Origin of the sequence: Pseudomonas sp. BF-R-19 (assembly GCF_019956445.1) — a bacterium.
GTDB classification, from domain to species: Bacteria; Pseudomonadota; Gammaproteobacteria; order Pseudomonadales; family Pseudomonadaceae; genus Aquipseudomonas; species Aquipseudomonas fluorescens_BH.
Genome location: NZ_JAHBDN010000048.1, coordinates 226500 through 283804, shown reverse-complemented (window position 1 = coordinate 283804; position 57305 = coordinate 226500). Strand labels below are relative to the sequence as shown.

The 57305-nt window shown below is 60.1% G+C and carries 53 protein-coding genes and 1 tRNA gene (2 of these 54 cut by a window edge); 29 read left to right on the top strand and 25 right to left on the bottom strand.

Annotation, left to right across the window (positions count from 1 at the left end):
* A protein-coding gene (locus KGB28_RS13025; protein ID WP_223445625.1) for a bifunctional diguanylate cyclase/phosphodiesterase crosses the window boundary here: on the top strand, nt 1–446 show its end. 3301 nt of this gene lie to the left of the window's left edge; the window shows 446 of its 3747 coding nt (coding positions 3302–3747); its start codon lies beyond the left edge, outside the window; the stop codon is at nt 444–446.
* Between the two features lie 15 nt (nt 447–461).
* Nucleotides 462–538, top strand: a tRNA-Ile gene (locus tag KGB28_RS13020).
* A 75-nt stretch (nt 539–613) separates the two neighbouring features.
* Here KGB28_RS13020 and KGB28_RS13015 read toward each other — a convergent pair.
* The gene (locus KGB28_RS13015; RefSeq protein WP_223445623.1) at nt 614–919 is read right to left on the bottom strand and encodes an XRE family transcriptional regulator; all 306 of its coding nucleotides are present in this window, start codon (nt 917–919) and stop codon (nt 614–616) included.
* Nucleotides 912–1277: a type II toxin-antitoxin system RelE/ParE family toxin gene (locus tag KGB28_RS13010; protein ID WP_223445622.1), complete on the bottom strand. Its 366-nt coding sequence runs from the start codon at nt 1275–1277 to the stop codon at nt 912–914. Before KGB28_RS13010 ends, KGB28_RS13015 begins: the two co-directional genes overlap by 8 nt.
* A 581-nt stretch (nt 1278–1858) precedes the next feature.
* Here KGB28_RS13010 and KGB28_RS13005 point away from each other — a divergent pair.
* Nucleotides 1859–2167, top strand: a complete 309-nt coding sequence (locus KGB28_RS13005) for a DUF3077 domain-containing protein (protein WP_223445620.1) — start codon at nt 1859–1861, stop codon at nt 2165–2167.
* Nucleotides 2168–2255: 88 nt separating this feature from the next.
* On the opposite strand, the gene KGB28_RS13000 is transcribed toward KGB28_RS13005, so the two are convergent.
* Both KGB28_RS13000 and KGB28_RS12995 read right to left on the bottom strand, forming a co-directional pair.
* A complete protein-coding gene (locus KGB28_RS13000; protein WP_223445618.1) occupies nt 2256–2936 on the bottom strand; it encodes a peptidase M41 in 681 nt (226 codons plus the stop codon).
* A 112-nt stretch (nt 2937–3048) separates the two neighbouring features.
* A complete protein-coding gene (locus tag KGB28_RS12995) occupies nt 3049–5403 on the bottom strand; it encodes a glucose/quinate/shikimate family membrane-bound PQQ-dependent dehydrogenase (protein WP_223445616.1) in 2355 nt (784 codons plus the stop codon).
* Nucleotides 5404–5588: 185 nt separating this feature from the next.
* Here KGB28_RS12995 and KGB28_RS12990 point away from each other — a divergent pair, with 185 nt between their 5' ends.
* The 10 genes from KGB28_RS12990 to KGB28_RS12945 all read left to right on the top strand — a co-directional run bounded on the left by KGB28_RS12990 (nt 5589) and on the right by KGB28_RS12945 (nt 16572).
* Complete coding sequence (locus tag KGB28_RS12990) at nt 5589–6050, top strand: Lrp/AsnC family transcriptional regulator (protein WP_046039454.1); 462 nt, start codon at nt 5589–5591, stop codon at nt 6048–6050.
* Nucleotides 6051–6272: 222 nt separating this feature from the next.
* Nucleotides 6273–7955: a flavin monoamine oxidase family protein gene (locus KGB28_RS12985; protein ID WP_057713046.1), complete on the top strand. Its 1683-nt coding sequence runs from the start codon at nt 6273–6275 to the stop codon at nt 7953–7955.
* A gap of 12 nt (nt 7956–7967) precedes the next feature.
* Nucleotides 7968–8762 (top strand): carbon-nitrogen hydrolase family protein, encoded by a 795-nt coding sequence (locus KGB28_RS12980; protein WP_223445614.1) that lies wholly within the window; start codon nt 7968–7970, stop codon nt 8760–8762.
* Nucleotides 8763–8810: 48 nt separating this feature from the next.
* Nucleotides 8811–11240, top strand: a complete 2430-nt coding sequence (gene pqqF / locus KGB28_RS12975) for a pyrroloquinoline quinone biosynthesis protein PqqF (RefSeq protein WP_223445612.1) — start codon at nt 8811–8813, stop codon at nt 11238–11240.
* 158 nt (nt 11241–11398) lie between these two features.
* On the top strand, nt 11399–11473 hold the full coding sequence (gene pqqA, locus KGB28_RS12970) for a pyrroloquinoline quinone precursor peptide PqqA (RefSeq protein ID WP_003444522.1): 75 nt from the start codon (nt 11399–11401) through the stop codon (nt 11471–11473).
* Nucleotides 11474–11554: 81 nt separating this feature from the next.
* Nucleotides 11555–12466, top strand: a complete 912-nt coding sequence (gene pqqB / locus KGB28_RS12965; RefSeq protein WP_223445611.1) for a pyrroloquinoline quinone biosynthesis protein PqqB — start codon at nt 11555–11557, stop codon at nt 12464–12466.
* Between the two features lie 139 nt (nt 12467–12605).
* On the top strand, nt 12606–13358 hold the full coding sequence (pqqC, locus tag KGB28_RS12960) for a pyrroloquinoline-quinone synthase PqqC (RefSeq protein WP_223445609.1): 753 nt from the start codon (nt 12606–12608) through the stop codon (nt 13356–13358).
* The gene (pqqD, locus tag KGB28_RS12955) at nt 13355–13630 is read left to right on the top strand and encodes a pyrroloquinoline quinone biosynthesis peptide chaperone PqqD (RefSeq protein WP_008051583.1); all 276 of its coding nucleotides are present in this window, start codon (nt 13355–13357) and stop codon (nt 13628–13630) included. The genes pqqC and pqqD overlap by 4 nt, the downstream gene beginning before the upstream one ends.
* On the top strand, nt 13602–14774 hold the full coding sequence (gene pqqE / locus KGB28_RS12950) for a pyrroloquinoline quinone biosynthesis protein PqqE (protein ID WP_223445607.1): 1173 nt from the start codon (nt 13602–13604) through the stop codon (nt 14772–14774). Before pqqD ends, pqqE begins: the two co-directional genes overlap by 29 nt.
* Complete coding sequence (locus KGB28_RS12945; RefSeq protein WP_223445593.1) at nt 14740–16572, top strand: S9 family peptidase; 1833 nt, start codon at nt 14740–14742, stop codon at nt 16570–16572. Before pqqE ends, KGB28_RS12945 begins: the two co-directional genes overlap by 35 nt.
* A gap of 145 nt (nt 16573–16717) precedes the next feature.
* On the opposite strand, the gene KGB28_RS12940 is transcribed toward KGB28_RS12945, so the two are convergent.
* The 4 genes from KGB28_RS12940 to KGB28_RS12925 all read right to left on the bottom strand — a co-directional run bounded on the left by KGB28_RS12940 (nt 16718) and on the right by KGB28_RS12925 (nt 19164).
* Nucleotides 16718–16876: a YqaE/Pmp3 family membrane protein gene (locus tag KGB28_RS12940; RefSeq protein ID WP_003228885.1), complete on the bottom strand. Its 159-nt coding sequence runs from the start codon at nt 16874–16876 to the stop codon at nt 16718–16720.
* Nucleotides 16877–16959: 83 nt separating this feature from the next.
* Nucleotides 16960–17280, bottom strand: a complete 321-nt coding sequence (locus tag KGB28_RS12935) for a helix-turn-helix domain-containing protein (protein WP_046039442.1) — start codon at nt 17278–17280, stop codon at nt 16960–16962.
* Entirely contained in the window at nt 17273–17629 is a 357-nt protein-coding gene (locus tag KGB28_RS12930) for a type II toxin-antitoxin system RelE/ParE family toxin (RefSeq protein WP_095944832.1), read from the bottom strand. The genes KGB28_RS12935 and KGB28_RS12930 overlap by 8 nt, the downstream gene beginning before the upstream one ends.
* A gap of 251 nt (nt 17630–17880) precedes the next feature.
* Entirely contained in the window at nt 17881–19164 is a 1284-nt protein-coding gene (locus tag KGB28_RS12925; protein ID WP_223445591.1) for an aspartate aminotransferase family protein, read from the bottom strand.
* A gap of 169 nt (nt 19165–19333) precedes the next feature.
* On the opposite strand from KGB28_RS12925, the gene KGB28_RS12920 reads away from it, so the two are divergent.
* Complete coding sequence (locus tag KGB28_RS12920) at nt 19334–20263, top strand: LysR family transcriptional regulator (RefSeq protein WP_223445589.1); 930 nt, start codon at nt 19334–19336, stop codon at nt 20261–20263.
* A gap of 227 nt (nt 20264–20490) precedes the next feature.
* Here KGB28_RS12920 and KGB28_RS12915 read toward each other — a convergent pair whose 3' ends face one another.
* The 10 genes from KGB28_RS12915 to bioB form a co-directional block, all read right to left on the bottom strand.
* Entirely contained in the window at nt 20491–22269 is a 1779-nt protein-coding gene (locus KGB28_RS12915; protein WP_223445587.1) for an acyl-CoA dehydrogenase C-terminal domain-containing protein, read from the bottom strand.
* Between the two features lie 174 nt (nt 22270–22443).
* Nucleotides 22444–24240: an acyl-CoA dehydrogenase C-terminal domain-containing protein gene (locus tag KGB28_RS12910; protein ID WP_223445585.1), complete on the bottom strand. Its 1797-nt coding sequence runs from the start codon at nt 24238–24240 to the stop codon at nt 22444–22446.
* A gap of 85 nt (nt 24241–24325) precedes the next feature.
* On the bottom strand, nt 24326–25618 hold the full coding sequence (locus KGB28_RS12905) for a GGDEF domain-containing protein (protein WP_223445583.1): 1293 nt from the start codon (nt 25616–25618) through the stop codon (nt 24326–24328).
* 196 nt (nt 25619–25814) lie between these two features.
* Nucleotides 25815–27620: a phenylacyl-CoA dehydrogenase gene (locus KGB28_RS12900; RefSeq protein WP_008051571.1), complete on the bottom strand. Its 1806-nt coding sequence runs from the start codon at nt 27618–27620 to the stop codon at nt 25815–25817.
* Between the two features lie 278 nt (nt 27621–27898).
* On the bottom strand, nt 27899–28195 hold the full coding sequence (locus KGB28_RS12895; RefSeq protein WP_223445581.1) for a pyrroloquinoline quinone biosynthesis protein PqqE: 297 nt from the start codon (nt 28193–28195) through the stop codon (nt 27899–27901).
* Between the two features lie 123 nt (nt 28196–28318).
* Complete coding sequence (bioD, locus tag KGB28_RS12890; RefSeq protein ID WP_223445579.1) at nt 28319–28999, bottom strand: dethiobiotin synthase; 681 nt, start codon at nt 28997–28999, stop codon at nt 28319–28321.
* Complete coding sequence (gene bioC, locus KGB28_RS12885) at nt 28996–29808, bottom strand: malonyl-ACP O-methyltransferase BioC (protein ID WP_223445577.1); 813 nt, start codon at nt 29806–29808, stop codon at nt 28996–28998. Before bioC ends, bioD begins: the two co-directional genes overlap by 4 nt.
* A complete protein-coding gene (locus KGB28_RS12880) occupies nt 29801–30532 on the bottom strand; it encodes an alpha/beta fold hydrolase (protein WP_223445575.1) in 732 nt (243 codons plus the stop codon). The genes bioC and KGB28_RS12880 overlap by 8 nt, the downstream gene beginning before the upstream one ends.
* Nucleotides 30525–31703: an 8-amino-7-oxononanoate synthase gene (gene bioF / locus KGB28_RS12875; protein ID WP_223445573.1), complete on the bottom strand. Its 1179-nt coding sequence runs from the start codon at nt 31701–31703 to the stop codon at nt 30525–30527. Before bioF ends, KGB28_RS12880 begins: the two co-directional genes overlap by 8 nt.
* A gap of 161 nt (nt 31704–31864) precedes the next feature.
* On the bottom strand, nt 31865–32920 hold the full coding sequence (gene bioB, locus KGB28_RS12865) for a biotin synthase BioB (RefSeq protein ID WP_223445571.1): 1056 nt from the start codon (nt 32918–32920) through the stop codon (nt 31865–31867).
* A 93-nt stretch (nt 32921–33013) separates the two neighbouring features.
* On the opposite strand from bioB, the gene KGB28_RS12860 reads away from it, so the two are divergent.
* The 5 genes from KGB28_RS12860 (at nt 33014) to rarD (ending at nt 38799) form a co-directional block, all read left to right on the top strand.
* Nucleotides 33014–33754 carry a ComF family protein gene (locus KGB28_RS12860; protein WP_223445569.1) on the top strand — a complete coding sequence of 247 codons (741 nt, stop codon included), beginning with the start codon at nt 33014–33016 and terminating at the stop codon, nt 33752–33754.
* A 63-nt stretch (nt 33755–33817) separates the two neighbouring features.
* Nucleotides 33818–34582 (top strand): TOBE domain-containing protein, encoded by a 765-nt coding sequence (locus tag KGB28_RS12855; RefSeq protein WP_223445567.1) that lies wholly within the window; start codon nt 33818–33820, stop codon nt 34580–34582.
* A 67-nt stretch (nt 34583–34649) separates the two neighbouring features.
* A complete protein-coding gene (locus KGB28_RS12850; RefSeq protein WP_223445565.1) occupies nt 34650–36551 on the top strand; it encodes a PhoX family protein in 1902 nt (633 codons plus the stop codon).
* Between the two features lie 180 nt (nt 36552–36731).
* Nucleotides 36732–37706, top strand: coding sequence for a serine/threonine protein kinase (locus KGB28_RS12845; RefSeq protein WP_095944920.1), 975 nt, complete (start codon nt 36732–36734; stop codon nt 37704–37706).
* Between the two features lie 205 nt (nt 37707–37911).
* Nucleotides 37912–38799, top strand: a complete 888-nt coding sequence (gene rarD, locus KGB28_RS12835; protein WP_223445563.1) for an EamA family transporter RarD — start codon at nt 37912–37914, stop codon at nt 38797–38799.
* A gap of 215 nt (nt 38800–39014) precedes the next feature.
* Here the strand turns inward: rarD and KGB28_RS12830 are convergent, their stop codons facing one another.
* Nucleotides 39015–39533: a glycine cleavage system protein R gene (locus KGB28_RS12830; RefSeq protein WP_095944918.1), complete on the bottom strand. Its 519-nt coding sequence runs from the start codon at nt 39531–39533 to the stop codon at nt 39015–39017.
* Nucleotides 39534–40079: 546 nt separating this feature from the next.
* On the opposite strand from KGB28_RS12830, the gene KGB28_RS12825 reads away from it, so the two are divergent.
* Nucleotides 40080–42257: a malate synthase G gene (locus tag KGB28_RS12825; protein WP_223445561.1), complete on the top strand. Its 2178-nt coding sequence runs from the start codon at nt 40080–40082 to the stop codon at nt 42255–42257.
* Between the two features lie 74 nt (nt 42258–42331).
* Here KGB28_RS12825 and KGB28_RS12820 read toward each other — a convergent pair whose 3' ends face one another.
* Nucleotides 42332–43243, bottom strand: coding sequence for an EamA family transporter (locus KGB28_RS12820; RefSeq protein ID WP_223445559.1), 912 nt, complete (start codon nt 43241–43243; stop codon nt 42332–42334).
* Nucleotides 43244–43604: 361 nt separating this feature from the next.
* Nucleotides 43605–44063 carry a response regulator gene (locus KGB28_RS12815; RefSeq protein ID WP_223445557.1) on the bottom strand — a complete coding sequence of 153 codons (459 nt, stop codon included), beginning with the start codon at nt 44061–44063 and terminating at the stop codon, nt 43605–43607.
* A gap of 253 nt (nt 44064–44316) precedes the next feature.
* On the opposite strand from KGB28_RS12815, the gene KGB28_RS12810 reads away from it, so the two are divergent.
* The 8 genes from KGB28_RS12810 to KGB28_RS12775 all read left to right on the top strand — a co-directional run bounded on the left by KGB28_RS12810 (nt 44317) and on the right by KGB28_RS12775 (nt 53475).
* Nucleotides 44317–46257: a DUF294 nucleotidyltransferase-like domain-containing protein gene (locus KGB28_RS12810; protein ID WP_223445555.1), complete on the top strand. Its 1941-nt coding sequence runs from the start codon at nt 44317–44319 to the stop codon at nt 46255–46257.
* A complete protein-coding gene (locus tag KGB28_RS12805) occupies nt 46254–46961 on the top strand; it encodes a PolC-type DNA polymerase III (RefSeq protein ID WP_223445553.1) in 708 nt (235 codons plus the stop codon). Before KGB28_RS12810 ends, KGB28_RS12805 begins: the two co-directional genes overlap by 4 nt.
* Before the next feature lie 226 nt (nt 46962–47187).
* The gene (locus KGB28_RS12800) at nt 47188–47706 is read left to right on the top strand and encodes an RNA polymerase sigma factor (RefSeq protein ID WP_223445551.1); all 519 of its coding nucleotides are present in this window, start codon (nt 47188–47190) and stop codon (nt 47704–47706) included.
* The gene (locus KGB28_RS12795; RefSeq protein ID WP_223445549.1) at nt 47703–48677 is read left to right on the top strand and encodes a FecR domain-containing protein; all 975 of its coding nucleotides are present in this window, start codon (nt 47703–47705) and stop codon (nt 48675–48677) included. The genes KGB28_RS12800 and KGB28_RS12795 overlap by 4 nt, the downstream gene beginning before the upstream one ends.
* 175 nt (nt 48678–48852) lie before the next feature.
* A complete protein-coding gene (locus KGB28_RS12790) occupies nt 48853–51288 on the top strand; it encodes a TonB-dependent siderophore receptor (RefSeq protein ID WP_223445547.1) in 2436 nt (811 codons plus the stop codon).
* A gap of 72 nt (nt 51289–51360) precedes the next feature.
* Nucleotides 51361–52491, top strand: coding sequence for a PepSY-associated TM helix domain-containing protein (locus KGB28_RS12785; protein ID WP_223445545.1), 1131 nt, complete (start codon nt 51361–51363; stop codon nt 52489–52491).
* Entirely contained in the window at nt 52488–52667 is a 180-nt protein-coding gene (locus tag KGB28_RS12780; RefSeq protein WP_223445543.1) for a hypothetical protein, read from the top strand. The genes KGB28_RS12785 and KGB28_RS12780 overlap by 4 nt, the downstream gene beginning before the upstream one ends.
* A 178-nt stretch (nt 52668–52845) precedes the next feature.
* Entirely contained in the window at nt 52846–53475 is a 630-nt protein-coding gene (locus KGB28_RS12775; RefSeq protein WP_223445541.1) for a glutathione S-transferase family protein, read from the top strand.
* Nucleotides 53476–53487: 12 nt separating this feature from the next.
* Here the strand turns inward: KGB28_RS12775 and KGB28_RS12770 are convergent, their stop codons facing one another.
* Entirely contained in the window at nt 53488–53994 is a 507-nt protein-coding gene (locus KGB28_RS12770) for an ATP-dependent zinc protease (RefSeq protein WP_223445539.1), read from the bottom strand.
* A gap of 164 nt (nt 53995–54158) precedes the next feature.
* On the opposite strand from KGB28_RS12770, the gene KGB28_RS12765 reads away from it, so the two are divergent.
* Complete coding sequence (locus tag KGB28_RS12765) at nt 54159–54572, top strand: 1-acyl-sn-glycerol-3-phosphate acyltransferase (protein ID WP_223445537.1); 414 nt, start codon at nt 54159–54161, stop codon at nt 54570–54572.
* 1 nt (nt 54573) lies between these two features.
* Here KGB28_RS12765 and KGB28_RS12760 read toward each other — a convergent pair whose 3' ends face one another.
* The 3 genes from KGB28_RS12760 to purU all read right to left on the bottom strand — a co-directional run.
* Nucleotides 54574–55128 (bottom strand): DUF2780 domain-containing protein, encoded by a 555-nt coding sequence (locus KGB28_RS12760; RefSeq protein ID WP_223445535.1) that lies wholly within the window; start codon nt 55126–55128, stop codon nt 54574–54576.
* Nucleotides 55129–55398: 270 nt separating this feature from the next.
* The gene (gene fdhA, locus KGB28_RS12755; protein ID WP_090451825.1) at nt 55399–56598 is read right to left on the bottom strand and encodes a formaldehyde dehydrogenase, glutathione-independent; all 1200 of its coding nucleotides are present in this window, start codon (nt 56596–56598) and stop codon (nt 55399–55401) included.
* Between the two features lie 202 nt (nt 56599–56800).
* Nucleotides 56801–57305, bottom strand: partial view of a formyltetrahydrofolate deformylase gene (purU, locus tag KGB28_RS12750; protein WP_223445533.1) — the 3' portion only. 353 nt of this gene lie beyond the right edge of the window; the window shows 505 of its 858 coding nt (coding positions 354–858); the start codon falls outside the window, past its right edge; its stop codon occupies nt 56801–56803.

Below are 57305 nucleotides of genomic sequence, written 5' to 3'. Positions count from 1 at the left end.
GTTTCCTGCAACTGGAAATCACCGAAAACTTCATCATGAGCCAGGCTGAGGAAGCGTTGGCGGTGCTGCATCAACTCAAAAAACTGGGTGTGCAACTGGCCATCGATGACTTCGGTACCGGTTACTCGTCCCTGAGCTACCTCAAGCGTCTGCCACTGGACATCCTCAAGATCGACCAGTCCTTCGTCCGCGGCCTGCCGGACGATCCCCACGATGCGGCGATCGTACGCGCCATCATCGCGCTCGGACGCAGCATGCCATTCACCGTGATTGCCGAAGGGGTCGAGACCCTGGCGCAACAGCAATTCCTCGCTGCCGAGGGCTGTGAACAAATCCAGGGCTACATCGTCAGCCTACCCCTGCCCCCCGACGAATTTGCCGCGACGTTTCTTCGTACAACCGTATTGGATTTTTCGGATAGCACAGCTGCGAAACCATCGCTATAATCCGCGACCTACTGAGGGCCTATAGCTCAGTTGGTTAGAGCAGAGGACTCATAATCCTTTGGTCCACGGTTCAAGTCCGTGTGGGCCCACCAAACAAGAAAGCCGCGCATTGCGCGGCTTTTGCGTATCTGAATAGCCCGAAACAGTAGAGCCATTTTTTAAATCGTTCAGTTGGCAAAGTTTTCGATCTTTACCTGGCCCTCGGGGAAGGTGGCGATGATTTCCAGCTCGCCACCCATAGCGCGGATGTAGTTGCGCAAAGTACTGATGTACATATCCGTTCGCCGCTCCATCTTGGAGATCGCCGCCTGGTTGACATGCAGCGTCCTGGCCAGTGTGTCCTGACTCAACGCTTGCGCCTGGCGCAACTCGTGCAGCGGCATTTGTTCTCGTAGCTTCTGATGCAAGACCTCAACACGCGCTTTAGACTCTGGAGAGCGACGTGCCACCAAATCAGCAAATTTTTTAGCCATTGTCATAGCCCTCTTTCTTCAATGTTTCCAAGTGCTCGTCGTAGAGACGTTCGGCCAGTGGCACGTGTTCCGTATACCAACGCTCCTGGCCGGTTTTATCACCGCCAATCAGCAGAATCGCGCTGCGCCGTGGATCAAACGCGTACAGCACACGGTACGGCCTGCCAGCGTGCTGCACCCTTAGCTCACGAAGGTTGCCATGCCGTGAACTCTTGATATCGCTGGTATGTGGAAAACCCAAGTGTGGGCCATCCTCGCCCAGCAACATCACCGTGGCCTGAACCGAGTCCTGTTCGGCCTCGTTCAGGTGATCCCACCAGGCCTCAAATTCATCCGTGTATTCGACGTCCCATTTCATACAAATATGCCACCAAAGGAATATAACCTCAAAGGAATAAATGTATGAGCTTCAGAGGTGCCCAACCACCCTGATTCCTCTGTCAATTGTTAACGATGGTTACTGGTAGAGGGTTTGCCGTTTCGCCAATTGCTTCAGTGCCCTCATGACAACGCGGGAACCAGGCGTTTGGCTCAACTACTCAGAGGATGCACCGGCCTGGAAAATCGCTCGTCGCGCCAGTCTTCGTTTACAGAGGGTGTCGCAATATCGGATGACGTCCGTAAACCTTGTAGGCAAACTCCGAATCTTGCTTTTGGGCACTTTGCTGCCTTGTTGCGCTTTTCTTCGACGGGATAGTCTCCGGACGTCGCTGACCATTCAGCGATCGGGCTTGGAAACCCGTCAGATCACAGTGCAACAGTACCCCTACCGCGATTCCAGACGTTTTTTACGATTGCGAATTTTGTGTTATGGCAGCTGTGCGTGGGACGCCTTCAGGCGTGCCGGTTCTGTGGTCTCCGGTTTTCCAACCTGCGCACAGCCGCCACCTATTCGCTTGGAAACGAACGTGGCGACTACTCTAATCTTGGAGTAAGACCATGATAAAAACAGATTCCTCTGCGTCATCAGAACTAAAAACCGTCGGCTTCACCCCCTTCCTGTATCTCTCGAGTCAACCCCTGTTCCACGTCTGCCGCAACGTCCCCATCGCCGACGCCTTGGCCCAGGCCTCCGACCTGCTGTTCCTCGCCAAGTCCCTGACCGTGGACGCCGCCTACACCCAAGACTCCGACCGCCACGCCTGGGCCGCGCACTACCTGACGACGATGAGCAAAGCGGTGATTGATGATGTGGTGAAGGTGCTGACGCGAAGGCCTGTTCGATCGAGATCGGATGCAGATCAATAGAACAATATTCACAGAGTCTGAAAATTCCCAAAAAGGGACCGAGCGTTCCCTTTTTGGGACTGATAGAGCCAGCCTCTTCGGCCCTTCGTTATTTCCAGTGCTGAACAACATCACTGCAACTGTCAGTCCAAACACGTAACGAAGGGATGGCCTGCACCACCCGCAACCGTTCCAGCATCTGCCCCGTCAACACCACCTCATACGTATCCGTCGCCCGCCCCCATTGCTCCACAAGAGCCATACCGTCCACCAGCGCCACAGCCAATTCGGCAATCGTCCCAGCCTGATCTTCGATAATTTCTTGAGTCCGAATCCAGACCCGATCAGTCATCGATTTAAGCTCAGCCGAAATGCGCTTACCCGACGCTGGATCGGTATCCGGGCAGGCAATATTGCGCAGCAGATGCTGAAGCTCCCTGATTTTTGCGTAATCCTGTTCCGCCCCCTGCTCGCCTTTGAGGATGGCCGTGGCTTTGGGCTTGTCGACGCGTTTTGCGGCTGAAGGTTTTGAAGGCAGGGTCTGCGCCATTGCGCCAGCCAGGAGCACCATCATCCGGGCTTCCAGATGTTCCTTCATGGCTTCCATCGACAAAATTGGGCGCACCAAGGTAATGGAGGCCCCTCCCTGGTGCCGCAGATCCTTGGTCACTGTCAGGGTAACGCCGCCCGTTTCAAACCCCAGGGCACGGGCCACCACGTAGTGCCCCATTTCGTGATGGGCGATCTGCAATGCACGGTCCCGTACAGCAGCAGGTAGCTTCGTTGTCATGTCCTTCGCCTCGCACCCTCGACTGCCTCAATCCTAGCCGATTTCCACACAGGCTCTTTCGCCCAACAAAAAGCCGCGCAATGGCGCGGCTTTCTGACTCAAGCTTCAACCCTTACTCGGGCAAAGCGTAGGCAATCACATAATCCCCACGATCCGTCGACTGACGCGCACCGCCCACCGTCAGCAGAATGTACTGCCTGCCGGTTTTCGGTGAAACGTAAGTCATCGGCCCTGACTGGCTGCCCACCGGCAAGCGCGACTTCCAGATTTCGTTGCCGTTGCCGGTATCGAAGGCGCGCAGGTAGAAGTCCTGGGTGCCGGCGAAGAACAGCAGGCCCGACTGGGTTGCCAGCGAAGCGCCGAGGGTCGGCATGCCGATCGGGATCGGCAGGTGCATGCGGATGCCCAGCGGGCCGGTGTCTTGCACGGTGCCGACCGGAACTTGCCACATCAGTTTGTGGGTCTTCAGGTCGATGGCCGACATGGTGCCGAACGGTGGTTTCTGGCACGGAATGCCGACCGCCGAGAGGAAGCGCTCGCGCATGGCGCCGAACGGTGTGCCTTCCTGGGGTACCACGCCCATTTCGATACCGCTGGCCCCGACTTTGATCTTGTCGCGCGGGATCATGTAGTTAGCCAGGCCCAGGCGCATGTCGTTGACGAACATGTAGTGGGTGTTCGGATCAACCGAGACGCTGCCCCAGTTCATGCCGCCCAACGAGCCCGGGAATTGCAGGGCGCGATCCATGCCCGGCGGGGTGTAGACGCCTTCGTGGCGCATGCCTTTGAACTGGATTCGGCACATCAACTGATCAAACGGCGTGGCGCCCCACATGTCGGACTCGGTCAGGGTCTTGTTGCCGATTGACGGCATGTCCACCGAGAACGGCTGGGTTGGCGAGTAGCGTTCGCCAGGAACCTTGCCTTGCGGCACCGGACGCTCTTCGACGCGGGCAATCGGCACGCCGGTTTCGCGGTTGAGCAGGAAGATCTCGCCCTGCTTGGTGACTTGCGCCAAGGCTGGCTGGGTGCCGCCCTTGTCGTCCGGCACGTCGTACAGCAGCGGCTGTGCCGGCAGGTCGAAGTCCCACAGGTCGTGGTGGGTGGTCTGGAAGTGCCAGCGCACCTGGCCGGTCTTCACATCGATAGCGACGATGGACGAGCTCCACTTGTCGTCGAACTCGGTGCGTTGACCGCCGAAGAAGTCCGGGGTGGCGTTGCCGGTTGGCAAGTAAACCAGACCGAGCCTGGCGTCGTAGGACATGGCCGACCACACGTTCGGCGTACCACGGGTATAGGTCTCGCCGGCCGGCGGACGTTTGGTGGTGTTCGGGTTGCCCGGATCCCATGCCCATACCAGTTCACCGCTGCGCACGTCGTAGGCACGCACCACGCCCGGCGGTTCGCCGGTGGAGTAGTTATCGGCCACGCGGCCGCCGACGATCACCACGTCACCTGCGACCAATGGGGTCGAGGTTTGCTGGTAGTAACCGGGCTTCACTTCGCCCATGTCGGTGGTCAGGTCAACGGTGCCCTTGTTGCCGAATTCTTCGCAGGGCTTGCCGGTGTCGGCATTGATGGCGATCAGGCGCGCATCGCCGGTCGGCAGAAACAGACGTTTCGTACAGGCGGTTGGCTGAGTGTCCGAAGACACCGGGGTTTCGGAGTAACCCAGGCCACGGCAGCGCTGCCAGTTGGGCGCGGTGCCTTGCGGGTCGAACTTCCACCGCTGGGCGCCGGTGTCGGCGTCCAGGGCGAAGACTTTGCCGTAGGCGGTGCAGGTGTAGACCGTGTCACCGATTTGCAGCGGGGTGTTCTGGTCTTCGGCACCGGCGCCGGTACTTTGCGGGATGTCGCCGGTGCGGAAGGTCCAGGCGACCTGCAACTTGTCGATGTTGCCCTTGGTGATCTGGTCCAGCGCGGCAAAGCGGTTGCCGGCGGTGGTGTTGCCCCAGTGCGCCCAGTCTTTCTGCTCGGTGCCCGGAGTGACCGGCGTTACCGCAGGTACAGTGGTGTTTTTGACCACGTGGGTCGGCACGAACATGTAGGCCATCGTCGCAACGACGCCCACACCCAGAATGCCAGCCAGAACGTAGGCGCCACGCCCGCCGGTCGCGCCCGAAGCGCGGACCAGGGTCGGATAGATCAATGCCACCACCAGACCGATCACGGCGAAGGTCAGTACCCGCGAGACCAGCGGCCAGTATTCGAGGCCCGCATCCCAAACGGCCCAGATCGCAGTGAGGAGCAACGCCACACCATACAACCAGGCGCCAAGTCGCTTGCGCCGGGCAATCATCAACCCGGACGCCAGCATCGCCAGGCCCATCAGCAGGAAGTACCAGCTGCCACCCAGCGCGATCAGATAACCACCGCCACCGGCCAGGCCGAGCCCGATCAGTGCAATCAGCACACCCAGCCCCGCCAGCAACCATTTGCTGCCGGCGGCAGCCCCAGAATTGTTCATGTCGGAAATTTTCCCCATTTGTGACAAGGGCGGAATAATGTACTACCTAGTTACTTATGGCAATTTGTCGCAGGCAAAAATGTCATGAACGGTATTGAGGCTGGATCAAATCTCCGTCGCGAGCGTCCTGCAGGAACTGCCTGTAACATGCTTGCGCACTGATCCATGCCGCTGGAGATAACCCTTTGCCTGACACTCGCACGCCTGTTCTCGATGAAATCGACCGCCAATTGATTGCCGCCCTGCAGATCAACGCCCGCGAGAGCGTGGCCATGCTTGCCCGACAACTGGGCATCGCCCGTACCACCGTCACTTCGCGCCTGGCGCGGCTGGAAAAGGCCAAGGTGATCACCGGTTACGGCGTGCGCCTCGGCCAGCGGGTGGTGGATGGCGGGTTGCAGGCGTATGTGGGGATAACCGTGCAACCGCGTTCCGGTAAAGAGGTTTTGCGCCGACTGAGTGCGATGGCGCAGGTGCAGCAGTTGTGTGCGGTGAGTGGCGAATTTGATTATGTGGCGTGGTTGCGCACCGATTCGCCGGAGCAGCTGGATCAGTTGCTGGATCAGATTGGCAGCGTGGATGGGGTGGAGAAGACCACGACCTCGATCATCTTGAGTAGCAAGATTGATCGGGGGCAGCCGGTTTGAGTTCCTGCCTGTAGTTTTTTGGGTGCCAGGGCTGGCCTCTTCGCGAGCAAGCCCGCTCCCACAGTGGTCAGTGTGTATTGATAGATCGTCATACTGATCAAACAAATAGCATAATGACGACACTTTGCGTCTTATTAACGTGTTCTGTGCTCTCTAGAATGGCTGGCATCTTTTCCTATACTCAGATGCGCATTCCGCGTCGGGTCGCCAGCAAGGTCAGCCATGAACAAGAACAATCGCCATCCTGCAGACGGTAAGAAACCAGTCACCATTTTCGGCCCGGACTTTCCTTTCGCCTTCGACGACTGGATCGAGCATCCGGCCGGGCTGGGCAGCATTCCCGAGCATAATCACGGTGCCGAAGTGGCGATTGTCGGCGGCGGGATCGCCGGCCTGGTGGCGGCGTATGAGCTGATGAAGCTGGGCCTGAAACCGGTCGTCTACGAAGCTTCGAAAATGGGTGGCCGCCTGCGCTCCCAGGCGTTCAATGGCGCCGAAGGCATCGTTGCCGAACTGGGCGGGATGCGCTTCCCGGTGTCGTCCACCGCGTTCTATCACTACGTCGACAAGCTCGGTCTGGAAACCAAACCCTTCCCCAACCCGCTGACGCCTGCGTCGGGCAGCACGGTGATCGACCTCGAAGGCCAGACCCATTACGCACAGAAGCTGTCGGACCTTCCTGCGCTGTTCCAGGAAGTGGCTGACGCCTGGGCCGATGCCCTGGAAGCCGGTTCGCAGTTCTCCGATATCCAGCAAGCCATCCGTGATCGTGATGTGCCACGTCTGAAAGAGCTGTGGAACACCCTGGTTCCGTTGTGGGACGACCGCACCTTCTACGATTTCGTCGCCACCTCCAAGGCCTTCGCCAAGCTCTCGTTCCATCACCGTGAAGTGTTCGGCCAGGTCGGTTTCGGTACCGGCGGCTGGGACTCGGACTTCCCGAACTCGATGCTGGAAATCTTCCGCGTGGTGATGACCAACTGCGACGATCACCAGCACCTGGTGGTCGGCGGCGTGGAACAGGTGCCGCAGGGCATCTGGCGCCATGTGCCGGAGCGTTGCGCACATTGGCCGGCCGGCACCAGCCTCAGTTCGCTGCACAACGGCGCACCGCGTACCGGCGTGAAGAAAATTGCCCACGCGCCGGGCGGCCGTTTCGCCGTCACCGACAACTGGGGCGACACCCGCGAATACGCGGCCGTGCTGACCACCTGCCAGAGCTGGCTGCTGACCACCCAGATCGAATGCGACGAAACCCTGTTCTCGCAAAAGATGTGGATGGCTTTGGACCGCACCCGCTACATGCAGTCGTCGAAGACTTTCGTGATGGTCGACCGCCCGTTCTGGAAGGACAAGGATCCGGAAACCGGCCGCGACCTGATGAGCATGACCCTCACCGACCGCCTGACCCGTGGCACCTACCTGTTCGACAACGGCGACGACAAGCCGGGGGTGATCTGCCTGTCGTACTCGTGGATGAGCGACGCGCTGAAAATGCTGCCGCAGCCGGTGGAAAAGCGCGTGAAACTGGCGCTGGATGCGTTGAAGAAAATCTACCCGAAAGTCGACATCGCCGCGCGAATCATCGGCGACCCGATCACCGTTTCGTGGGAAGCCGACCCGCATTTCCTCGGCGCGTTCAAAGGCGCCCTGCCCGGCCACTACCGCTACAACCAGCGCATGTACGCGCACTTCATGCAGGACGACATGCCAGCCGAACAGCGCGGGATCTTCATCGCCGGCGACGACGTTTCGTGGACGCCGGCCTGGGTTGAGGGTGCGGTACAGACCTCGCTCAACGCGGTATGGGGCATCATGAAACACTTCGGCGGTGCAACTCACGCCGAGAATCCGGGTCCAGGAGATGTATTCAACGAGATCGGACCGATCGCCCTGCCCGAGTAAGAGGAATCCGAAATGCGCGTAGCCCTTTACCAATGCCCACCGCTGCCTCTGGATGTCGCTGGCAACCTGCATCGCTTGCAGCAGCTTGCGCTGGAGGCAAAAGGCGCCGATCTGCTGGTGCTGCCGGAGATGTTCCTGACCGGCTACAACATCGGCGTCGATGCCGTCAGCGTGCTGGCGGAGGTGCATAACGGTGAATCGGCGCAGCAGATTGCGCGCATTGCCAAGACTGCCGGGATCGCCATTTTGTATGGCTATCCCGAGCGCACCGAGGACGGACAGATCTACAACGCCGTGCAGTTGATCGACGCTAACGGCGAGCGCATCTGCAACTACCGCAAGACTCATCTGTTCGGCGATCTGGATCACTCGATGTTCAGCGCAGGTTCCGACGAGTTTCCCATCGTTGATCTCAACGGCTGGAAGCTCGGTTTCCTGATTTGCTACGACCTGGAATTTCCGGAAAACGCCCGACGCCTGGCCCTGGCCGGTGCCGAGCTGATCCTGGTGCCGACCGCGAACATGATTCCGTTCGATTTCGTCGCCGATGTCACCGTGCGCTCCCGCGCCTTCGAAAACCAATGCTATGTGGCTTACGCCAACTACTGCGGCCATGAAGGCGACATCCACTATTGCGGTCAAAGCAGCATCGCCGCACCAGATGGCAGCCGCATCGCTCAGGCAGGCCTTGATGAAGCATTGATTGTCGGTGAGCTGGATCGTCAGTTGATGGTCGACTCCCGCGCCGCCAATCGCTACCTGATCGATCGTCGTCCCGAGCTTTACGGCGACCTGAACAAGCGCTAGTCCACTGTAATCCGCTAGCATTGGCACTTCACTGTTCTGGAAGTGCCCATGCCCGCGCTGAATCCCCTTCGCCCCCACACTGAAACCCTGGCCAACGGCTTGCGGGTGACGCTGCGTCATGTACCGAATTTGAAGCGTTGCGCAGCAGCGTTACGGGTCGCCGCGGGCAGCCATGACGTGCCGCTGGCGTGGCCTGGCCTTGCGCACTTTCTTGAGCATCTGCTGTTTCTCGGCACCGAGCGTTTTCCCGCTGGGCAAGGGTTGATGGCCTACGTCCAGAGTCATGGCGGGCAGGTAAACGCGCGAACCAGCGAACGCACCACGGACTACTTTTTCGAACTGCCGCCCCAGGCGTTTGCCGGTGGGCTGGAGCGTTTTTCGGACATGCTCGCTCATCCACGTATGAATCCGGACGACCAGCAGCGGGAACGGGAAGTACTGCAGGCGGAGTTTGTCGCCTGGTCGCAGGATGCCGCAGCGCAGCAGCAGTTTGCGTTGTTCAGCGGGCTTGGCGAGGCTCATCCATTGCGGGGTTTTCATGCCGGCAATCGCGACAGTCTGCCGCTGCAACAACCCGAGTTTCAACAGGCGTTGCGGGATTTTTATCAGCGGTTTTACCAGACTGGGCAAATGACCTTGAGCCTGGCCGGGCCGCAGAGCCTCGATGTATTGAAGGCGATAGCCGAAGCCTTTGGCAGTGTCATTGCCAAAGGCGAAACAGTCACGCAACAAGCGCCGATACCGCTGATGGATGCGCCGGATAAAAGTTATCAACAGGCTGACGAACGACGTCTGGACCTGCTGTTTGCCCTCGAAACACTGCCTGACAACTCTGCCGAAGCGTTGGCATTCCTGTGCCACTGGCTGAACCTGGCAAAACCCGGCGGCTTGTTGGCGGACCTGCGTGAGCGCGGGCTGGCCGATCACCTGAAAGCCCAGCCGCTGTACCAGTTCGCCGGGCAAGCCTTGCTGCATATCGAATTCACCCAGCCCGCCGCAGACTCGGCAACAGGCATCCGCGAACGCCTGCTGGACTGGCTCGGTTTCTTTGCCGAGCAAGACTGGGACCGATTGCGCGAAGAGTACGCCACCCTGCTCCAGCGCCAGCAGCAAATCAGCAGTGCCTTGCAACTGGCTCGACTGGACAGCGAACAACGCGAAGTCGGGTTATCCGAGCCGGGTGTAACAGCCCTCAAGCAAGTCCTCCAACAAATCGGCGCTGTGGATAACTTCAGCGGCCCATGGCAATTGCCGGCACCCAACCCGTTCCTGCGCTGCGAAGCAGCGGCAGCCAACGCCGGATTGATTCGTGGCCAGACCAGCGCCCACCGCGGCCTGCGCACTTTTGCCCAGGACCGCTCGCGCAACCGTCGTGAACGTTCGCCGATGCAATTCAGCCAGGCATGGCCGGACAACGGTGCTGAAGGTTCGATTTATCTGCGCTGGCATCTGGACTCGACTCCCGACAGCCACCTTCAATCACGGCTGGAAAACCACCTTCAATCGTTACGCGAAGACGCGCGTCAGGCCGGTGTGGATTTTTCCTTCAGTGCGTCGGGCAACGAATGGCTGCTCAAACTGAACGGGCTACAGGAGCCAATGCCCAGCGTCCTGGAGCATGTACTGAAAAAACTGACAAAACCTGATGCCACTGTCTTACAAGCCGAATCGACAAACGTTGCGTTGATACCGATTCGACAACTGCTCAAGGCATTGCCCGATCACTGCCTCGGGCATACAGCGAACTCGGACGACGTGCAGCAACTATGGTCGAGTGCGCGCTGGGATGGACTGGCCATCGGGTTATCGGCTCAGACTCAAGCGGCCATGGGCCTGGCCTTGAGCCGCATACCCGGCACGCCGGACAATCAACTGACGCCGGCCTCTTCGATCCTTGCACAGCATCTGTGGCGCACTGTCGATACCGCCTCCAGCGAGCACGCCTTGCTGCTGTTCTGTCCGACAGCCACCCAGGAAATGGCCGACGAAGCCGCGTGGCGTTTGCTCGCGCATGTCTGCCAGACACCGTTCTACCAACGCCTGCGGGTGGAGCTGCAACTCGGCTATGCGGTGTTCAGCGCCCTGCGGCAGATTCACGGGCAAACCGGGCTGCTGTTCGGTGTGCAATCGCCAAGCATTGCGCCGGTGGAGTTGCTGCAACACATCGAGCAATTCCTGAATCGATTGCCGGAGCTGATCCACGCGCTCGACGACACCACCTTCAACGCTCAACGCCAGGCCCTGGCGGATCAGTTTTGCAACACTGCGCTCACCACGGCTCAAGCGGCCGAATTGCTCTGGCAGGGCAAGTTGGCCGGCCGTTCGTCGGAATATCTGACGCAATTACCCGAGGCCATTGTGCTCATTGACCGGACCGCTCTGCTGGATGCGGCCCAACGCCTGAATCAGGCCGAAGGCGGCTGGCTGTGCCTGGCCACCAGCGCTGCACCAAGCGCGCCATGGCAAGCGGCAAAATGATCATTACCGGGGCTGCAAGGAGCTTTCTCAAAGTTTCACGGGCAATTTCTTTGAAATTTTGAGTAACATAGCAACCTAACTATCTGGAACATCTCTGACTTGAGGTGGACTATACCTATAGATAGCGCTGTCCCACCTTACCTGAAGGAGTTCAATTTATGGCCTGGACCAAACCTGCCTACACCGACCTGCGTATTGGCTTTGAAGTCACCATGTACTTCGCAAGCCGCTAATCTCAGCTTTGACAGAGATGCAGCACAACGCCTCGGTTATCCGAGGCGTTTTATTTTCAGCGTTGAAATGATGGAGCGTCCATGTTTGTCCAGATTCTAGGTTCCGCTGCCGGCGGTGGCTTCCCCCAGTGGAACTGCAACTGTGTGAACTGCGCGGGCTTTCGCAACGGCAGCCTGCGGGCCAAGGCGCGGACGCAATCGTCCATCGCGATTTCCGATGACGGCGTGAACTGGGTGCTGTGCAACACCTCCCCGGACATTCGCGCCCAACTCCAGAGCTTCGCCCCGATGCAACCGGGCCGCGCCCTGCGCGATACCGGGATCGGCGCGATCATCCTGATGGACAGCCAGATCGACCACACCACCGGCCTGCTTATGCTGCGCGAAGGGTGCCCGCATCAGGTCTGGTGCACCGACATGGTCCACGAAGACCTGAGCAGCGGTTTTCCGCTGTTCACCATGCTCAACCACTGGAATGGCGGGCTGACCTGGAATCGCATCGAGCTCGACCAGAGCTTCAGCGTACCGGCCTGCCCGAACCTGCGCTTCACCCCGCTGCCTTTGCGCAGTGCTGCACCGCCCTACTCACCGCATCGCTTCGACCCGCATCCGGGCGACAACATCGGCCTGATCGTCGAAGACCTCAACACTGGCGGCAAACTGTTCTACGCACCGGGTCTGGGCAAGGTCGATGCAGCGCTTCTGGAAATCATGGCCGGCAGCGATTGCCTGTTGGTCGACGGCACGCTGTGGGATGACAATGAAATGCAGCGTCGTGGCGTGGGTACCCGCACCGGTCGGGAGATGGGCCACCTGGCACAAAACGGCCCCGGCGGCATGCTCGAAGTACTTGAACAACTGCCCAAGCAACGCAAAGTGCTTATCCACATCAACAACACCAACCCGATTCTTGATGAGGATTCGCCCGAGCGCGCGGAGCTGGATCGGCGCGAGGTTGAAGTGGCGTATGACGGCATGAGTATTGTGTTGTAAGTAGCCGAGACCGCTGCGCGGTCTATCGCGAGCAGGCTCGCTCCCACAGTTGACCGCTTTTCCCTGTGGGAGCGAGCCTGCTCGCGAAGAGGCCAGCTCAGGCACCAAAGAATCCACCGGTCCTACCCGGAGAACCGCAATGACCGACACCCCAATGTCCCCCGCCGAATTCGAAGCCGCCCTGCGCGCAAAGGGCGCCTATTACCACATCCATCACCCCTACCACGTGGCGATGTACGAAGGCCGGGCCACCCGCGAGCAGATCCAGGGCTGGGTCGCCAACCGTTTCTACTATCAGGTGAACATCCCCCTGAAGGACGCGGCGATCCTCGCCAACTGCCCTGACCGCGAGATCCGCCGCGAATGGATTCAGCGCCTGCTCGACCACGACGGTGCGCCCGGTGAAGACGGCGGCATCGAAGCCTGGCTGCGCCTTGGCCAGGCCGTGGGCCTCGACCCGGACCAGCTGCGTTCCCAGGAGCTGGTGCTGCCGGGCGTGCGTTTCGCCGTGGACGCCTATGTCAACTTTGCCCGCCGCGCCAATTGGCAGGAAGCCGCGAGCAGCTCGCTGACCGAACTGTTCGCCCCGCAGATCCACCAATCGCGCCTGGACAGTTGGCCCCAGCATTACCCGTGGATCGACCCGGCCGGCTACGAATATTTCCGCACGCGCCTGGGCCAGGCACGGCGTGATGTCGAGCATGGCCTGGCGATCACGCTGCAGCACTACACCACCCGTGAAGGCCAGGAGCGCATGCTGGAAATTCTCCAGTTCAAACTGGACATTCTTTGGAGCATGCTCGATGCCATGAGCATGGCCTACGAACTGAAACGCCCGCCGTATCACAGCGTGACCGGGGAACGGGTCTGGCACAAAGGAATCACCTTATGAGTTTCGATCGCAGCAAGACCCCGACCTGGCGTCCTGGCTACCGTTTCCAGTACGAACCGGCGCAAAAAGGCCATGTGCTGCTGTACCCGGAAGGCATGATCAAGCTCAACGAAAGCGCCGCGTTGATTGGCGGCTTGATTGACGGTGAGCGAGACGTAGCAGCCATCATCGCCGAGCTTGATCAACAGTTCCCCGGCGTGCCCGAGCTCGGTGATGACATCGAGCAGTTCATGGAGGTTGCCCGTGCGCAGCACTGGATCGAACTTGCCTGATTCATCGGTGCAAGTACCGCCCAAACCCGAAATCGGCCTGCCGCTGTGGCTGCTGGCCGAGCTGACCTATCGCTGCCCGCTGCAATGCCCGTACTGCTCCAATCCGCTGGATTTCGCCGAGCAAGGCAAAGAGCTGAGCACCGAGCAGTGGCTCAAGGTGTTTCGCGAAGCGCGGGAAATGGGTGCCGCGCAACTGGGCTTTTCCGGTGGCGAACCGCTGGTGCGTCAGGACCTCGCCGAGCTGATTGCCGAAGCCCGAAAACTGGGTTTCTACACCAACCTGATCACCTCCGGCATCGGCCTCACCGAGCAGAAAATCAGCGACTTCAAGAAGGCCGGGCTCGATCACATCCAGATCAGTTTCCAGGCCAGCGACGAGCAGGTGAACAATCTGCTGGCCGGTTCGAAAAAGGCCTTCGCGCAGAAACTGGAAATGGCCCGGGCGGTGAAGGCCCACGGTTATCCGATGGTGCTGAACTTCGTCACCCATCGGCACAATATCGACCAGATCGACCGCATCATCGAGCTGTGCATCGCCCTGGAAGCGGACTTCGTCGAGCTCGCCACGTGCCAGTTCTACGGCTGGGCGCAACTCAATCGCGTTGGGCTTTTGCCAACCAAAGAGCAACTGGTGCGCGCCGAACGCATCACCAACGAATACCGCGCCAAACTGGAAGCCGAAGGGCATCCGTGCAAGCTGATTTTCGTCACCCCGGATTATTACGAAGAACGCCCGAAAGCCTGCATGAACGGCTGGGGCAGTATTTTTCTGACGGTCACGCCAGACGGAACCGCCCTGCCCTGTCACGGTGCCCGACAGATGCCGGTGCAGTTTCCCAACGTGCGCGACCACAGCATGCAGCACATCTGGTATGACTCGTTTGGCTTCAACCGCTTTCGCGGTTATGACTGGATGCCCGAGCCATGCCGTTCCTGTGACGAGAAAGAAAAGGACTTCGGCGGCTGCCGCTGCCAGGCGTTCATGCTCACCGGCGATGCCAGCAACGCCGACCCGGTGTGCAGCAAGTCGCCACAACACGGCGTGATCCTCAAGGCCCGCGAAGAAGCCGAACACGCCACCCAGACCATCGACCAACTGGCCTTTCGCAATGAACGAAACTCACGCCTCATCGCCAAAAGCTGAACCTTTCAGCGCTGCCAAAGCCGTGGCCGCCGGTATCGACTTTGCCGAACTGCAGGTCGGTCGGCAGGGCCTGTTCTGGAACGAGTACCGCCCCGAAGACGCCGCATGCCGGATCTGGCATTGGCGCGACGGTGCAGCGAAATGCCTGACGCCACCGGGGTTCAGCGTGCGCAGTCGGGTGTACGAATATGGTGGCGGCGCGTTTTGTCTGACGGATGACGGCATCGTTTTCGTCAACGAGGCCGACCAGCAGTTGTATCGACAATCACTGCAAGGCGAAGCGCCCGAAAGGCTGACGTCCGGTGCGTGCCGTTATGGCGATTTACAGTTCGCCAACGGGCAAGTGCTGGCGGTCGAGGAGCATCGCAATCAACACCGACTGGTGGCAATCGATCTGCTCAATGGCGCACGTCACCTGCTGGCCGAGGGTGCCGATTTCTACGCGGCACCGACGCTGAGCCCTGATGCCCGGCGTCTGGCCTGGATCGAGTGGAGTCGCCCGGATCAGCCATGGACAGCGACCCGTTTGATGGTTGCCGAACGCCTCGCCAACGGCGGCTTTGCCAAGGCTCGTTGTGTGGCGGGCGACGGCGTTCAAGAATCTGTGCAGCAACCGCGGTTTGATGCCGACGGGCGCTTGTATTGCCTGACGGATCGCGCGGGTTACTGGCAGCCATGGAAAGAATCTGAACAAGGCTTGAGCCCTTTGCCAAGTGCCAGCGCCGACCATGGTCCCGCGCCCTGGCAACTCGGCGGCAGCACCTGGTTGCCGCTGAGCGACGACAGTTATCTGGCCAGTTGGACCGAAGGCGGATTTGGCCGATTGGGCATAGGCGGCAATTCCAGCGCCGACTTCACCGGCGACTACAGCCGCTTCCGACATCTCGCAGTGGATGAGCAGTACATCTATTGCATCGCCGCGTCGCCCGTCAGTTCAACCGCCGTCATCGCCATCGACCGCCTGAGCCGGCAAGTGCAAGTGCAAGTGCTGGCTGGCGGAATCACGCCGCTTCCCCCCGAACAGATCAGCCGCCCGCAAACCTTGCGCTACCCAAGTGGCTCAGGCGAAGCACACGGCTTCTTCTACCCGGCGATGACCGGCGCGGCGAAACCGCCATTGGTGGTGTTCATCCATGGTGGCCCGACCTCGGCGTGCTACCCGATGCTCGATCCGCGTATCCAGTACTGGGCACAGCGGGGCTTCGCCGTGGCCGACCTCAACTATCGCGGCAGCAGCGGTTATGGCCGGGCCTATCGCCAGGCACTGCACCTGAGTTGGGGCGACGTGGATGTGCAAGACGCCTGCGCCGTGGTCAGTTACCTCAGCGACCGCGGCTTGATCGACGGCGACCAGGCGTTCATTCGCGGCGGCAGCGCCGGCGGCTACACCACCCTTTGCGCCTTGGCCTTTCACAACGTGTTCCGTGCCGGCGCCAGCCTGTATGGGGTCAGCGACCCGGTGGCGCTGGGGCGCGCGACCCACAAATTCGAAAGCGACTATCTGGATTGGCTGATCGGTGATCCGCAACTGGATGCCGAACGCTACGCCGCACGCACACCGCTGCTGCATGCCGGCAACATCCGCGTGCCGATGATCTTCTTTCAAGGAGAACTGGATGCCGTGGTCGTCCCGCAGCAGACCCGCGACATGGTCACGGCGCTGCAAGACAACGGCATCCTGGTCGAAGCGCATTACTACGCCGATGAACGTCATGGTTTTCGCAAGGCCGGCAATCAGGCCCATGCGCTGGAGCAGGAGTGGTTGTTTTATCGGCGGGTGATGGATTCAGTGGACTGAAGCCTGCGTTCATTGCCGAAACGGTGGCGCCGCCTTCGCGGGCAAGTCGGATCGCCGCACCGCCGCTCCCACAGGTTCTGTGGCGTGCACAAATCCTGTGGGAGCGAGCCTGCTCGCGAAAGCGGCCGACCCGCCGACGCTCAACTCAGCGCTTGGCGATGATGTACACCGCATGCACGATCCCCGGAATGTAACCGCACAACGTCAGCAGAATATTCAGCCAGAACGCCCCGCCGAATCCTACTTGCAGAAACACACCCAGTGGCGGCAACAGGATGGCGATGATGATGCGAATAAAGTCCATGGGACAGCTCCTGATTGGGGTGGACTCGTTCGAGCCCTACAGTTAATCGACCTGTGCCGTTTGTCAGGGTTCAGCCCGATTCCTCAGGCCAGTATCTCCAGACCGTGTTTGCGCACGATACTCAGCAACTTCAGCGCCATGCCACTGGGGTGCTTATCCCCTGCTTCCCATTGCTTGACCGTGGAAGCACTGGTGTTCAGGTAGCGCGCAAACACCGGTTGACTGACATTGTTGCGCTCGCGCAATGCCTTGATCTCCTGCGCGGGAATCGCATCCGGCACCCTTGCAAGACAAGACTCATCGAACTCACGCATGGTCGCCTTGCTGATTGCACCAATGGCGTACAAGGCACTGGCAGATTCGTGGATCGACTCCGATAGCTCGCTTTTGAATTTTTTACTCATTTGGTATCTCCACAAACTCCTTTGCATCCAGCAAACGCTGAATTTCCATTTCGGTCAGTCCACCATATGTCTTGGCCAACTCTCGCAAGTCGAGCAAATGCCTGGGACTGATATTGCTCTGATCTTTCTTTGCGTACAGGAACTGATAGACCCAGTGAGCACCGCCCTTGGCCAGGATAATCGAGCGATGGCGGTTGGCATTCAAACGCTTCTTCCAGACCCCGCCGCCCAAATTGTCAGCCTGACCATTGAGCATTTCGGTGAATGCCTCCCGGAGCTCGTCATCACCGATCCAGGCCTTGGCGGCCTGCATTGCGAAGCGCTTTGTCTTGAACAGCCTTGGTGACATCGGCATCCCTTCCACAAAACATACCACCCAGTGGTACAGAAATCAAAACCAACGCGACAGCAATACCGTTTCGCTGGCACCGGCACTCCCTGCCGATGCACGCTAGAAAGCCATTGATGTGCTAACCGCTCAAGCCGAAATTGCCTTTGGAAAAAACCGGCCACAAAAAAACGCCCCACGCCAAAAGTGTCGGGCGTGGGGCGTGCGTATTACCGCGAGACGGTTCTGGAATGCGTGCAGGGCGCGTCTGATCAGACGGCAATCCCTTTGCGGCACTGCAATTGCGCGGTGCGTACTCGGGAGAAAGCGCGCGCCAGGCGCAGGAGCATTTCATCGATGTTGGCGTTGCTGACATTCAGCGCAGGGGTAAAGCGCAGGCAGTCGGGTTGCGGGGCATTGAGCAGCAAACCTTCGTACAGAGCGGCCTTGACCACCGAGTCGGCGGAATCGTCCGATAGCGTCAGCCCCCAAAGTAGCCCTTGACCGCGCAACTCACCGTGATCGTAACGATGGGCCAGACGCTCCAACCCTTCACGCAGGTGTTGACCTGCTTCTGCGACGTGCTTGAGGAAAGCCTTGTCCTGCACCGTATCGAGCACCGAGAGTCCCGCCGCGGTCATCAACGCATTACCGTGATGAGTGCCTGTCACCTCGCCAATGTCGAAACAGCAAGCCTTGCCCCGCGCCAGCAGCGCGGCCAATGGCACACCGCCGCCCAGCCCTTTGCCGAGCACGACGATATCCGCCGTGACGCCGCAGGACTGTTCCGCGAGCAAGGTGCCACAACGGCCGATGCCGGTTTGCACTTCGTCAAGGATCAGCAAAATGCCGAGTTCACGGCACAAGCGTTCGACGCCCTTGAGGTAGTGCGCGGTGGCCGGGATCACTCCGGCTTCGCTCTGGATCGGCTCGAGCATGATCGCTAAGGTCCGTTCATCCACGGCCGCATGCAACGCTGGCAGATCATTGAAAGGAACACGACTGAAGCCTGGCAATTGCGGCTCGAATCGGTTGGCCAATGTCGAACTGTCCGACGCCGAAATCGTCGCCAGGCTGCGGCCATGGCATCCGTTGTTGGCCACAATGATTCGCGATGCACCGCCGCGATGCTGTTGACCCCATTTGCGCGCCAGTTTGATCGCTGCCTCACAGGCTTCGCTGCCGGTATTGAGCAGGTAGGCCTGATCACTGCCGGTGCTGGCACACAGATGTTCGGCGAGGCTGAGCATGCCGCGGTTATGCAGGCCGAAGCCCGGATTGATCAGCGACTGAGCCTGGGCAGTGATTGCGTTGACCAGTACCGAAGGACTATGACCAAGGCTGTTGGCCCCGCCACCCTGGGAAAAATCCAGGTACGCACGGTCATCGCTGTCCCACAACCATGAACCCTGGCCACGCACAAACACCTGTTTCGGCCGCTCGACACTGGGCATCAAGTACTCGCTGGAAAGGTTAACGCCTTGGGATGGCCGGGAAGCGTCCATGACCAGATCGTCAAGACTGGGAGGACTGCGGCGTAGACTGAACAGATTCATTTGAAAAAAACCCTTTTGAGGTTTTTTGCCTTGCCTATGTAAATACCATCGAAGCAAAGGGTATTCATCGCGCTCTGTGACCCTGTAAGCCCTGTGAATGCGGTTAGACTAGGCTCAGGCGAGGCGTTCAGCCATTTCGATTTCCCAGTATTTTCGATAAGTAACACTTATGGATTTCAAGCAACTGCGTTATTTCGTCGCGGTTTATGAAGAAGGTCACGTCGGCCGGGCCGCCGAGCGCCTGTCCATCTCCCAGCCGGCGCTGTCCCAGCAAATCCGTCACCTCGAACAAAACCTCGATGTGAGCCTGTTCGAGCGCAGCAGCAAACGCCTGTTGCCGACCCTCGCGGCCCATACGCTGTACAACCACGCCCTGCCTTTGCTCGATGGCCTGCAACGGGCACGGGAAGCGCTCGGCAACTTCAAGGGTCAGGCGCTGCGCACCCTGGCCATCGGTGTTTTGCAGACGGTGCATACCAGCCTCGTTCCGCAGATGCTCGAACGGGTACGTAAGGCGCAGCCGCATCTGGTGGTGCAAATCTATGAACTGACCGGGCTGGAAATCGAGCGGCGACTGCTCAACGGTTCTCTGGATATCGGCATCGGCTATCTGCCGCCCCGCCAGCCTGGCTTGCATGGCGTGATGCTGTACGAAGATGAACTGACCCTGGTCATCCCGGCAGAACATCCGCTGCGTGAATTCAAGAAAGTGTCCATGAGTCAGGCCGCCGAACTGCCGATGTTGCTGCTGGGCGAGGAATTTCAGATAAGGCAGATCTGGCAGGCACAGCTGACAAGCCTCGGACGTCGCCCACAGGTGCAAGCCGAATTGAACAACATGGCCGGCATCCTCGACAGCCTGCCGCACACGCGCCTGGCGACGGTGCTGCCCGGACGCTCGCAAAAGACCCATGGCAACCACGAATTGCTGTGGAAGCCCCTGAGCGAACCCCGAGTGCCGCTGAAAGTCGGTTTGGTGTGCCGGGATGTGCAACGGCAGCAGGCCTCGCTGGCATTGCTGCGGACATTGCTGGAAGAGGTGATAAACGGCCCGGATGGGCACTTGAACAGCGCGCAGGCGCTGGATGGGGCAAGCTGAAAACTTTTCTTCAGGCAAAAGAAAACCCCGCCGAAGCGGGGCTTTGCAGACTGTTTCCCTGACATCCATTTCACTCCACCGTCCTGGCAGAATCCTACGTGTCCCTGTTGTTGCTTTGCGCTTCCTGCGCTACGTCCATGAGAAGTAGATTAGCTGTGGATCCAATTTGCATCTATGGGAGAACAGCAGCACGTTATGTAAGAGAATGCTTACATAACGTTACTTCATCAGAATTGTCCTGCATCCAGCAGGAACAACGATTCGCTACCGGCCTTCACCGACGCGCTCAACGAGTGGATGCGCGGCAGCAGGCGGGCGAAATAGAACCGCGCCGTGCCCAGTTTGCTGGCGTAGAAATCGTCTTGCGCTTCCTTGCCGAAAGCCGCCTTGGCCATCAGGGCCCACATGTAGGCGTACGCCACGTAGCCGAACACCTGTAGATACTCGACCGACGCCGCGCCGATTTCGTTCGGATTGGTCTTCGCACGGTCAAGCAGCCATGCGGTCAGTTCATCGAGGGTGGTCACCGCGTCGTTCAACGGCTTGGTGAATTCGGCAAGGTCCGCGCTGGCGGTCGCCGTGAAGTGACGAATCTCGTCGGCGAACAGATTGTAGAACGCCCCGCCGCTACCCACGATCTTGCGCCCGACCAGGTCCAGCGCCTGAATGCCGTTGGTGCCTTCGTAGATCTGCGTGATGCGCACATCACGCACCAGTTGCTCCTGGCCCCACTCACGGATGTAACCGTGGCCGCCGAAAATCTGTTGGCCGTGTACGGTGGTTTCCAGGCCGAGGTCGGTCAGGAACGCCTTGGCCACCGGGGTCAGCAACGCCACCAGGTCTTCCGCACGCTTGCGGGTGGTTGCATCTTCGCTGAACTTGGCGGTGTCCAATTGCATCGCCACGTAGGTGGAGAATGCACGGCCACCTTCGTTCGAGGCTTTCATGGTCAGCAGCATGCGACGCACATCCGGGTGGACGATGATCGGGTCAGCCACTTTGTCCTTGTTCTGCGCGCCGGTTGGCGAACGGCTTTGCAGACGGTCACGGGCGTATTCCACGGCGTTCTGGTACGAGCGTTCGCCAGTGGCCAGGCCCTGGATACCGACACCGAGTCGCTCGTAGTTCATCATGGTGAACATGGCCGCCAGGCCTTTGTTCGGCTCGCCGACCAGGTAACCCACGGCTTCATCGAAGTTCATCACGCAGGTCGCCGACGCCTGGATGCCCATCTTGTGTTCGATCGAGCCGCAGTTGGCCGGGTTGCGCGCGCCCAGGCTGCCATCGGCATTGACCATGAACTTCGGCACCAGGAACAGCGAAATGCCTTTCGGACCCGCCGGTGCATCCGGCAGCTTGGCCAGCACCAGGTGGATGATGTTTTCGGTCAGGTCGTGTTCGCCACCGGTGATGAAGATCTTGGTGCCGCTGACCTTGTAGGAACCGTCGGCCTGAGGCTCGGCCTTGGTACGGATGATCCCAAGGTCAGTACCAGCGTGTGGCTCGGTCAGGCACATGGAACCGGCCCAGATGCCGGCGTACATGTTCGGCAGGTACGCGGCTTTCAGCTCTTCGCTGGCGTGGGCGTTGATCGACAGACAAGCGCCGGCGGTCAGCATCGGGTACAGGCCGAACGACAGGCTGGCGGAGTTGACCATTTCTTCGACCTGGGCCGAAACGGCTTTGGGCATGCCCATGCCGCCGTAGGACGGATCGCCACCGACACCGACCCAGCCGCCTTCAGCGTAGGTCTGATAGGCCTGTGGGAAACCTGCCGGCGTGGTGACGGCACCGTCCGCCCAATGGCAACCTTCTTCATCAGCAGCACGGCTCAGCGGTGCGATGCTTTTGCTGGTGACTTTGCCGGCTTCTTCCAGGATGGCTTCGACCGTTTCTGCATCCACGGTTTCAGCCAGTGCAGGCAGTTCGGCCCAGAGTTTGGCGACCTCGAAAACTTCATTGAGGACGAAGCGCATATCGCGCAGGGGCGCTTTGTAGTCAGCCATGGCAAACCTCGCAAGATCTATACAGGTGATTCACAGGAAGAGTGTTTTCGTTGGGTCGGAGTGTACCTCAACAACTTTTGCGACACATAGGGTCAACTCGTGACCGTTTTGTTATTTTTAGTCATCAACAAAAAGCCCGCGCAAGGCGAGCTTCTTTGTAACGGATTTACATGACTAAAGCGCAAACAACTCCGCTGGCAGTTGCATCAGGCAATCGCTACCCGCCTCTATGGCTGCCCGATGAGCGGCAGTGCGTGGCAGCAGACGCTTGAAGTAAAACTCATTGGTCGCCAGTTTGCCCCGGCAGAAATCGCCATCATCGCTTCCAGCATCGAGTTGCGCCTGAGCCACCAGCGCCATGCGCAACCACAGGTAGCCAAGGATGATGTAACCGCTGTACATCAGGTAATCCACCGATGCGGCACCGACTTCGTCCGGGTTTTTCATCGCCGCCATACCGACCTTGGTAGTCAACTCACCCCACTGCTGGTTCAGTTGATTGAGCTGCGCCACATACCCGGCCAGCTGTGGATGCCCGGCGTTCGCCGCGCAGAACCTGTGGACGATTTTGGTGAAGCCGCGCAGCAGCTTGCCCTGGCTGCCGAGTACCTTGCGCCCGAGTAAGTCCAGTGCCTGAATGCCGTTGGTGCCCTCATAGATCGGCGCGATCCGACAGTCGCGTACCAGTTGCTCCATACCCCATTCGCGAATGAAGCCGTGGCCGCCAAACACCTGCATGCCATGGTTGGTCACCTCCAGCCCGGTATCGGTCATGAAGCCTTTGCAGATCGGCGTGAGGAACGCCAGCAAGTCTTCGGCATCCTGACGCGCCGTTTCATCCGGGCTCAGGTGCGCCACGTCCAGTAGTTGCGCGGTGAAGTAGGTCAGCGCGCGGTTGCCTTCGTTGAAGGCTTTCATGGTCAATAACATCCGCCGCACATCAGGGTGCACGATGATCGGGTCGGCGGCCTTTTCCGGTGCTTTCGGGCCGGTCAACGAGCGCATCTGCAAACGGTCGTTGGCGTATTTGATCGCGCCCTGGAAGCTCGCCTCCCCCAGACACAGCCCTTGCATGCCAGTGCCCAGCCGCGCGTGGTTCATCATGGTGAACATGCAGTTGAGGCCCTTGTTCGGCTCGCCGATCAGGAAGCCCTTGGCCTCGTCGAAGTTCAGCACGCAGGTGGCCGAGGCCTTGATGCCCATTTTGTGTTCGATCGAGCCGCAGGACACGCCGTTGCGCTCGCCCGCTTCGCCCGTCGCATCGGGCAGGAACTTGGGCACGATGAACAGCGAAATGCCCTTGGTCCCGGCCGGTGCGTCCGGCAATTTGGCCAGCACCAGGTGAATGATGTTGGCGCTCATGTCGTGCTCGCCGGCGGAGATGAAGATCTTGCTGCCGGAGATCGCGTAACTGCCATCAGCCGCAGGCACGGCTCGAGTCTTGATGATGCCCAGGTCCGTGCCGCAATGGGCTTCGGTCAGGCACATGGTGCCGGTCCATTGGCCAGCGGTGAGCTTGTTCAAATAGGTCTGCTTCTGCGCCTCGGTGCCATGGGCGTGGATCGCCGACATCGCACCGTGGGTCAGGCCGGGGTACATGCCCCATGAGGTGTTGCTGGAGCCCACCATCTCGCTGATCACCAGGCCCAGGGAGATCGGCAACCCTTGACCGCCGTAAAGCGGATCCGCCGCCAGGCCATGCCAGCCGCCTTCGACATATTGGGCGAATGCCTGCTTGAAGCCCGCGGGCGTGGTGACCACGCCATTGTCGAAATGGCAGCCCTCTTCATCGCCACTGCGGTTGAGCGGCGACAGCACGTTTTCGCAGAACTTCGCCCCTTCTTCGAGGATCGCATTGACCATGTCCGCGCTGGCATCGGTGGCCCCCAGCGCGGCGTAGTTGCGGTGAAAGTCGAAGACGTGGTCGATCAGAAAGCGCATGTCGCGCAAGGGAGCTTTGTACTCGGGCATGGTCATTCTCCGTCGGCAGATTTCTCCAACCTACTGCTGTCGACCACGCCTCACAATCACTTTGCGCTCGCTGAATGCGCCATCATCACTCAACCATGGCAGCGTCCATGCGCACGGCGCCACGGCGGTTCTGCCCGAACGCCATCACGCAGTTGCGCCCGGCACCCTTGGCGCTATAGAGCGCCTGGTCAGCGGACTTGAGCACCTCTTCAGGGGTGCGTTGATCGATCCGTTCGGCAACGCCGATACTGACTGTCACCGACACACTCGACGCACCGGAGCCGGCACGCCGCTGGCGCCCCTGATGATCGTCCTGCGGGCGGTTTTCCTGGTTTCGCAATTGAATGTTGTAAGTGGCGATGGACTCGCGGATGACTTCCAGATGCGGCATGCACTCTTCGAGGGTCTTGCCTGCAAACACCAGGGCAAATTCCTCGCCGCCATAGCGATACGCCTTACCGCCACCGCCGATTTTCGACAGTTTGCTGGCCACCAGCCGCAGTACCTGGTCGCCGACGTCGTGGCCATGGGTATCGTTGAATTTCTTGAAGTGGTCGACGTCGCTCATGGCCAACACGTAGTTGCGCCCCAACCGTTGCATGCGTTCATTCAGCGCACGACGACCCGGCAGTCCGGTCAGTTCGTCGCGGAAGGCCATTTGATAGGCTTCGTGGGCAACGGCGGCGGCGATCATCAGCATCACCTGACTGCACATGATGTTCAGCGTGAATGGCAGGATGAAGGTTTTCGGCAACATCCAGAACAACCCGAGCAGCCCCACCCATTGCGCGGCATGCAGCGGTCGCGGGTTGCGCCAGTATTGCCAGGCCAGCAGCAGGAACGCCGCAATGAACACCGGATAGGACAACTGGATCAGGCTCATCCAGGCGCCATGCAAGGCAGGCCAGCGAATCTCCGACAGCCAGATCAGCAGCGCATGTGGATAACTTTGCTCAAGCCCCAGCGCCACGCTGCCGACCGCGAGCAAGACCGCAAATCGCGCCACCATGTCCTGGAACAGATGGGTGCGCTCCCGCCACGCCGCGAACACGCCAAACAGCAGCGGCAGCAGCAGGCAACACAAATGAAAGACCACGGCGGCATCGTCACGCACCTTGCCGTTGTCGCGGTAATAGTCGGTCTGGGTGTCGAGCAGAAAGTAGGCGATGTACACCGTGACCATCAGAAACAGTTCACGCTGGCGTCGGTACACCGCGCAATAGGCGCCACCGAGCAACAACACCAGGGTGGGCAGCACGTTGAACAGCGACGTGAAGAAGACGTTCAGATCCTTGATGTATGCAGCCGCAAGCCCCGCCAGCAACAGCACTAATGACGGCAGGAAATGGCTGAAACGCACAGCGGAAGAACGCAGCAAGGGTAAAGCTCCGACCCGTCAGTTCAATAGATGGCAATGTGCCAACTACTGTAACGGCAGAAAGTCCGAGTTGCTGAGTGAATTACTGAGGTATTTTTCCAAGGGCGTTACAAACATTTTTCCACCGGCAACCTTAAAGCAAAAAAAGCCGCTGTTCCCGAAGGAGCAGCGGCTTTTTCAAGTGCTTCGTTATGGCTTAGTAGCCCAGGTCGAAGTTCTCTTCTTTCATGTCCATCAGGTTGTTGGCGCCCGACAGCATGGTTGCGACGTGAGTGCGGGTACGCGGCAGGATGCGCTGGAAGTAGAAACGCGCAGTCTGCAGCTTGGCGGTGTAGAACGCCTCTTCGGAAGTGCCGGCAGCCAGTTTCTCGGCAGCCAGGCGCGCCATGTCAGCCCAGAAGTAGGCCAGGCAGGCGTAACCGGAGTACATCAGGTAGTCCACGGAGGCCGCGCCAACTTCTTCGCGATCTTTCATGGCGGCCATACCGACCTTCATGGTCAGCTCGCCCCATTCCTTGTTCAGTGCAGCCAGCGGAGCGACGAACTCTTGAACCGCTTCGTTGCCTTCGTTGGTCTGGCAGAATTTGTGGACGATCTTGGTGAAGCCTTTCAGAGCCTCGCCTTGGGTCATCAGCACTTTACGGCCCAGCAGGTCGAGTGCCTGGATACCGGTGGTGCCTTCGTACAGCATCGAGATGCGGCTGTCGCGGACGTTCTGCTCCATGCCCCACTCGGCGATGAAGCCGTGACCGCCGTAGATCTGCACGCCATGGTTGGCCGATTCAAAACCGACTTCAGTCATGAAGGCTTTGGCGATTGGCGTCATGAAAGCCAGCAATGCATCGGCTTTCTTCTTCTCTTCTTCATCCACACCGTACTTGACGATGTCGACTTGCTTGGCGGTGAAGTAAACCATCGCACGGTTGCCTTCGGCGAATGCCTTCATGGTCAACAGCATGCGGCGTACGTCAGGGTGCACGATGATCGGGTCAGCGGCTTTGTCCGGCGCTTTCGGGCCAGTCAGCGAGCGCATTTGCAGACGGTCGCGAGCGTATTTCAGGCCGCCCTGGAAACCGACTTCAGCGTGGGCCAGGCCTTGCAGCGCGGTACCCAGACGTGCGGTGTTCATGAAGGTGAACATGCAGTTCAGGCCTTTGTTCGCCGGGCCGATCAGGAAACCGGTAGCGCCGTCGAAGTTCATCACGCAGGTGGCGTTGCCGTGGATGCCCATCTTGTGTTCCAGGGAACCGCAGGACACGGCGTTACGCGCGCCAACCGAACCATCGGCGTTCGGCATGAACTTCGGCACGATGAACAGGGAGATGCCTTTGGTGCCAGCCGGTGCATCAGGCAGGCGGGCCAGTACGATGTGGACGATGTTGTCGGCCATGTCGTGTTCACCGGCCGAGATGAAGATCTTGGTGCCGGAGACTTTGTAGGAACCGTCGGCCTGAGGCTCGGCCTTGGTGCGCAGCATGCCAAGGTCGGTGCCGCAGTGCGGTTCGGTCAGGCACATGGTGCCGGTCCACTCGCCGGAAACCAGCTTGGTCAGGTAAGCCTCTTGCTGCTCAGGGGTGCCGTGCTCGGAGATGGTGTTCATCGCACCGTGCGACAGGCCTGGGTACATGCCCCACGACCAGTTGGACTCGCCAACCATTTCGCTGATGGCCAGACCCAGGGACTCCGGCAGGCCTTGGCCGCCGTGTTCTACGTCGTGAGCAAGGCTTGGCCAGCCACCTTCGACGAATTGCTTGTAGGCTTCCTTGAAGCCAGTCGGGGTCTTGACGCCGGACTCGCTCCAGGTGCAACCCTCGATGTCGCCCACGCGGTTCAGCGGAGCCAGTACCTGCTCACAAAACTTGGCGCCTTCCTCGAGAATGGCGTCAACCATGTCCGGAGTTGCGTCGGCACAAGCCGGAAGGCTCTGATAGTGCGCTTCGTAGCCGAGCAGCTCGTCACGAACGAAGCGAATATCACGCAAGGGGGCCTTGTAGTCAGGCATAGCGATAAACCTCTGCTGATGTAACCGGGAATGAACGACCGCATGGATTTGTTGTTGCGATCAAACAGTTGTTTGAAACATACGTTTACGCCCAAATCTTGTCAAGCGTCGATCTTTTGCCGTTCGTCATCGCAGGTTTGGACACACAGGTACGCGACAGCGCAGCCGCGCTTTCGAAGCAGCCCGCCACACTGAAAAGATTAGTTGAGCAAGAAAGACTTACGCAGAAAAACGCCGCGAACAGGCGCGGCGTTGAGGGTGCTGCATCAGCGATGCAATCAAGCGTAGGTATCGATCAACGTACCAAGCACTTCGTCGGCTGCCTTGGCGACTTTCACGCCCAGCTCCGCCTGAATCTTGCCTTGGGCCATTTCCACCACGTTGCTGCTCAGGTCCGATTGCTGGCTGCGATCAACCGATCGCAGACGATCGACCTGCGCCGCGGAGGACTGGCTGGTGACCGAACGCTCGATCGTCATGTTGGCGATCTGCCCGGCGGCTTGATCGACACGGTTCTGCCCTGCCTGAAGGGTGCTCAGACCGGCATAAAAAGCGGTGCTTCCTGAGATTTCCATGGGAAAACTCGTCCTTTCAAAGGATCAACAGCGGCCATTGAAGCAGAGTGGCTGGCAAAACACCCGTCAAAAACTCTAATGGCACAGTGCCTTATCATAGGCAAAGCCCGCATTGCAAAAACGTCAGTCCAGCAGGTCCAGTTGCAAGTGCTCGGCCACTGCCTCGGCCGTAACGGCCTTGAGTTTAGGCACACGCCCCAGGCACGGCGCCGGGATGCGCTCGGCAAGGGTGGCCAGGTTTTCTTCCAGCCGCGAGGTCTTGGGGTCGATGATATTGGCCACCCATCCCGCCAGTTGCAAACCGTCCCGGGCAATCGCTTCGGCGGTCAACAAGGCATGGCTGATACACCCCAACCGCACGCCGACCACCAGGATCACCGGCAGCTTCAATGCGATGGCCAGGTCCGACAGATTGTCCTGATCCGCCAAGGGTACGCGCCAGCCGCCGGCGCCTTCGATCAGGGTGAAGTCCGCCTGCATCCCCAGAATCTGCCGCATCGGCGCCAGCAACGACTGCACCGTCAGCGCCACGCCCGCCTCTCGCGCCGCCAGATGCGGGGCAATCGCCGGTTCGAAGGCCATCGGATTGACCTGTGCATAGGTCAGCGGCATCGAACACTCCGCCAGCAAGGCCAGCGCATCGGCGTTGCGCAAGCCTTTGGGCGTCACATCGCAACCGGACGCGACCGGCTTGCCCGCCGCTGTGCTCAAACCCGCCGAACGCGCCGCATGCAGCAGCCCCGCAGCGACCGTGGTTTTACCGACATCGGTATCCGTGCCGGCGATGAAATAGGCTGCGCTCATAAGGGCTTCTCCAAAACGGCGTACACCACTTGATAAGTCGCCGGCAGTCCCTGGGCCTGACGAAACTGTTCATAAGCCTCAATCAGACCCAGAATCCGCGCCCGGCCGGTCAAGCCACCGGGCCGCCCGGGATTGAGATTGTGCGCACCCAACGCCTTGAGTTCATGGGTCAGGCTGCGCACATCCGGGTAATGCAGCACGTGCGCGAGGTTTTGCAGGCTGAGCACCCTCAAGCCGCTGGCCGCACATAACTGCTGATAAACACCAAACGCCCGGAAGCGATTGACGTGCACCATGCCGTCGACCTGCCGCCAGCTGTCGCGCAATTCAAACAACGTCCCTACACACAGACTAGCAAACGCGAAGATGCCACCCGGTTTCAGCACCCGAAAGGCTTCACCGAGCACCGAGTCGAAGTCTGCGCACCACTGCACCGCCAGGCTGGAGAAGATCAGGTCGCAGGTCGAATCCTGCAGTGGCAATCGCTCGGCATCGCCGGCCACGAAGTGCGCGGCACCGCCCAATGGCCGGGCGTGGTTGAGCATGCCTTCGGCAATGTCCAGCGCCACACCGTGGCAGCCCGGAAACCGCTCACCCAAGGCACGACTGAAATGCCCGGTGCCGCAGCCCAGATCCAGCCAGCGCTGCGGTACAAAGTCCTGCGGCAAGCGCTTGAGCAATTGGCTGCCGACATCACGCTGCAACTCGGCCACGCTGTCGTAGCTGGCCGCCGCGCGGGAGAATGATGCTGCTACCTGGCGCTTGTCAGGCAAGGCGCCGGGCAGGTTGGGAAAGGATAGATCAGTCATCGCCGGACTCATGCAAAAAGGCCTGGATCGCCCCCGCCACACCGTGGGGATCCTCCAGGAGAAACGCGTGGCTGGCCTGTTCAATCAGACCGATTTCGACATCCGGCAGCAATGCCAGCAACTCGCCCGCCGCTTCCGCCGGCACCAGCCCGTCGAGGCCGGCGAACAGATGCAGTTGCGGACCGCGGAACGCATGCAAAGCCTGTCGGGTATCCAGTTGCGCGAGCACTTGCAAACCACTGAGCAGCACCGGCGCGGCAGTGTTCGGGGCGCCACCGAGCAACAACCGCGACAATCCGCGCGGGTCTTCGGCGCCTTGGGCGCAGAGCAGTGAAAAGCGTTTCAACGTCGCGCGCGGATCGGCTTCGCATCCCGCCAGAAACGCGTCGAAGGTTTCCCCTGGCATGGCGCTTGACCATTGCTCATGGGCGACAAAAGAAGCGTTGCTGGCCAGGGTGAACACACCACAGCAGCGATCGCCACGCCGGGCCGCCAACTCGCAGGCGAGCATGCCGCCCAATGACCAACCGCCAAGCCAGGCGTCTTGCGGCAAGGTCGAATCAAGCTCATCGAGCCACTCTTCAAGATCGCTTGACTCCAGCTCCGGCAACGGCTCGATCTCGACGTGCAGGTGCTCATCCAGGCCTCGCAAAGCCGCCGCCAGAGGCTCCAGCGGTGAAACGCCAAGGCCCCAACCGGGCAGCAGAATCAGACGATCACGCATGGCTTGGCTCCGGCTTCAGTTGTTGAAAACAATCGGCCAGTCCGTTTAACAATAGCTGTACCTGGGCTTCACTGTGGGCAGCCGTCAGCGTGACCCGCAGCCGGGCGCTGCCGGCGGGTACGGTCGGCGGGCGAATCGCGGTCACCATCAACCCGCGTTCGCGCAGCATCTGCGAAAGGCGCACCGCGCGCCCCGCGTCACCGACCATGATCGGCTGGATCGGTGTGAAGCTGTCCATGAGTTCCAGGCCAATCTGTTCGGCACCGTGGCGGAACTGGCGGATCAGCGTCTGCAAATGCTCGCGGCGCCAGTGTTCGCTGCGCAGCAGTTCCAGGCTTTTCAACGTGGCACAGGCCAGCGCAGGTGGTTGGCTGGTGGTGTAGATGTAGGGACGGGCGAACTGGATCAGGCTTTCGATCAGCTCTTCGCTGCCAGCCACAAAGGCACCCGCCGTACCGAACGCCTTGCCGAGGGTGCCGACCAGCACCGGAACGTCATCCTGGCTCAAGCCGAAGTGTTCGACGATGCCGCCACCGTTGGCACCCAACGGACCAAAACCATGGGCATCGTCGACCATCAACCAGGCGCCTTTGGCCTTGGCTTCTCGGGCCAGCGCTGGCAAGTCGGCGATATCACCGTCCATGCTGAACACGCCGTCGGTGACCACCAGCGTATTGCCGGTGGCTTTTTCCAGGCGTTTGGCCAGGCTCACCGCGTCGTTGTGCAGATAACGATTGAACCGCGCACCGGACAACAGCCCTGCGTCGAGCAGCGACGCATGATTGAGCCGGTCTTCGAGCACCGTATCACCCTGCCCCACCAGCGCCGTGACCGCGCCGAGGTTGGCCATGTAGCCGGTGGTGAACAGCAACGCGCGCGGGCGACCGGTCAGGTCGGCCAACGCTTCTTCCAGGGCATGGTGCGGGGAGCTATGGCCGATGACCAGATGTGATGCCCCTCCGCCCACCCCCCACTTCGAAGCGCCGGCACGCCAGGCTTCGATCACTTGCGGATGATTGGCCAGGCCCAGGTAGTCGTTGTTACAGAACGCCAGCAATGGCTGGCCATCGACCACCACTTGCGGCCCCTGCGGGCTTTCAAGCAGCGGGCGCTGGCGGTAGAGGTTTTCGGCACGACGGGCGGCAAGGCGTGCGGCGAGATCGAAAGACATGCAGGCCTCGACTATCAAATGACACATGTCCCCTGTGGGAGCGGGCTTGCTCGCGAATGCGGTCTGACATTCAACATTGATGTCGACTGACACGACGCTTTCGCGAGCAAGCCCGCTCCCACAAGGGTTTTGCATTCCAACCAGAGAAGTCGGTGGAAGACTCAAACCGCCGCGTTATAGAACTGCTCGCTGCTCTTCTGCTCCACCAGCGCCTGCTCGATCGCCGCCTGATGCACTTCATCGGCGTGCTCTTCGCGGGCTTCCGGCAGGATGCCCAGACGCGAGAACAGTTGCATGTCCTTGTCGGCCTGCGGGTTGGCGGTGGTCAGCAGTTTGTCGCCGTAGAAAATCGAGTTGGCACCAGCGAAGAACGCCAGGGCCTGCATCTGCTCGTTCATGGCTTCGCGGCCGGCGGACAGGCGCACGTGGGATTGCGGCATCAGGATGCGCGCGACGGCGAGCATGCGGATGAAGTCGAACGGATCGACGTCGTCGGCATTTTCCAGCGGCGTACCGGCGACTTTCACCAGCATGTTGATCGGCACCGACTCCGGATGCTCCGGCAGGTTGGCCAACTGGATCAGCAGGTTGGCGCGGTCGTCCAGCGACTCGCCCATGCCGAGGATGCCACCGGAACAGATCTTCATCCCCGACTCACGCACATAGGCCAGGGTTTGCAGGCGCTCGCTGTAGGTGCGGGTGGTGATGATGCTGCCGTAGAACTCAGGCGAGGTGTCGAGGTTGTGGTTGTAGTAGTCGAGGCCGGCCTTGGCCAGCGCTTCGGTCTGATCCTGATCCAGGCGACCGAGGGTCATGCAGGTTTCCAGGCCCATGGCCTTCACGCCTTCGACCATTTTCAACACGTACGGCATGTCCTTGGCCGACGGGTGTTTCCACGCTGCGCCCATGCAGAAGCGGGTCGAGCCGATGGCCTTGGCACGAGCGGCCTCTTCGAGGACCTTCTGCACCTCCATCAGTTTTTCTTTTTCCAGGCCGGTGTTGTAGTGACCGGACTGCGGACAATATTTGCAATCTTCCGGGCAGGCGCCGGTTTTGATCGACAGCAGGGTCGACACCTGGACGCGGTTGGCGTCGAAATGCGCACGGTGCACCGTCTGCGCCTGGAACAGCAGGTCATTGAATGGCTGGACGAAGAGTGCTTTGACTTCGGCCAAAGTCCAGTCATGACGCAGGGTTGCAGTGGTGCTGGCACTCATGGGCGTTTCCTTTGAATTATGCTTTGGCAGGCGGTTGGGCAATGGAATGTCACAGCCGCCTCACAGATGTTTCGGCATATTTAAGGAAGAGCGATGCGCTGTCAACCGCGATACGAAGGACCGGTTTACATCTGGTTAAAAAACAAACAATCATGTCTTTTGTGCGATGAACCGGCCGACGGCATCCCTCCTGTCTGCACGGCCTGCGAAATCGAGTTGCCCTGGCTCGGCGATCACTGCCTGACCTGCGCCCTACCGCTCCCGGCCGCGGGCCTCACCTGCGGCCATTGCCTGAAGCAGCCACCGGCCTTCAAACAAGTGATTGCGCCCTGGACCTACAGCTTTCCGGTAGACAGCCTGATCACCCGCTTCAAACACAACGCAAAGTGGCCGTTTGGCCGCCTGCTCGCCGAACTTCTCGTTCAATACCTGCAACATCGCTTCGAAGACGATCTGCAGCGCCCCGATGCGCTGATCCCGGTACCGCTGGCCAACCGACGCCTGCGCCAGCGCGGGTTCAATCAGGCGGCGATGCTGGCTCGCTGGTTGAGTGCGAGTCTCGATATCCCTTGCGACGAACGGTTGCTGCTACGCACCCAAGACACCGACGCCCAACAGGCCTTGAACGCCCAAGACCGCCGAAAAAACCTGCGCAACGCTTTCGCCCTGGCACCCGGCGCCGTCGTCAAAGGCCTGCACCTGGCCCTGGTCGACGACGTACTGACCACCGGCGCCACGGCCCTGGCCCTGGCTCGCCTGCTGATGGACGCCGGTGCGGCAAGGGTCGACGTCTATTGCCTGGCCCGTACGCCTAAACCCGGCGAGACACCCTGACTTGACTCGCGCGGTCCAAGCGGCCAACGTCCTCACCATCGTCACCACCCAAAGCGACTTGTCATGTCTTTGCCAACCTTGTTGTCCCAGCACATTGTCCGCCGTCCGCAGCGCATCGCCCTGCTGCAGCACATCGCCGAACAAGGCTCGATCACCCGCGCGGCCAAAAGCGCGGGCCTGAGCTACAAGGCCGCCTGGGATGCGATCGATGAGCTGAACAACCTGGCGCAGAAGCCGCTGGTGGAGCGGATCGTCGGCGGCAAGGGCGGCGGCGGTGCGCGCCTGTCCAACGAAGGTGAGCGGGTGTTGCGCCTGTACCAGAAGCTGCAAGCCTTGCAGGCCCAGGTGCTGGAAGCCGCTGAAGACGCGAGCGACCTCGACCTGCTCGGGCGCCTGATGCTGCGCACCAGCGCGCGCAACCAGTTGCACGGCAAGGTGATCGCGATTGAACCTCAGGGGCGCAACGACCTGATTCGCCTGGAAGTTGCCAAAGGCGTGATCGTCGCCGCGCAAATCACCCACGACAGCACCGAGCGCCTGGAGCTGCAAATCGGCAGCGAAGTCGTGGCATTGATCAAGGCCGGCTGGCTCGACGTGCTGGAAATCGACTCCGTCGAAACCCCTGGACACAATTGCCTCAACGGCATCATCGAAAAAATCCTCGACGCCGACGATGGCCCCAGCGAAGTGCGCATCACCCTGCCCAACGGCCTGACGCTGTGCGCATTGGCCGAATCGAGGCATCTGCAGGCATTGGGGCTGACGTCCGGCAAACCGGTGCGCGTGGAGTTTTCGCCGTCCAGGGTTCTGCTGGGCACGCCGCTTTAAACAAAACTGCAACAAAAGGTTCATTACTCTTCATTAAGGTGTCTGCACAAATCGCAGGGAGCCTGAAATGAGCCTATTAGAAGAAAACCAGTCCACCGACCTCGAAAACATGGTCGGCCTCAGCCGTCGCGGCTTCATCAGCGCAGGTGCCCTGTGCGGCGCGGCGATGTTCCTCGGCGGCAACCTGCTGAGCCGCAGCGTGATGGCCGCCAGCGTCAGCGCCGGCAACAGCCAGTTGCTGGGCTTCGACAGCATTGCCGCCGCCACCAGCGATTCCATCACCCTGCCAGCGGGCTACAAGTCCTCGGTGTTGATCAGCTGGGGCCAACCTCTGCACAAGGACGGCCCGGCGTTCGACCCGAGCGGCAACGGCAGCGCCGAACATCAGGAAGCCCAGTTCGGCGACAACAACGACGGCATGAGCCTGTTCGAATTTCCGGGCGAAAAAGACCGGGCGCTGATGGCGATCAACAACGAATACACCAACTACCGCTACCTTTACGCCCACGGCGGCATGCCGCAATCGGCGCAAGAAGTGCGCAAGGCGCTGGCCTGCGAAGGTGTGTCGGTGATTGAAGTGCAGCGCAAGAACGGCCAATGGCAATTCGTCCAGGGCTCGCGCTACAACCGCCGCATTCACGGCAACGCACCGATCACCCTGAGCGGCCCGGCCGCCGGACATGCCCTGCTGAAAACCAGTGCCGATCCGCATGGCAAGAACGCCCTCGGCACCTTCCAGAACTGCGCCAATGGCAAGACGCCATGGGGCACCTATCTGACCTGTGAAGAGAACTTCACCGACTGCTTCGGCAGCAGCAACGCCGAGCAGAAATTCGACCCGGCGCAAAAACGCTACGGCGTGGTGGCTACCAGCAAAGAGATCAACTGGCACCAGCACGACGAGCGCTTCGACATGGCGAAGAACCCCAACGAGCTCAACCGTCACGGCTGGGTGGTGGAGATCGATCCGTTCGATCCGAAATCGACGCCGGTCAAACGCACAGCCCTGGGGCGCTTCAAACACGAAAACGCAGCCCTTGCGGAAACTGGCGACGGTCATGCCGTGGTGTACATGGGCGACGACGAACGCGGGGAGTTCATCTACAAATTCGTCAGCCGCGACAAGATCGACCACAAGAACCCCAAGGCCAACCGCGACATTCTCGACCACGGCACCCTGTACGTGGCGCGTTTCGATGCGGGCGACGGTAACGTCGATCACCCGAAAGGCCAAGGTGAATGGATCGAACTGACCCACGGCAAAAACGGCATCGACGCCAGCAGCGGTTTTGCCGATCAGGCCGAAGTGCTGATCCACGCCCGTCTCGCCGCCAGTGTGGTGAAGGCCACGCGCATGGACCGCCCGGAATGGATCGTGGTCAGCCCCAAGGACGGCCAGGTCTACTGCACGCTAACCAACAACGCCAAACGCGGCGAAGACGGGCAACCGGTGGGCGGGCCAAACCCGCGCGAGAAGAACGTCTACGGGCAGATCCTGCGCTGGCGCACCGAGCGTGACGACCACGGCTCGAAAACTTTTGCCTGGGACCTGTTCGTCGTCGCCGGCAATCCGGGGGTTCACGCCGGCACACCCAAAGGCGGATCGTCGAACATCACGCCGCAGAACATGTTCAACAGCCCGGACGGGCTGGGCTTCGACAAGGCCGGGCGCTTGTGGATTCTCACCGATGGCGATTCGAGCAACGCCGGAGACTTTGCCGGCATGGGCAACAACCAGATGCTCTGTGCCGACCCGGTAACCGGCGAGATCCGCCGCTTCATGGTTGGCCCGGTAGGTTGTGAAGTGACGGGGATCAGCTTCTCGCCGGATCAGAAAACCCTGTTTGTCGGGATCCAGCACCCGGGTGAAAACGGCGGTTCGACCTTCCCCGAGCACCTGCCCAATGGCAAACCGCGCTCATCGGTGATGGCGATTTCGCGGGAAGATGGCGGGATCGTCGGCGCCTGACAGGCCCTCATCGCGAGCAAGCTCGCTCCCACAGGGAATCATGTTGTCCTTGTGGGAGCGGGCTTGCCCGCGAAGGCGTCAGCCCAGACACCACACATCTCAAGCCCACCCCCTAAAACCGCGCCGTCTGCGCTACCATGCCTGGCCGGACGCAGCAGCCTGCTGCGCGCAGGAGTCAGCATGGCCCACCCGTTTGAAACCCTCACACCAGACCTCGTGCTCGATGCTGTAGAAAGCATCGGCTTTCTCAGCGACGCGCGCATCCTGGCCCTCAACAGCTACGAGAACCGCGTCTATCAAGTCGGTATCGAAGACGCCGAGCCGCTGATCGCCAAGTTCTACCGGCCGCAACGCTGGAGCAACGAAGCGATTCTGGAAGAGCACCAGTTCACCGCCGAACTCGCCGACTGCGAGGTGCCGGTCGTGGCGCCGTTGATCCACAACGGTGAAACCCTGCACGAACACAACGGTTTCCGTTTCACCCTGTTCCCCCGCCGTGGCGGCCGCGCACCGGAGCCGGGCAACCTCGACCAGTTGTATCGCCTGGGCCAGTTGCTAGGGCGCCTGCATGCGGTCGGCTCGACCCGCCCGTTCGAGCACCGTGAAGCGCTGGCGGTGAAAAATTTCGGCCATGACTCGCTGGCCACGTTGCTCGACGGCAATTTCATCCCCCGCAGCCTGCTGCCGGCCTACGAATCGGTGGCCCGCGATCTGCTCAAGCGTGTGGAAGATGCCTACAGCAACACGCCGCACCAGAACATCCGCATGCACGGTGACTGCCACCCCGGCAACATGATGTGCCGCGACGAGATGTTCCATATCGTCGACCTCGACGACTGCCGCATGGGTCCGGCGGTGCAGGACATCTGGATGATGCTCGCTGGCGATCGTCAGGATTGCCTGAGCCAGTTGTCGGAACTGATGGACGGCTACAACGAGTTCCACGACTTCGACCCGCGTGAACTGGCGCTGATCGAACCGTTGCGCGCCTTGCGCCTGATGCACTACAGCGCCTGGCTCGCCCGCCGCTGGGAAGATCCGGCCTTCCCCCGCAGTTTCCCGTGGTTCGGCACCGAGCGTTATTGGGGGGACCAGGTATTGGCGTTGCGCGAACAACTGGCGGCGCTCAATGAAGAGCCACTAAAACTCTTCTGACCCACACAGAACGAATGTGGGAGCGGGCTTGCTCGCGAAAGCGGCGTGTCAGTCGACATCAATGTTGAATGACTCACCGCCTTCGCGAGCAAGCCCGCTCCCACAGGTACCGTGTTCACAAATACCCAACCTATTCAGTCAGGACATTCGCAGACAAATCTCCTTACAATCCCCTCTTTGTTAGCTGCCTAAGCAAGGATTCTGCATGCAAGCCGCCAACCCGCGTCGCGGGTACATTCTAGGCCTGAGTGCCTACATCATCTGGGGGCTTTTCCCCCTCTATTTCAAAGCCATCGCCAGCGTGCCCGCCGTGGAAATCATCATCCACAGGGTGCTGTGGTCGGCATTGTTCGGCGCCTTGTTGCTGATGGTCTGGAAGCATCCCGGCTGGTGGCGCGAACTGCGGGATAACCCGCGGCGGCTGGCGATCCTGGCACTGAGCGGTGCGCTGATCGCGGCCAACTGGCTGACCTACGTCTGGTCGGTGAACAACGGACGCATGCTGGAGGCCAGCCTCGGCTACTACATCAACCCCTTGGTGAACGTGTTGCTGGGCATGCTGATCCTCGGCGAACGGCTGCGGCGCATGCAATGGATTGCCGTCGGTCTGGCGGCTGTCGGTGTGGCGCAGCAAGTCTGGCAAGTCGGCAGCCTGCCGTGGGTGTCGCTGGTGCTGGCTCTGACCTTCGGTTTCTATGGCCTGATTCGCAAGCAGGCGCCAGTCAAGGCGCTGCCGGGGTTGGTGGTGGAAACCTGGATGCTGGTGCCGATTGCCCTCGGCTGGTTGCTGCTCAATCCGACGGCCAGCAGCGCCCAGGCCGAATTCTGGACCACCTCCCAAGCCTGGTGGCTGGTCGCCGCCGGCCCGATCACGCTGGTGCCACTGGTCTGCTTCAACGCTGCTGCACGGCATTTGCCCTACACGACACTGGGCTTTCTCCAGTATCTGGCGCCGACACTGGTACTGCTGCAAGCGGTCCTGCTGTTTGGCGAGCACCTGTCGTCCAGCACCTTGGTAGCGTTCATGTTTATCTGGGCCGGCCTGGCGGTTTACAGCATCGATGCGTGGATAAGTTTACGCCGCCGCAACTGATCAAAAAACGCACAAAACCCTACAGGCCACGTATCCCGTGGCCTGCATCATTCCTTCCCAAGGTTATCCACAGCGTGATCCCCGCCGTTTGTGCGCAAGTATCTGAAACTGCTGGTTTTTTGATCAGAACCTGAAGAGCCCCGGTCGACATGGCCTGGCGGGGTGTCTCTACAGGTTATCCACAGGCCGGTGCACGTTTAACTTGGATAACCTGATCAGGGTTCACTGCGCAGCACCAATTCGACCATCAGGTCGTCAGCCAGGGTTTCCAGGCGCGATTGCAGCACGTCCAGCGACAGGGTCAGCGGTACCGCGAGAATCGCTTCGGCGTGAAACAGCGGCTCGCTGCTCATCGGTGCCGGGCGCACTTCGGTGACCAGCCGTTCCAGATTCACCCCCTGCTCGCTCAGCAAGCGCGTGATGTCACGCACGATCCCCGGACGATCATTGCCCACCAGTTCCATGGCGATCGGTTTCCAGGTGCAGGATTGTTCGATACCGCTTTCAGCGATCAACACGCGAATATCCTGGGCGGACAAACCCTGCAGGGCATCGACCAATTCGTCGTAGGCCTCGGCCGGCACCCCCACCCGAAGAATCCCGGCGAATTGTCCCGCCATGCGCGACATGCGGCTTTCCAGCCAATTGCCGCCGTGCTCGGCAATGCATTGGGCAATGCGCTCGACTTGCCCGGGCTTGTCCGGAGCAAAAACAGTGAGTACGAGGTGGTCCATGGCGCAGCCCTCTAGTCATGACTTTTGTTATAGAGAACCAAGTATAGGCAAGGGTTGGACCTGCGCCGACAGGTCAGGCCTCTTCGCGGGCAAGCCCGCTCCCACAGGGTCATGCGCTGTCCTTGTGGGAGCGGGCTTGCTCGCGAATGAAGGCACCGCCGATCTGACTGACCCAACAAATCGTGTACAACTTTTGATATTTAACTGGAACAATCCAATAGTTTTTTGAGAACATCACGCTCCCCGACGTGACCGCAATGCGTCATGGGGTCGCAGAACGACGTAATTAGTCTAATTTTCACAACCGCAATTCATCATGTAGTATGCCGCAGCGCGCACTACATAACGTTGGATCGATGTCTGCCGCAGGCACGTTCGCAACCCTGAAAGCCCTGTCAGCAAGGCCCCAAGCCGTTGATTGGTCCCAACCCAGCCGCCCGTCATGGGCATGTACTGGTAGAGGGGTTTGTGGTTTAAATGGCCAACGGCTTCATTGTTAAATTGAAGAGCTGAAAAGCGAAATAGCTGAGCAGAGTGAGGCAAGCAATGACTGAACACGTTCAAGTCGGTGGCCTGCAGGTCGCCAAAGTCCTGTTCGACTTCGTGAACAACGAAGCCATTCCCGGTACCGGCCTCACCGCCGATAAGTTCTGGGCCGGTGCCGACAAGGTCATCCATGACCTGGCGCCGAAGAACAAAGCCCTACTCGCCAAACGCGATGATTTCCAGGCTCAAATCGATTCCTGGCATCAGGAACGTGCCGGTCAAGCGCACGACGCCGTGGCCTATAAAGCCTTCCTGCAAGAGATCGGTTATCTGCTGCCAGAAGCGGCCGATTTCCAGGCAACGACGCAAAACGTCGACGAAGAAATCGCCCGCATGGCCGGTCCGCAGCTCGTGGTGCCGGTGATGAATGCCCGTTTCGCCCTCAATGCCTCGAACGCCCGTTGGGGTTCGCTGTATGACGCGCTCTACGGCACCGACGCCATCAGCGAAGCTGACGGCGCGGAAAAAGGCAAAGGCTACAACAAGGTGCGCGGCGACAAGGTCATCGCCTTCGCCCGTGCCTTCCTCGACGAAGCGGCGCCTTTGGCGGCCGGCTCCCACGTCGACTCCACCGGCTACAAGATCGTCGACGGCAAACTGGTGGTCGCCCTTAAAGGTGGCAGCAACACCGGCCTGCGCAACGATGCGCAACTGATCGGCTTCCAGGGCGATGCCGCTGCACCGACCGCGATCCTGCTGAAAAACAACGGCCTGCATTTCGAAATCCAGGTCGACGCCAGCACCCCGGTCGGCCAGACCGACGCGGCCGGCGTCAAAGACATCCTGATGGAAGCCGCGCTGACCACCATCATGGACTGCGAAGACTCGGTTGCCGCCGTCGACGCCGATGACAAAGTGGTGATCTACCGCAACTGGCTCGGCCTGATGAAGGGCGATCTGTCGGAAAACGTCGCCAAGGGCGGTCAGACCTTTACCCGCACCATGAACGCCGACCGCACCTACACCGCTGTCGATGGCAGTGAACTGAGCCTGCACGGCCGTTCGTTGCTGTTCGTGCGTAACGTCGGTCACCTGATGACCATCGACGCGATTCTGGACAAAGACGGTAACGAAGTGCCGGAAGGCATTCTCGATGGCCTGGTGACTTGCCTGGCATCGATGCACAACCTGAACGGCAACACGTCGCGCAAAAACACCCGCACCGGCTCGATCTACATCGTCAAGCCGAAGATGCACGGCCCTGAAGAAGCGGCGTTCACCAACGAGCTGTTCGGTCGCATCGAAGACATGCTGGGCCTGCCGCGCAATACCCTCAAAGTCGGGATCATGGACGAGGAGCGTCGTACCACGATCAACCTCAAGGCCTGCATCAAGGCTGCGAGTGAGCGCGTGGTGTTCATCAACACCGGTTTCCTCGACCGCACGGGCGATGAAATCCACACCTCCATGGAAGCCGGCCCGATGGTGCGCAAGGCGGACATGAAGGCGGAAAAATGGATCGGCGCCTACGAGAACTCCAACGTCGATATCGGCCTGAGCACCGGCCTGCAAGGTCGCGCACAGATCGGTAAAGGCATGTGGGCCATGCCTGACCTGATGGCAGCGATGCTCGAACAGAAAATCGCTCACCCGATGGCCGGTGCCAACACTGCTTGGGTACCATCGCCGACCGCTGCTGCCTTGCATGCACTGCACTATCACAAGGTTGACGTGTTCGCCCGTCAGGCCGAACTGGCCAAACGTGCCCACGCTTCGGTGGACGACATCCTGACCATCCCGCTGGCTGTGAACCCGCAGTGGACCGCCGAACAGATCAAGAACGAACTGGACAACAACTCACAGGGCATTCTTGGTTACGTGGTGCGCTGGATCGACCAGGGCGTTGGTTGTTCGAAAGTGCCTGACATCAACGACGTCGGCCTGATGGAGGACCGTGCAACGCTGCGTATTTCCAGCCAGCACATCGCCAACTGGCTGCGCCATGGCATCGTCACAGAAGAGCAGGTGATGGAAAGCCTCAAGCGCATGGCGCCGGTGGTTGACCGTCAGAACGCCGGCGACGCGCTGTACCGTCCGCTGGCCCCGAACTTCGACAGCAACATCGCCTTCCAGGCGGCGGTCGAACTGGTGGTTGAAGGCACGAAGCAGCCGAACGGCTACACCGAGCCGGTCCTGCACCGTCGTCGTCGCGAGTTCAAGGCGAAGAACGGGTTGTAAACCAGCTCCCTCCACAGCAATCCCCCGGTTGAAGAACCGGGGGATTTTTGTTTCTGCGCCCTGCAAATGCAGAACTATCTCCTGAAACGCAACGCGTTTGCAGCGATGTGGCGGCCTATTCTCGTTGCATTCATGAACAAGGCAATTCCAAGAACCGTAATGATGAGCGCAAACAGTTTTTCGCCCCCAATGGGTTCGTCGAGCACATACCACGAGGTCAAGATACCCGATATCGGAACAATCACTGACAACGGTGCAACCTGGCTCGCCGGATATTTCTCAATCATTCGGTTCCACACCCAATACCCGAATACCGTCGCCACATAGGCCTGGAACAGGACAGATGCCAGCACTGGAGCAGTTATGTCCGTTAGCAACGACTGGAAAGGGGCTGCGCCCTTGACCCAGTAAGTCATCAGGTATAGAGGCGGTGTTGCATACAGACTCGACCAAACGACAAAGGAAAATATATCAGCCACTTTGCTTCTCTTGACCAGCACATTGCAAAGACTCCAAAACAGTGCGCCAAGCAGCACCAGAAAAAGTCCAAAGCTTTCGGCATCACCGTGTGTTACATGAATAATGAACATCAGCCCCACCAACGCCATGAGAATGCCGGCCACTTGTATTGCCGTCATTTTCTCGCCAAACAGCAACACTCCCCAGATGACCGTGAAAAAAGCACTGAATTGCAAGAGCAAAGATGTCACGCCGGCACTGACGCCAAGAAACATGCCGTAGTTCATCAGCCAGCACATTCCGACACCAAACAACAAACCGTAGACGATAGTTACAAAAGTACTGACACCTTTCGGTTTCGGGATGAAGAACACCAGTGGCAATGCACAGAAAGTAAAGCGCAACGCTGTCAATATGAACGGATCGATACCGTCTAGACTGATATCAATGACCGTAAAATTACTGCCCCACATGACTGTCACACCGACAATAAGTACAAGATCGCGAAATTCAATTTTCTTTATCATACCGTCCTCATAGCGACACACAACCACACAATCCAGGAAGAGCAAGGACCATTGTCGGTATTTTATCCGCAGGAACTAGCCGCAGACTGAATACACGACAACCATCGGCATACTCAAGCCACTAAAAAGCGGAGTGCCAAACTGGTAACCCGGAGAGTGCTACGACAGATTTTATTAAACCAAGTACAACATCAAATAGATGCCTGCATTGGCTTTCAAGAACTGAACGATAACTGAATAATCGAAAGAATAAACAAGCTATTTGTGAGGAGCCTTTTCGCAGACCAATTAGATAAACTTAATTACAAGTTAAACCCACCAAAACAACTCCAGCCTGTAACTAACAATTACAGGCGCCCAGTTATTTAATGCCCAATTCGCGTTTTACCAGTGTCAGCAGATGACTGGCATCAATCGGTTTGAGTAGAAAGTCCACCACGCTCAAATGCATTGCGGCGATCGCATCCTTCACGTCGGCGTCACCCGAGACAATGATGATCGGCAATGCCGCTCTTACCGATTCGCGTACCTGACGGATCAGTTCCAAACCGTCAACGCGGCCCATCCGCAGGTCGGTGATCAGTAAACCGATCGAGGGCTTTTTGATCTCTGCCTCGGTCTCCAGGATCTTGAGTGCCGCTTCGCCACTGGCCGCGGTCAGGCAGCGAATGCCCTCTAATGCGAGGATCTCTGACAGCAGCGTCCGGGCGTCTTTATCGTCGTCGACGATCAGCACCCGTTGCAGCGGCAGGTCGGGTTCCAGCATGACGGCACTGAGCGCTTCGCGCTCGGCGTCACTCAAAATATCGTGGTCAGACATGGCGTTCCCTACATGTTCAATTCATTTCCCTGGCACAGTGCTGAATCATCACTGAGCAGACCACCAATGTGCACTTCGTCGGATATTTTTCCAATAGCAGAATAGAGAGGTTTTTCTCACCGTTGCGTAAGGTTTTTCCGACATTCCATCACCCTGATTGCCTACCTAGACTTACGTCCAATGGGCACCCCGGCCACAGGGGTCGACCATGTCTGGGTCATCCGACTACAACAATTCAAAAAAGACTGCGGTAATGGTTATGAGTAAAGCGGACGCCTTCACACAGGCAGGGAAAACCGCGGTGTTGCAGAACATCCAGGGCACGTTGCAATTCCTTCAGCGCTTCCCGCCCTTCAACCAGATGGAACACGCTCACCTGGCGTATCTGGTCGAGCAATGTCAGCTGCGTTTTTACGCCCCCGGCGAGAGCATCATCAAACCCGCCGACGGGCCGGTCGAGCACTTCTATATCGTCAAGCAAGGCCGGGTCGTGGGCGAGCGTCCGCATACGGCAAAAGGTGGCACCGAAACGGTCTTCGAGATCACCACCGGCGAGTGTTTCCCCCTCGCGGCATTGCTGGGTGAACGGGCGACCCGCACCGAGCACCTGGCCGGCGAAGACACCTTCTGCCTGCAATTGAACAAACCGGCGTTCGTCCGCCTGTTTTCGCTATCGGACACCTTCCGCAACTTCGCCCTGCGCTGCGTCAGCAGCCTGCTGGATCAGGTCAACCAGCAAGTGCAGCAAAAAGCCGTGGAAACCCTGGGCACCCAATACTCGCTCAATACCCGACTGGGCGAATTGGCCATGCGCCACCCGGTGACATGCGCCCCGCAGACACCGTTGCGCGAAGCCGTGACGTTGATGCACGAACAACAGGTCGGCAGCATCGTGGTGGTCGATGAACTCAAGGCGCCACTGGGGATTTTCACCCTGCGTGACCTGCGTCAGACAGTGGCCAACGGCAGCAGTGATTTCAACGAAGCCATCGAAGGGCACATGACCCGGGCGCCGTTCTTCCTGTCGCCGGATCACAGTGCATTCGACGCGGCGATTGCCATGACCGAGCGTCACATTGCCCATGTCTGCCTGGTCAAGGACCAACGCTTGTGCGGCGTGGTTTCCGAGCGCGATCTGTTTTCCCTGCAACGGGTCGACCTGGTGCACCTGGCGCGCACTATCCGCAATGCCCAGAAAGTGGAAAACCTGGTGGCGCTGCGGGGCGAAATCGGTCAACTGGTCGAGCGCATGCTGGCCCACGGCGCGTCTTCGACGCAGATCACCCACATCATCACCTTGCTCAACGACCACACCGTGTGCCGGGTGATCGAACTGACCCTCGCCGAAAAAGGCGACCCCGGCGTGCCGTTCAGCTGGCTGTGTTTCGGCAGCGAAGGCCGTCGCGAGCAGACCCTGCACACCGATCAGGACAACGGCATTCTGTTCGAAGCCAGGGATGCGGCCCATGCCGCCGAGATTCGCGGCAAGCTGCTGCCCATTGCCCAGCAGATCAACCAGAGCCTGGCGCTGTGCGGTTTCACCTTGTGCAAGGGCAATATCATGGCCGGCAACCCCGAGCTGTGCCTGTCCAGGGCCGAATGGGCGCGGCGCTTTGCGGCGTTTATCCGCGAGGCAACCCCGGAGAACCTGCTGGGTTCGAGCATCTATTTCGATTTGCGCGTGGTCTGGGGCAGCGAGCAAGGCTGTGAGCAGTTGCGCCGGGGCATTCTCGATCAGGTCGGCGACAACCGTTTGTTCCAGCGCATGATGGCCGAGAATGCGCTGCGCAATCGCCCGCCTGTAGGACGTTTCCGCGAGTTCGTGCTGGCGCGTAAAAATGGCGAGAAGGCCACCCTGGACCTGAAGATCCAGGGCCTGGCACCGTTTGTCGACGGCGCCCGGTTGCTGGCCCTGGTCCACGGTATCGAAGCGAACAACACGCTGGAGCGTTTTCGCCAGTTGGTCGACAAGGAAGTCATCGCCCCCCTGGACGGCGCCGCGTACGAAGAGGCCTATCACTTCATCCAGCAAACCCGCATGCAGCAACACCAACTACAGACCCGGGAGAATTTTCCTTACTCGAATCGGGTCGATCCCGACAGCCTCAATCATCTGGACCGACGCATCCTGCGTGAGTCCCTGCGCCAGGCACAACGCCTGCAAAGCAGCCTGACCTTGCGGTATCAGTTATGAGCCTGTTTTCGTGGCTGCGCCCGCCAAGCCTTACCCTGCCCGCCCACCTGCAACATCGGCTGGGGCAATTACCGACGGCTGCCGACCTGGCGCAGTGCAGCCTGCGCGAGCAACGCTGGGTGGTGCTCGATCTGGAAACCACCGGCTTGAACCTGAACAAGGACCACATGTTGTCCATCGGCGCAGTGGTGATCGAGGACGGGGCCATCGACTTTCGCCAGCAGTTCGAACGCACCCTGCAATATCCGCAAGTGAAACTCGGCCCCAGCGTGCTGATCCATGGCATTGGCCCCAGCGCCATTGCAGCGGGCAGCGACCCGGCAGAAGCACTGCTCGACCTGATGGAGTATATCGGGGACAGTCCGGTGCTGGCCTTCCACGCGCCGTTTGACCAGCACATGCTCGGCCGTGCGCTGAAAGATCATCTGGGTTTCAAATTGCAGCATCCGTTTCTGGATGTGGCGGACATTGCGCCGCTGCTATGCCCCCAGGCGCACATTCGCGAGGCCGGGCTGGACGACTGGATCGACTGGTTCAAGCTCGAAGTCTTCGAGCGTCACCACGCCAGCGCTGACGCCCTGGCCACCGCCGAACTGATGCTGATTCTGTTCAGCCGTGCGCGACAGCAGCAGATTCATAGCCCATTGAATCTGCAACAGCGCTTGAATCAATGGAAGCGCCGGCAGCAGGCGCCGTCCTTCTGACCTATACGCAACCCCTGTAGGAGCGAGCCTGCTCGCGAAAATCGTCAACGGTGACACGTTTTTCTGGCAAGACCGAGGTGTCAGATAGTTTTTCGCGAGCAGGCCCGCTCCTACAGGGGCCGTCGCCTAATTCCCACCCGACCAACGCCAATTGCTTACCTCCCTCGCCTCTGCCACAATCGCGAACAATTCTCGTTAGTTAATATTTCCCAATCGGTGATGCGGCGTGTCGTCAGTCCCAAGCCCTCAAAGTGAGCTCGTCGGTGCGTTATATCGCGACCATCGCGATTGGCTATTGGCCTGGCTTCGACGCAACGTCGCCTGCCCGCAGCGGGCCGAAGACCTGAGCCAGGACACTTTCGTGCGTTTGCTGGGCCGTGAGGAACTGAAGGCACCGCGCGAGCCGCGGGCGTTTCTGGTGGCGATCGCCAAGGGCCTGCTGTTCGATTATTTCCGTCGCGCCGCGCTGGAACAGGCCTACCTCACCGAGCTGATGCTGATTCCCGAAGCCGAACAACCGTCGGCGGAAGAACAGCAAATGATCCTCGAAGACCTGAAAAACATCGACCGCTTGCTCGGCAAGCTATCCAGCAAAGCCCGGGCGGCGTTCCTCTACAACCGCCTCGACGGCCTCGGCCACGCAGAAATTGCCGAGCGCCTCGGTGTGTCGGTGCCGCGGGTGCGCCAGTACCTGGCCCAAGGCATTCGTCAGTGCTACATCGCGCTGTATGGTGAGCCGACATGAATCCACTCAGTTCCAAACCGGTATCGGCCAACGTGCTGGACGCGGCGATTGCCTGGCAGTTGTCCATGGACTGCGCCAACCCGGTAGAACGCGAAGAGTTCGCCAAGTGGCACGCGGCCCACGAAGAGCACGCCCGCGCCTGGCGCCAGTTGGGCATGCTCGACCAGCGTTTCAGCGTGGCCAGCGGCCCGGCCCGCACGGCCTTGCTGCAATCGCGCGAAGGTATTCGCCGGCGAGTGCGCAAGCTTGGCAACGGTGTCGCCAGCGTCGTTGCCGTGATCGGCCTGGCCCTGTTCGCCGGGGATCGTTACCTGCCGATCGACTATTGGCTGGCCGACCAGCGCACCGCCGTTGGCGAGCAGCGCACCCTGCGCCTGGCTGACGGCACGCTGATCAATCTCAACACCCACAGCGCGCTGGATGTGCGTTTCGATGAAAAGCAGCGGCGCATCGTGCTTCAGGAAGGCGAAATCCTGGTTGAAACCGGCCATGGTGATCCCCGGCCGTTCATCGTCGAAACCCGCGAAGGCAGCATGCGTGCGCTGGGTACGCGGTTTCTGGTCAAGCGCGAGGAAGACGGAACGCGCTTGAGCGTATTGCAGTCGGCGGTGGCGGTTCACCCTGAGTCCACCCCTGATGAACAGATTCTGCGCGAAGGCCAGCAGGTGCTGATCCGCAAAAACGGCCTGGGTCCGGTTCTGGCCGTCAACCTCGGCGCGGATGCCTGGACCCGCGGCATGCTGGTGGTGGACAACACGCGGCTGGAAGACCTGGTGCATGAAATCGGCCGCTATCGAAACGGTTACGTCGGGGTCGCACCGGAAGTGGCCGACCTGCGCATCACCGGCAGCTTCCCGCTGCGCGACACCGACCTGGCACTCAATGCCCTGCTGCCAACCCTGCCGGTGCAGATCGAACAGCACACGCAATGGTGGGTAAAGGTCGTGGCCAAGGCTGATACCAAACCCTGAAAAACTTTGTGTCTGCTCGCGATGGCGCCGTTCGACTCCCCGCAAAAACCGTTTTGACCCAATACCAGCCGCAACCGACTTCTGAATCGAAATTATTTTCATCCAGCCCTATCACTTTTTGATTTTCGTTCGGCACACAGGCAATTGAGAAATGTTTCCATTCAGGAGCCGCTGTATGCCTCGTTCGCTAGACTCCCTGTTGCGCCGCAGTTTGCTGGCAGTCGCTATTGCCCTTTGCGCCCCTCTAGCCAGTAGCCAACTGGTCGCCGCTGAACAGGTGTCCAGCGTCCGCGCCTACAACCTGCCGGCCGCGCCGTTGGCCAGCACCCTGAACCAGATTGCCAGCCAGGCCGGTTTGGCCCTGTCGCTGAATCCATCCCTGGCAGCGGGCAAGACCTCGGCGCCGGTCAAAGGCCAGTTCGACGCAGCCGGCGCCCTGCGCGAAGCCCTGCGTGGCACCGGGTTGCAACTGGAGCTGAGCAGTGCGGGCACCTATAGCCTGGTGGCCGTGCCCGAGGGTGTGATGGACCTGCCGGCCACCAGCGTGATCGGCGTGCAAGACACTGAAAGCGCCTGGGGCCCGGTACAGGGCTACCTGGCCAAGCGCACCGCCGCCGGCACCAAGACCGACACCGCGCTGGTCGAAGCGCCGCGTTCGATTTCGGTCGTCACTCGTGAGCAGATGGACGACCGCAACGCGCACACCCTCGACGATGCCGTACGCTACTTGCCGGGCATCACCTCCAGCAGCTTCGGCAGCGACACCCGCGCCGACTGGTTGCGCGTGCGGGGTTTCGAGCCGACTCAATTCCTCGACGGCCTGCCACTGCCAAAGGGTGTGTACTCCAACCCGAAACAGGAAACCTGGAACCTCGACCGCCTGGCGCTGCTTCGCGGCCCGGCCTCCTCGGTGTACGGCCAGACCCCGCCGGGCGGCCTGCTGGACATGGTCAGCCGTCGCCCAAGTGCTGAAGCCAGCAGCGAGATCCAACTGCAATACGGCAGCGATAATCATCGCCAGATCAACTTCGCCAGCACCGGCAAGATCGACGACGAAGGCCAGTTCCTGTACAGCCTCAGCGGCGTGCTGCGCGACGGCGGCACGCCCATCGACCACATCGATGACAAGCGCTACAACATTGCGCCCAGCCTGACCTGGAACATCGGCGAAGACACCAAATTCACCCTGCTCACGCAGTTCACCCGTGACGATACCGGTATCACCAGCCAGTTCTATCCGATCCAAGGCACCAAGATCGACATGCCGTTCGGCGATATCTCCCACCACAAGAACCTGGGTGACCCGAACTACGACTTCTACGACCGCACCTACTACGCGCTGGGTTATGCCTTCGAACACCGCCTGAACGATGTCTGGCAGTTCCGGCAGAACCTGCGCTACACCAAGTCGGAGCTGTCGTTCCAGGCCGTGACCGTCAATAGCTACGGCCCCTCTTACGGGTCTATTGTTGACGATCAGGGCAACACCGGCCGTGGCACCACCAATGTCGACGAAGACATCGCCCAATTCGCCGTGGACAACAACTTCCAGGGCGACTTCGTCACCGGCGACGTCAGTCACACCTTGCTGATCGGCCTGGACCACCAGCGCAACACCACCAACTACCTCTCGATCTTCGGCACCGCGCCGGGCATCAACGTCAACGACCCGATCTATGGTTTGCCGATCGAACGTCCGGCACGCTCCACGGCGTTCTACGACTACGAGCAGAAGACCCAGCAGACCGGCCTGTACATCCAGGACCAGATGGCCCTCGGCCAATGGCGCCTGACCCTCGGCGGTCGTGAAGACTGGGTCCACACCGGTACCACGTTCTTCAACAAGGGCGATGCCACCAACACCGAACGCGACAAGAACTTCAGCGGCAACGCAGCGATCAGCTACGTGTTCGACTCGGGCTTCGTGCCCTACCTGTCCTACGCCGAATCGTTCCAGCCGACCAGCAATGCCGTCGCCTCGCCGACCGAGTCGTTCAAGCCGACCGAAGGCAAGCAATGGGAACTGGGGATCAAGTACCAGCCACCGGGCAGCAACACCCTGCTGACGGCGGCTGTGTATGACCTGACCCAGAAAAACGTTTCCGTCACCAACAACGTGGGCAACGTGACAGTCACCAGCCAGACCGGCGAAGTGAAAGTCAAAGGCCTGGAGCTGGAAGCGGTTTCCGACGTGACCGAAAACCTCAAGGTCACCGCTGCCTACACCCTGGCCAAATCCGAAGTGCAAGAGGGCATCTACAAGGGCAATCGCCTGCAACTGATGCCTAACCAGCAAGCGTCGGTGTGGGGCGACTACACCTGGCACAACGGCGTGCTGGACGGCTTCGGCATCGGTGCCGGCGCGCGCTATACCGGCAATACCTATGGCGACCAGGCCAACACCTGGCTGGGCAAGGCCGACGCCTACACGGTGTTCGACGCAGTGGTTCACTACGACCTCGGTCGCGTGGACAACAGCCTCAAAGGCGCTTCGCTGGCCGTTAACGCAACCAACCTGTTCGACAAGGACTACATCTCGACTTGCGACAGCTACTACTGCTACTACGGCGACCAGCGCAGTGTCGTCGCAAGTGCAACCTACAAGTGGTAACGCGTTGAGCTGACACGCCCAATGACCAGGCCGTCCTTTGTGGGCGGCTTTGGTTTTTCTGAAGGCTATGAAATGAAAAGTAAAACAATTCGCCGCTGGTCCGCTGTTCATACCTGGACCAGCCTGATTTGTACGGTGTTCCTGTTGCTGCTGGCACTGACCGGCCTGCCGTTGATCTTTCACCACGAGATCGACCACTTGCTGGGCGATGCGCCTGATGTGAAGGAAATGCCGGCGGACACCCCGCGCCTGAATTTGCAGCAGTTGGTGGAAGCGGCCGAGAAGCATCGCCCCGGCGAAGTCATGCAGTATTTCGGCTTCGAGGACGATGAGCCCAACGCGGTGCTGACCATCATGGCCGCGACCGCGGGCACCGAGCCGAACTCGTCCCATACCTTCATGCTCGACGCCCGTACCGGCGAAGCGCTGGAGACGCCATCGGCCAACGGCGGTTTCATGATGACCATGCTGCGCCTGCACGTGGACATGTTCGCCGGCTTGCCGGGCAAGTTGCTGCTGGCGTTCATGGGGATTCTGTTCGTGGTGGCGATCGTTTCCGGCACGGTGTTGTACTTGCCGTTCATGCGCCGCTTGAAGTTCGCCACCGTGCGCCAGGACAAATCCACACGCCTGCGTTGGCTCGATTTGCATAACCTGATCGGTGTGGTGACGTTGACCTGGGCCCTGGTGGTCGGCGTGACGGGTGTGATCAGTGCCTGCGCCGACCTGATCATTACCGCCTGGCGCAACGACAGCCTGAGCGCGATGATCGCACCGTACCGCGATGCGCCACCGCTGACGCAACTCGCGCCCGCGACCCGTTTGCTCGATATCGCCAAGGATGTCGCGCCGGGCATGCAGCCTGACTTCATCGCTTTCCCCGGCACGCGATTTTCCAGCGAGCACCATTACGCGGTGTTCATGAAAGGCAGCACCCACCTGACCTCGCACCTGCTGACGCCGGTACTGATCGACGCCAGCACCCTGCAAGTCACCGCCGTGGCCGAACGACCGTGGTACATGGACGCCATGGGCATGTCGCAACCGCTGCACTTCGGTGACTACGGCGGCATGCCGATGAAAATCCTCTGGGCGACCCTCGATGTGCTGATCATCATCGTGCTCGGCAGCGGGGTCTACCTGTGGGTGGTGCGGCGCAAGGCGACCAGGCCGGTGCTGGAAAAAGCGGAGAGCGTGGCATGAAGCCCCGACAGTCGAACTTCTGGAAAGTGTTTGCCATTCCGACCGTCATCGCGGTGCTTGGCGCGGCTGGGTTGTTTGCCGCGTTGCTCGGGGATGGTGTGTGGGATTCGCTGAGCTGGTTGGGGCTGGGCATCCCGGCTGTGCTAGCCCTACGCGGCCTCCTGCAACACCGCTGATCCCTTGTGGGAGCGGGCTTGCTCGCGAAGAGGCCGTCAGCCTCAGCATCAATGTTGGCTGACACACCGCTTTCGCGAGCAAGTCGAATCGTCGCACCGCCGCTCCCACAGGGTTCGGTTTGAGGTAATGCCCCAACACGCTATGCTGCCCGACACTGCCACCGACCGAGACACTGCCATGTCCGCCCCGAGCATGACCCTGTACCACAACCCGCTCTCTCCCTTCGTTCGCAAAGTCATGGTGCTGCTGCACGAAACCGGCCAGCAGAACCGCGTGGCGTTGCAGACCAGCGTGCTCACCCCGGTCAATCCGGACTTGACCCTGATCGAAGATAACCCGCTGAGCAAAATCCCGGCACTGCGCCTGGCCGACGGCAACATCATCCACGACAGCCGGGTCATCCTCGACTACCTCGACCACCAGCACGTCGGCAACCCGCTGATCCCCCGCGAAGGTTCGGCCCGCTGGCGGCGCCTGACCCTCGCGTCGCTGGCCGACGGGATCATGGACGCGGCCGTACTGGTGCGCTACGAAGTCGCCCTGCGCGCCCCGGAGAAACACTGGGACGAATGGCTCGACGGCCAGCGCGACAAGATCCGTCGCGCCCTGGCATTACTGGAAAAGGACGCGATTGCCGAGCTGACCTGCCACTTCGACGTAGCCGCGATCAGCGTGGCCTGTGCACTGGGTTACCTGGACCTGCGCCATCCGGACCTGGACTGGCGCACAGCGAATCCGCAACTTGCGGCGTGGTATTTCGAGGTGAGTCAGCGGCCTTCGATGATTGTGACGATGCCGAAGGTTTAAGCCTTCAAAAGATCAGCAATCCGGCTTGTCGGCCGTAAACCGCCGAGCCGGATTCACCGCCGCCCCAAACTCACGCAACGCCTTCGCGCCGATCAGCAACGGGTAGTTGAAGCTGCTGCGGTCAGTCAGGTTGACCTCGACCGTGCGCTTGACGTTACCCAGGCACAGCTCCAGATCGACCACCGGACGCTTGGTGGGCGCGACCACTTCGCTCTCGTCTTCGTCCTCTTCGGTGCGGGTCTTGATCTTGCTGATGCGCGCGATCTTGTGTTCGTAGACCTTGTTGCTGGCATCTTTGGTGGCGAGGCGGAAGCGCACCCATTCTTCGCCATCGCGGGTAAAGGTTTCGATATCCTTGGCCGACAGCGACGCGGTCAGGGCGCCGGTGTCCATCTTCGCCTTGAGGACCTTCCCGCCGATTTCCGGCAGGGCGATATATTCGTAACGCCCATAGAGGGTCGGCTCGGCGGCCATGACCGGCAGGGCGATGAGGGAGAGCACTGCAAGGAGGGATTTCACGTAATGGGTTTCCATGAGAGTGAGCAGTCGGATTTTAGACCGTCGTTCGCTTGATCGTTCCCACAAGGTTACCGACCCAAAAGTGAAACATTCGTCAGCACCGATTTGGCCTGCCACCCGAAGCTGCTTATCATGGCGCGCCCAACCGTTTCCACGAGTGACTTATGCGCCGCCTGCTCACCGGCTGTTTCGTGACCCTGCTGCTTGTGCTCAATACCCTGGTCCTGATCGGGCCGTTGATGGTGTTTGCCCTGCTCAAACTGGTTCTGCCCGGCCGCTTTCGCGATTACGCCTCTTGGTCGGTGATGTGGATCGCTGAGACCTGGTCGGAAATCGACAAGCTGATTTTCCGCTGGTGTATCCCCACCCAATGGGATATCCGCGGCGGTGACGATCTGCGCCGTGATACCTCGTATCTGGTGATCAGCAATCATCAATCCTGGGTCGACATCCCGGCGCTGTGGCAGGGCGATTACGAAAACGATCCGCTATTTCGCGAGAAGGTCCAGAACTGGGTCAACCAGCTCTGGATCGAAAAGGATCAGCGCATCGACGCCTTGCGCGCCGGGCGCCGCTGAATCAACTGCCGGTGCCGGCACCCCAGATCCCGCCCAGGCTGCTCAGCAGCGAACCGCCAACGCCCTGCTGGCCGAGGTATTGCAGGAGCACCGGGGTAAACAGGCCGATCATGCCGCTGTCCATGCCCAGGGCGCTGAAGGCGTTGTTCAGGTCGGTGGTGTTCTTGACGTTACCCAGGGCATTGTCCAGTCCTGCAGCTTTGCCGCTGGAGCCGAGCAGACCGGCCAGTGCACCCAACTCACCGCCGCCCGAGAGCATGTCGATGCCCGGTACGCTTTTGGCCAGTTCCGAGTAGTCGTTCGAACTCAACTGGTTCTTCGCCAGCCCCAGCATCGCCCCGGCGCCGCCGATGGCTTGTTGTGGCGTGATGTTCAATTCACTGAGGGTGCTTAGCAGGTCGGCTGTCTGCGGCGTCGGTTCGGCAGTCGCGGCCGCGTCACCGCCCTTCATGCCCGAAATCGCATTGGCCGCGTCGTTCAGGCTGAACTGTGCAAAAGCCGGGCTGGCGGACAGTGCCAACAGCGAAGCCAGTGCAATACCGCGTGAAATCTTCATCCAGACATCCTCTTGTGCCATGAAACCATCCGAAAACCGGCGGTAAAACTCCCGGTTTGACCGGGCATCCTCAATCATGTTCCTTGCCGCGCATCCGTTTTTACACAGGTCAGGTAGATGAAACGTGAAACACCGGATGCCACGCGATGAATGGCACGACTGAGCGCCCGGCGGGGCCGGTATTGAATCAGGAACCCTGGCAGCCGTTTGAAAAAGATATCCAAACAAAAACGGCGACTCGAAGGTCGCCGTTTTGTATTACGCAAAGACTTACGCCGCGCTGAACATCTTGTGCGGATCGATCACAAACTTCTTCGGCACGCCCGCGTCAAACTCGCCATACCCCTGCGGAGCCTGATCCAGGCTGATCACCTGAACGCCCACCACTTCGGCGATGTTGATGCGGTCCCACATGATCGCTTGCATGAGCGCGCGGTTGTACTTCATCACCGGGGTCTGGCCGGTGTGGAAGCTGTGGGATTTAGCCCAGCCCAGACCGAAGCGGATGCTCAGGCTGCCCATTTTCGCGGCAGCGTCGACGGCGCCCGGGTCTTCGGTCACGTAGAGGCCGGGGATGCCGATCTTGCCTGCCACACGCACCACGCCCATCAGCGAGTTGAGCACGGTGGCCGGGGCTTCGTGCTTCACACCGTCATGGCCATGGCCACGGGCTTCGAAGCCGACGGCGTCGATGGCGCAATCCACTTCCGGTTCGCCCAGCAGTGCGGCGATCTGTTCGTGCAGCGGGGTATCGAGTGACAGGTCGGCGATTTCGAAACCCTGCGCCTTGGCGTGGGCCAGGCGAACGGTGTTGACGTCACCGATGATCACCACCGCCGCACCCAGCAGGCGAGCGGATGCGGCCGCCGCCAGACCGACCGGACCGGCACCAGCGATGTATACGGTGCTACCCGGGCCGACACCAGCGGTCACTGCGCCGTGATAGCCGGTCGGCAGGATGTCGGAGAGGCAGGTCAGGTCGCGGATTTTCTCCATGGCCCGGTCGCGATCCGGGAGTTTCAGCAGGTTGAAGTCGGCGTACGGCACCATGGCGTATTCAGCCTGGCCACCGGTCCAGTCGCCCATGTCGACGTAACCATAAGCACCACCCGGACGCGCCGGGTTGACGCTCAGGCACACGCCGGTGTGCATCTCTTTGCAGGAACGGCAGCGCCCGCAAGCGACGTTGAACGGTACGGATACCAGGTCGCCGATTTGCAGGTTCTCGACGTCGCTGCCCTTCTCAATCACTTCGCCGGTGATTTCGTGGCCCAGCACCAGGCCGGTTTGAGCGGTGGTACGACCGCGCACCATGTGCTGGTCGGAACCACAGATGTTGGTGGAAACCACACGCAGGATGACGGCGTGGTTAATCTTCCTGCCACGCGGGTCCTGCATTTTCGGATAATCAATACTCTGCACTTCGACCTTGCCAGCGCCGAGATACACCACACCACGATTGCCAGACATGCTTTCACCTCGCTGTTGTTTTTATGGAACCGCGTTGCCCAGGCAGGCAGCGCGTTAAGTGCTCGGGTTATTGCCTGTGTCTTTTGTGTTGCTTGTAAGGGCCTCATCGCGAGCAAGCTCGCTCCCACAGTTGATCGGGGTGATCGCGGTTTTTGCAGACAACTCAAAACCCTGTGGGAGCGAGCTTGCTCGCGATAGCAATCTAGAGAACGACCGTACGATTGGCGTTCAAAAACACTCTTCTCTCAATGTGATACCCAACGGCCCGGGCCAGTGTCAGCCCTTCGATATCCCGCCCCTTGGCGATCAAATCTTCCGGGTAATGGCTGTGGTCCACTGCCTCGACACCCTGGGCAATGATCGGACCTTCATCCAGGTCGTTGTTGATGTAATGCGCGGTGGCGCCCACCAGTTTCACGCCCTTGTTGTAGGCCTGGTGATAGGGCTTGGCGCCCTTGAACCCGGGCAGCAGGGAGTGGTGAATGTTGATCGCCTTGCCATCGAGCTTGCGGCACAGCTCCGGCGACAGCACCTGCATGTAGCGCGCAAGAATCACCAGTTCAGCGCCGGACTCTTCGATGACCTGCCATACCTGACGTTCCTGGGACGGCTTGTCGTTCGGGTCCAGCGGGAAGTGGTAGTACGGAATCTGGTGCCAGTCAGCCAGTGGTTTGAGGTCCGGGTGGTTGGAGACCACGGCGGCCACG

What these genes read in the sequence shown, in the direction of transcription:
- KGB28_RS13015 (WP_223445623.1), bottom strand. Translation starts at nt 919, where the DNA reads ATGGCTAAAAAATTTGCTGATTTGGTGGCACGTCGCTCTCCAGAGTCT.
- KGB28_RS13010 (WP_223445622.1), bottom strand. Translation starts at nt 1,277, where the DNA reads ATGAAATGGGACGTCGAATACACGGATGAATTTGAGGCCTGGTGGGAT.
- KGB28_RS13005 (WP_223445620.1), top strand. Translation starts at nt 1,859, where the DNA reads ATGATAAAAACAGATTCCTCTGCGTCATCAGAACTAAAAACCGTCGGC.
- KGB28_RS13000 (WP_223445618.1), bottom strand. Translation starts at nt 2,936, where the DNA reads ATGACAACGAAGCTACCTGCTGCTGTACGGGACCGTGCATTGCAGATC.
- KGB28_RS12995 (WP_223445616.1), bottom strand. Translation starts at nt 5,403, where the DNA reads ATGAACAATTCTGGGGCTGCCGCCGGCAGCAAATGGTTGCTGGCGGGG.
- KGB28_RS12985 (WP_057713046.1), top strand. Translation starts at nt 6,273, where the DNA reads ATGAACAAGAACAATCGCCATCCTGCAGACGGTAAGAAACCAGTCACC.
- KGB28_RS12980 (WP_223445614.1), top strand. Translation starts at nt 7,968, where the DNA reads ATGCGCGTAGCCCTTTACCAATGCCCACCGCTGCCTCTGGATGTCGCT.
- pqqF (WP_223445612.1), top strand. Translation starts at nt 8,811, where the DNA reads ATGCCCGCGCTGAATCCCCTTCGCCCCCACACTGAAACCCTGGCCAAC.
- pqqB (WP_223445611.1), top strand. Translation starts at nt 11,555, where the DNA reads ATGTTTGTCCAGATTCTAGGTTCCGCTGCCGGCGGTGGCTTCCCCCAG.
- pqqC (WP_223445609.1), top strand. Translation starts at nt 12,606, where the DNA reads ATGACCGACACCCCAATGTCCCCCGCCGAATTCGAAGCCGCCCTGCGC.
- pqqD (WP_008051583.1), top strand. Translation starts at nt 13,355, where the DNA reads ATGAGTTTCGATCGCAGCAAGACCCCGACCTGGCGTCCTGGCTACCGT.
- KGB28_RS12945 (WP_223445593.1), top strand. Translation starts at nt 14,740, where the DNA reads ATGAACGAAACTCACGCCTCATCGCCAAAAGCTGAACCTTTCAGCGCT.
- KGB28_RS12940 (WP_003228885.1), bottom strand. Translation starts at nt 16,876, where the DNA reads ATGGACTTTATTCGCATCATCATCGCCATCCTGTTGCCGCCACTGGGT.
- KGB28_RS12935 (WP_046039442.1), bottom strand. Translation starts at nt 17,280, where the DNA reads ATGAGTAAAAAATTCAAAAGCGAGCTATCGGAGTCGATCCACGAATCT.
- KGB28_RS12930 (WP_095944832.1), bottom strand. Translation starts at nt 17,629, where the DNA reads ATGTCACCAAGGCTGTTCAAGACAAAGCGCTTCGCAATGCAGGCCGCC.
- KGB28_RS12925 (WP_223445591.1), bottom strand. Translation starts at nt 19,164, where the DNA reads ATGAATCTGTTCAGTCTACGCCGCAGTCCTCCCAGTCTTGACGATCTG.
- KGB28_RS12920 (WP_223445589.1), top strand. Translation starts at nt 19,334, where the DNA reads ATGGATTTCAAGCAACTGCGTTATTTCGTCGCGGTTTATGAAGAAGGT.
- KGB28_RS12915 (WP_223445587.1), bottom strand. Translation starts at nt 22,269, where the DNA reads ATGGCTGACTACAAAGCGCCCCTGCGCGATATGCGCTTCGTCCTCAAT.
- KGB28_RS12910 (WP_223445585.1), bottom strand. Translation starts at nt 24,240, where the DNA reads ATGCCCGAGTACAAAGCTCCCTTGCGCGACATGCGCTTTCTGATCGAC.
- KGB28_RS12900 (WP_008051571.1), bottom strand. Translation starts at nt 27,620, where the DNA reads ATGCCTGACTACAAGGCCCCCTTGCGTGATATTCGCTTCGTTCGTGAC.
- KGB28_RS12895 (WP_223445581.1), bottom strand. Translation starts at nt 28,195, where the DNA reads ATGGAAATCTCAGGAAGCACCGCTTTTTATGCCGGTCTGAGCACCCTT.
- bioD (WP_223445579.1), bottom strand. Translation starts at nt 28,999, where the DNA reads ATGAGCGCAGCCTATTTCATCGCCGGCACGGATACCGATGTCGGTAAA.
- bioC (WP_223445577.1), bottom strand. Translation starts at nt 29,808, where the DNA reads ATGACTGATCTATCCTTTCCCAACCTGCCCGGCGCCTTGCCTGACAAG.
- KGB28_RS12880 (WP_223445575.1), bottom strand. Translation starts at nt 30,532, where the DNA reads ATGCGTGATCGTCTGATTCTGCTGCCCGGTTGGGGCCTTGGCGTTTCA.
- bioF (WP_223445573.1), bottom strand. Translation starts at nt 31,703, where the DNA reads ATGTCTTTCGATCTCGCCGCACGCCTTGCCGCCCGTCGTGCCGAAAAC.
- bioB (WP_223445571.1), bottom strand. Translation starts at nt 32,920, where the DNA reads ATGAGTGCCAGCACCACTGCAACCCTGCGTCATGACTGGACTTTGGCC.
- KGB28_RS12860 (WP_223445569.1), top strand. Translation starts at nt 33,014, where the DNA reads ATGCGCTGTCAACCGCGATACGAAGGACCGGTTTACATCTGGTTAAAA.
- KGB28_RS12855 (WP_223445567.1), top strand. Translation starts at nt 33,818, where the DNA reads ATGTCTTTGCCAACCTTGTTGTCCCAGCACATTGTCCGCCGTCCGCAG.
- KGB28_RS12850 (WP_223445565.1), top strand. Translation starts at nt 34,650, where the DNA reads ATGAGCCTATTAGAAGAAAACCAGTCCACCGACCTCGAAAACATGGTC.
- KGB28_RS12845 (WP_095944920.1), top strand. Translation starts at nt 36,732, where the DNA reads ATGGCCCACCCGTTTGAAACCCTCACACCAGACCTCGTGCTCGATGCT.
- rarD (WP_223445563.1), top strand. Translation starts at nt 37,912, where the DNA reads ATGCAAGCCGCCAACCCGCGTCGCGGGTACATTCTAGGCCTGAGTGCC.
- KGB28_RS12830 (WP_095944918.1), bottom strand. Translation starts at nt 39,533, where the DNA reads ATGGACCACCTCGTACTCACTGTTTTTGCTCCGGACAAGCCCGGGCAA.
- KGB28_RS12825 (WP_223445561.1), top strand. Translation starts at nt 40,080, where the DNA reads ATGACTGAACACGTTCAAGTCGGTGGCCTGCAGGTCGCCAAAGTCCTG.
- KGB28_RS12820 (WP_223445559.1), bottom strand. Translation starts at nt 43,243, where the DNA reads ATGATAAAGAAAATTGAATTTCGCGATCTTGTACTTATTGTCGGTGTG.
- KGB28_RS12815 (WP_223445557.1), bottom strand. Translation starts at nt 44,063, where the DNA reads ATGTCTGACCACGATATTTTGAGTGACGCCGAGCGCGAAGCGCTCAGT.
- KGB28_RS12810 (WP_223445555.1), top strand. Translation starts at nt 44,317, where the DNA reads ATGGTTATGAGTAAAGCGGACGCCTTCACACAGGCAGGGAAAACCGCG.
- KGB28_RS12805 (WP_223445553.1), top strand. Translation starts at nt 46,254, where the DNA reads ATGAGCCTGTTTTCGTGGCTGCGCCCGCCAAGCCTTACCCTGCCCGCC.
- KGB28_RS12795 (WP_223445549.1), top strand. Translation starts at nt 47,703, where the DNA reads ATGAATCCACTCAGTTCCAAACCGGTATCGGCCAACGTGCTGGACGCG.
- KGB28_RS12790 (WP_223445547.1), top strand. Translation starts at nt 48,853, where the DNA reads ATGCCTCGTTCGCTAGACTCCCTGTTGCGCCGCAGTTTGCTGGCAGTC.
- KGB28_RS12785 (WP_223445545.1), top strand. Translation starts at nt 51,361, where the DNA reads ATGAAAAGTAAAACAATTCGCCGCTGGTCCGCTGTTCATACCTGGACC.
- KGB28_RS12780 (WP_223445543.1), top strand. Translation starts at nt 52,488, where the DNA reads ATGAAGCCCCGACAGTCGAACTTCTGGAAAGTGTTTGCCATTCCGACC.
- KGB28_RS12775 (WP_223445541.1), top strand. Translation starts at nt 52,846, where the DNA reads ATGTCCGCCCCGAGCATGACCCTGTACCACAACCCGCTCTCTCCCTTC.
- KGB28_RS12765 (WP_223445537.1), top strand. Translation starts at nt 54,159, where the DNA reads ATGCGCCGCCTGCTCACCGGCTGTTTCGTGACCCTGCTGCTTGTGCTC.
- KGB28_RS12760 (WP_223445535.1), bottom strand. Translation starts at nt 55,128, where the DNA reads ATGAAGATTTCACGCGGTATTGCACTGGCTTCGCTGTTGGCACTGTCC.
- fdhA (WP_090451825.1), bottom strand. Translation starts at nt 56,598, where the DNA reads ATGTCTGGCAATCGTGGTGTGGTGTATCTCGGCGCTGGCAAGGTCGAA.